This window comes from Nocardia sp. NPDC004711, assembly GCF_053601595.1.
Genome location: NZ_JBSGCB010000006.1, coordinates 57672 through 114328, shown reverse-complemented (window position 1 = coordinate 114328; position 56657 = coordinate 57672). Strand labels below are relative to the sequence as shown.

Sequence of the window (56657 nt, the reverse complement as noted above, 5' to 3'; positions counted from 1 at the left end):
AGCAGGGTGACCAGCACCGCGCCCCAGAGGGTGCCGCGGTCGGAATTCCCGCTGGCGACGGCCGCGAGCACCGTGCCCGCCACGGCCACCACCGAGGCGACCAGCACGGCGACGCCGAGCAGGCCCGCCAGGGTCTTGATCCGCGCCTGGATCAGCGCGAACGGGAGGTCGAGGAGTTCGCGGAACTGCATCGGGCGAATCGGCACAACCACCGGTTCGGTAGAAGTCGGTTCCCCCACCGAGCCGGTCGGCGAACCGACGGAGTCGGCGGCGGTCGGCAACACGCGGCCGAGTCTATCCGGACCAGCGTCTTCGGTCGCCCGATGCGCGTCCGGACGGCGAACTTCGCACCCCGGATGTCAGGCGGTGGGTGTGCCGGTCTCCAGCAGCCGGGCCACGACCCGGCGGTAGAGCCCGGGTTCGATGGGCGGCAGGCCCAGCAGGGCGCGCAGATAGACGCCGTCGCCGACCAGGCGCACGATCTCGGCCCGCACCGGATCCTCGATCTCGTTGTCCAGGGCCGTCTTCCAGGACCCCATCACCTCGGTGAGGGCCCGGTCGGTCTCCGCCTGCGCGGCGTCCTGCGGCGCGTCGACGCTCCGCATGGCGGCCAGCATGGATCGGTACAGGGCGAGCTCGACGGCGTCGGCGTCGTCCTCGGGATGCGGAGCCTGCAGATACCACTCGGCCACCGAGCGCCCCTGTGCCACCGCGGCTCGCACCTGCTGATCGGCCCGGTCGGTGACGCGGCGGAGCAGTCCGGCGAGCAGTGCGTCCTTGCTCTTGAAGTGATAGAGCAGTCCGCCCTTGGAGACGCCCGCGGTGGCGGCCACATTGTCCAGGGTCACCTGGGACAGGCCCTTGTCGAGCAGCAGGGTTTCGAGCGCGTCGAGGATCCGGTCGCGGGTGCCGGCGGGATCACGTGTGGTCACGACGATTGACTGTACCGTCTGGACGGTTCAGAATGCTACTGTACCGTCTGGACGGTTCACCACCGAGAGAGAAAGCTCATGAGCACCCACGCGACCGCACGTTCCGGCACTCCCGTGACCATCGACCGGCAGCCCACCGCCGTGCCGCCGAAGGCCCGGCCCAGGGATTGGGCCGGGCTCGGCGTCCTCGCGCTCGCGCTGCTGCTGATCTCCGTCGACGCCACCGTGCTCGACCTGGCGGTCCCGGCCATCAGCGCGCACCTCGCGCCCACCACGCCGCAGCTGCTGTGGATCATCGACGTCTACTCGTTCGTGCTCGCGGGCCTGCTGGTCACCATGGGCACCGTCGGCGACCGCATCGGCCGCCGCCGCCTGCTGCTCATCGGCGCGGCCGGCTTCGCCCTGGCCTCGGCCGTCGCGGCCTGGGCGGTCAACCCCGAGATGCTCATTGCCGCACGCGTTCTGCAGGGTGTCGCCGGTGCGACCCTGATGCCCGCCACGCTGGGCCTGATCCGGTCCATGTTCACCGACGCCCGCCAGCGCACCCTCGCCATCTCGGTCTGGGGCGCCATGGCCGCCTCCGGCGCGGCCTTCGGCCCACTGCTGGGCGGCTGGATGCTCGAGCACTTCTGGTGGGGCTCGGTCTTCCTGGTGAACCTGCCGGTCATGGCGCTGCTGCTGGTCCTGGCCCCGATCCTGGTACCGGAGTCGCGCGACCCCGACCCCGGCCGCTTCGATCTGATCAGCGCCGGCCTGTCCATGCTGGCCCTGATCCCGATCGTGTACGCGGTCAAGGAATTCGCGGCCCACGGCCCGAGCCTGAACCTGCTGATCAGCGCCGGTGCCGGCGTGGTCGCGGGCGTGGTGTTCGTGCGCCGCCAGCGCGGCCTGTCCACCCCGCTCATCGACCTGGACCTGTTCCGGCTGCCGGCTTTCCGGGCCGCGGTGTTCACCAACCTGCTGTCGGTGTTCGCGCTGGCCGGCGTGCTGTTCTTCGGCTCGCAGTACCTGCAGCTGGTGCTCGGCAAGTCGCCGCTGGCGGCCGGTCTGCTGCTCATTCCGGGCACCATCGGCTCCATGCTCGGTGCGCTGGCCGCGGCCTGGCTGGTCCGCTACTGGCGTGCGGCGACAGTGCTCGCGGGCTCGCTGGTGACCGTCGCGATCGGCGCGGGCCTCTACTGGCTGCTGCCCACCGACCCCTCGGGCTCGGTGACCCCGTTCATCGTCGGCTTCCTGCTGATCGGCCTGGGTGAGGGTGTGGCCCTGACGGTCTCGGCCGACATGATCGTCAGCACCGCGCCCGAGGCGCGCGCCGGTAATGCCGCCGCCATCTCGGAGACGGCCATGGAGATGGGCATCGCCCTCGGTGTCGCCGTGCTGGGCAGCGCCGTGATGGCGGCCTTCCGCCACGGTCTGGACCTGACGCACGTCCCGTCCGGCCAGGCGGACGCGGCCCGCGAGTCGCTCGGCGGCGCGATCGAAACCGCCCGCGCCCTACCGCAACCCGCGGCCGGGGAATTGCTGAACTCGGCGCACTCCGCCTTCGTCAGCGGCATCCACCTGGCGGCCACCTCCACGGCGGCCATCCTCGTCCTGACCGCTGTCGTCGCCTACCGCTCGGCGACGCGGAAATCGCCGGCGGCGTGATCGAAAGGCGGTGGCATCGAACAGGCGGTGGCATCGAACAGGCTGTGGCCCGGATGTTTCCGTGTTCAACGTGAAACATTCCGGGCCACAGTGGGTTTCGGAAGGCTACTCCCGGCCCCTGCCCGGCGGCAGTTCGCGCGGGCTGCGGTAGTCGAGTTCGGGGTTGCGGCGTGCCGCCAGCGCATCGTGCTGCGCACCCGAGGGCAGGGGATAGCCGGGGTCCATCACCTGGCCCTGGGGGAGGGCCGAGTAGGAGGGGTACTGGGCGTAGGGCTGATCCACCACGCTCGCGGCCACCCGCTGGGCATGCACCTGCTGCGGGGCGCCCTGCGGGAGGTAGCCGTACTGCGGCTGGGCGTAGGCCTGCTGGTGCTGCTGCTGCGCCGAATCCTGGGAATCCACCGTCACCTTGCGCGTGCGGCGCAGCGTGAAGGTGATCTCCTCCGCTTCCTCGAACGCCTGACGCACGGTGCGCAGCGGGTGGGTGGCGGTATCGATGGCATTGGCCACGAAGGACGGCACCAGCGGACGGATCCAGCGGGCGGCGGTGTCGGTGAACGGCACCGTCCCGATGATCGGAAGTTCCAGACCCCCGCCCTTGTTCGCGGGCTGCGCGACCGGCACGGCGGGCACGAGTGCCCCACCCTGCGGTGCGGGGGCCAGGGCCCCGGAGGTGAGCTGGGCGGGCAGGTTCGGCGACTGTGTCACGATCCCCTCCTGGGACACGGTGCTGTCCTTTCGATCCCCGGCCGGGCCGGCGGGGAGTTCATGTCTGGTGGCATTGTCGAATTCGGCGATCGCGCGCTGGGTGGGTTCGGTGATGCCGATCTCGAAATTGCCGATGGCGGCGATGATGCGGGTGCGCTGCCGTTCCCGGTCGATGGCGGTGTCGGCATGTGCGGCCAGCCGCGCGGCGGTGAGTTGTTGTTCGGCGCGCAGGCTCTCGGTCTCCACGCGCACCTCGGCCTGTTTGACGGCGATGGCGGTGGCGGCGGCCTGGTCGATGCGGTCGGTGGCGGTACGGACCGCGACGGTGCGGTCGAACGCCGTCTCACCCCGCCACCACCGCAGCAGCAGCGGCAGCAGGGCCAGCACGATCATGAGCACGGACACGGCGAGCCGCAAGACGAACGGCCCGAAATGTCCGGTGGTGTAGTCGTTCATGGCCACCCAGCGCGCCCCGAGCCCGCGGTCGCCGTCGGTGTAGGCGGACTTGCGGGCCGTCGCGAGGGCCCTGTCCTGCTCGGTGACCTTGGCGTCGAGCCCGTCGACCTTGCCCTGCGCCGCGCTGAGCTGGTTGCGGGCGTCGTCGAGCATCTGGTTGGCGGTGCGCTCCTCGGGACCGCGCCCCGGCACGCGGGTGATCATGTTCTGCGGGCAGTCCGCCCCCGGGTTGAATTCGCAGCGCGCGATGATCAGCGCATTGGTGACGTCGTTCTGCGCCTTGGTGATCTGCTGGTCCAGCGCGGTGCGATCGGTCCTGGCCTGCTCCAGCTCGGTGCGCGCGGTGACCACGGCGGGCGCGGATTCCACTGCGTGCTGGGCGGATTCGTCGAGCAACCGGTCCACGGTGCCGGAGAACAGGATGGTGCAGGCCAATTCGGCGATCACCACCCCGGCGATCACCGCCACCGCGATGCGACCGCCGAATTCGGCTACCGCCCGGCGATTCTCCCGGCGATCGGGTGCGGCGGCGGTGGCCAGCGCCCGGGCGATGGCCCCCATCAGGACCGTCGCGATGAGCGCGACCGCCACGATGGCGATGACCGGCCAGCGCGCCGCTCCCGTCGCGGCGGCCGTGACGGCGCCCGCGGTGCCCGCGAACAGCGCCACCACGGCGCCGGTGACGGTGTAGCCGCCGCGCTCGGGCCCGTCGGTGAGCTGCGGTTGTGCGCCGCCCAGCCAGACCAGCAAGGCGCCGAGCCCGGCGGACCCGGGGACATGGTGAACGGTCATGGGAGTTCACATCCTCTGAGTCCCGGGTGATTCGGCTTCTCGAAACCGTCGCTGATTCGTTGTCTCAGCGTGACAGGCGTACACCTGTTCCATCGACCGCGGCGGCTGGGATGTGGCCAGGCTCACAATGCCACGTTTCGGGCGGGTGACGTGGTGTTGATCACGCGCGGACCGGCTCGGATGGCGCGGAAAACGTGGCCAGGAGGCGGATTTACGGTTTGCTGAACGTGTGCTGAATCCCACATTCAGGAAAAATTCCGTACGGTCCGCAGGTTACCTGCCCATGTCTCCCGGGCGGCCGCCGCGACGACGGAACTTGTCCGGAAAGTTAGCCCGCCAACGCCCGGTTTGCCGGATCCCATTGTGGGGAAATCTGATTCATTGCAGGTGAGAGGCAGTCTGGAGCTGCGCTGGACCGCCCGGCCGGAGCCCTCGCGCGCGTGCGATGCAGTGGTGAACTCAACTGAAACGCACGTGCACCCCTGCCTTACACTGGAGAACGCGCGTGTGTTGGAGGACCGATGAAGAAGCCCAGCTAGAACCTGGAATTAGTACAACCTAAGTTGGTTGGGCTCAAGTCCTGACTTATCGTTTGCTCTTACGCCGAACTACACATTTCGGCATTCTCCCCATACGGTCAGAGGCCCGATCGGTGCTCAGCCTAGCGGGCGAGACCTGCGCGGTGTGTAGCGAAGACGTAAGGGTTCCGTTACCACCGAGCACCCGACTAGGTAATCGAAGCGGGTGGACAACTGCAAAGTTGACTGCACGGAATGACCATCAGCGCCGCTGGTCTCCGAACGTCCGGACGCAGTCCAGACCGGAGGCGTTCGACGAAGGCCGCATTCTTCGAAGGCCTGTTTTTTGTGAAGGCAGAGGCATGACGCAACTTCCTGGCCACAGGTCCCCTGGACCCATCGGGCTCTATGACCCGGCGAATGAACACGACGCGTGTGGTGTCGCATTCGTCGTCGACATGCACGGCCGCCGCAGCCGCGACATCGTCGACAAGGCTATTACGGCATTGCTGAACCTGGAGCACCGTGGTGCCGCCGGTGCCGAACCCAACTCGGGTGACGGCGCGGGCATCCTGATCCAGCTCCCGGACAAGTTCTTCCGTGCTGTCGTCGACTTCGAGCTCCCCGCCGAAGGTTCGTACGCCACCGGTATCGCTTTCCTGCCGCAGGCTCGCCGCGAGGCCGCCCGCGCCGGGTACGGCGTCGAGAAGATCGTGCGCGAGGAGGGCCTCGAGGTCCTCGGCTGGCGCGAGGTCCCGATCGACGGGTCGTCGCTGGGCGCGCTGTCGCGTGACGCCATGCCGACCTTCCGGCAGATCTTCATCGCCTCGCCCAAGGGCGGCACCGAGCAGCTGTCCGGCATGGACCTGGAACGTCGGGCCTACGTCATCCGCAAGCGCATCGAGCACGAGCTCGGCAGGTCGGGTGCCGGCGAGGGCGCGACCGGCAAGGAGTCGGTCTACTTCCCGAGCCTGTCCGGCGAGACCTTCGTCTACAAGGGCATGTTCACCACCCCGCAGCTGCGGGCGTTCTACCTGGACCTGCAGGACGACCGGGTCGAGTCGGCGCTGGGCATCGTGCACTCGCGCTTCTCCACCAACACCTTCCCGTCGTGGCCGCTGGCGCACCCGTTCCGGCGCGTCGCCCACAACGGTGAGATCAACACCGTCTCCGGCAACGAGAACTGGATGCGGGCGCGTGAGGCGCTGCTGAACTCCAACGTGTTCGGCACCGACCACGCCGGCAACAACCGCCTGGAGAAGATCTTCCCGGTCTGCACCCCCGGCGCCTCGGACACCGCGCGCTTCGACGAGGTGCTCGAACTGCTGCACCTGGGCGGCCGCAGCCTGCCGCACGCCGTGCTCATGATGATTCCGGAGGCGTGGGAGCGCCACGAGTCCATGACCCCGGAGCAGCGCGCCTTCTACCGCTACCACTCCTTCCTCATGGAGCCCTGGGACGGCCCGGCCTCGGTGTGCTTCACCGACGGCACGGTCGTCGGCGCGGTGCTGGACCGCAACGGTCTGCGCCCCGGCCGCATCTGGGTCACCGAGGACGGCCTGGTCGTGCTGGCCTCCGAGGTCGGCGTGCTCGACATCGACCCGGCCAAGGTCGTCTACAAGAAGCGCCTGCAGCCCGGCCACATGTTCCTGGTCGACACCTCGCAGGGCCGCATCATCAGCGACGACGAGGTCAAGTCCTCGCTGGCCGCCGAGTTCCCGTACCAGCAGTGGCTGGACGAGGGCCCGACCAAGCTGAGCGACCTGCCCGACCGCCCGCACGTGCACATGTCGCACGACCGTGTGCTGATCCGTCAGCAGATCTTCGGCTACACCACCGAGGAACTGAACCTGCTGGTCTCGCCGATGGCGCAGACCGGTGGCGAGGCGCTCGGCTCGATGGGCACCGACACCCCGATCGCGGTGCTGTCGGCGCGGCCGCGCCTGCTGTTCGACTACTTCTCGCAGCTGTTCGCGCAGGTCACCAACCCGCCGCTGGACGCCATCCGCGAAGAGGTCGTGACCTCGCTGCGCAGCATGATCGGCCCGGAGGCCGACCTGCTGAACCCGGGACCGGAGTCCTGTCGTCAGATCACCCTGACCCAGCCGATCCTGGACAACGACGAGCTCAACAAGCTCATCCACATCAACGACGACGGCTCCCGTCCCGACCTGCGGTCCGTGGTGGTTCACGGCCTGTACCCGGTCAAGAAGGGCGGCAAGGGGCTGCGCAAGGCCCTCGAGGCCGTGCAGCGTCAGGTCTCGGCGGCCATCGACGGCGGCGCGCGCATCATCGTGCTGTCCGACCGCGAGTCCAACGAGAAGCTGGCCCCGATCCCGTCGCTGCTGCTGACCGCCGCGGTGCACCACCACCTGGTCCGGGAGCGCACCCGCACCAAGGTCGGCCTGGTCATCGAGGCCGGTGACGCCCGCGAGGTGCACCACATGGCCATGCTGGTCGGTTTCGGCGCGGCGGCCATCAACCCGTACATGGCCTTCGAGTCCATCGAGGACATGCTCGAGCGCGGCGCGCTGCAGATGCCGGGCAGCACCGGCGATCTCGTGGCCGACTACAACAAGGCCGTCTACAACTACAACAAGGCGGCCGGCAAGGGCGTGCTGAAGGTGATGTCCAAGATGGGCATCTCCACCATCGCCTCCTACCGTGGCGCGCAGCTGTTCCAGGTCGTCGGCCTGGGGCAGGAGCTGGTGAACGAGTACTTCACCGGTCTGAAGTCGCCGCTGGACGGCATCGGCCTGGACGACATCGCGGACGAGGTCGCGCAGCGGCACCGGGTCGCGTTCCTGGAGAACCGCAACGAGCGCGCGCACCGCGAGCTCGAGGTCGGCGGCGAGTACCAGTGGCGTCGTGAGGGCGAGTACCACCTGTTCAACCCGGACACGGTGTTCAAGCTGCAGCACGCCACCCGCTCGGGCCAGTACAAGGTCTTCAAGGAGTACACGAAGCTGGTCGACGACCAGTCGGAGCGTCTCGCCTCGCTGCGTGGTCTGTTCAAGTTCAAGTCCGAGCACCGGCACCCGATCTCGATCGACGAGGTCGAGCCGGCGTCGGAGATCGTGAAGCGCTTCTCGACCGGTGCGATGAGCTACGGCTCCATCTCGGCCGAGGCCCACGAGACCCTGGCCATCGCCATGAACCGCCTCGGCGGCCGCTCCAACTCCGGTGAGGGCGGCGAGCACCCGGCGCGCTTCGAGCCGGAGGAGGGCGGCGACTGGCGCCGGTCCGCGATCAAGCAGGTGGCCTCGGGCCGCTTCGGTGTGACCGCGCACTACCTGACCAACTGCACCGACATCCAGATCAAGATGGCGCAGGGCGCGAAGCCCGGTGAGGGCGGCCAGCTGCCGGCCCACAAGGTGTACCCGTGGGTCGCCGAGGTCCGGCACTCGACGCCGGGCGTCGGCCTGATCTCGCCGCCGCCGCACCACGACATCTACTCGATCGAGGATCTGGCGCAGCTGATCCACGACCTGAAGAACGCGAACCCGCAGGCGCGGATTCACGTGAAGCTGGTCGCGGAGCCGGGCGTCGGCACCGTCGCCGCGGGTGTCTCCAAGGCGCACGCCGACGTGGTGCTCATCTCCGGCCACGACGGTGGTACCGGTGCGTCGCCGCTGACCTCGCTGAAGCACGCGGGTGGCCCCTGGGAACTCGGCCTGGCCGAGACCCAGCAGACCCTGCTGCTCAACGGTCTGCGCGACCGCATCGTGGTGCAGGTGGACGGTCAGATGAAGACCGGCCGCGACGTCATGATCGCCGCGCTGCTGGGCGCCGAGGAGTACGGTTTCGCGACCGCTCCGCTGGTGGTCTCGGGCTGCATCATGATGCGCGTCTGCCACCTCGACACCTGCCCGGTCGGCGTCGCCACCCAGAACCCGGTTCTCCGTGAGCGTTTCACCGGCAAGCCGGAGTTCGTCGAGAACTTCATGCTCTACATCGCCGAAGAGGTGCGGGAGCTGCTGGCGTCGCTGGGTCTGCGGACCCTGGACGAGGCCATCGGCCGGGTCGACCTGCTCGACACCACCGCCGCGAAGGCGCACTGGAAGGCCGCCAAGCTGGACCTGTCGCCGATCCTGGACGACGTCGAGACGGCGTTCATGTTCCAGGACCGCCGCCGCACCAAGGACCAGGACCACGGTCTGGACAAGGCGCTGGACAACGAGCTCATCGCGCAGTCCGCGGACGCGCTGGAGCGCGGCAAGCCGGTCAAGTTCGAATCCAAGATCACGAACGTGAACCGGACCGTCGGCACCATGCTCGGCCACGAGGTCACCAAGCTCTACGGCGGAGTCGGCCTGCCGGACAACACCATCGACATCACGTTCACCGGTTCCGCCGGTAACTCGTTCGGTGCGTTCGTCCCGGCCGGTATCACCCTGCGGGTGGTCGGCGACGCCAACGACTATGTCGGCAAGGGTCTTTCGGGTGGCCGCATCACGGTGCGCCCGTCCGATGACGCGCCGGAGGCGTTCGTCGCGGAGCAGAACATCATCGCGGGCAACGTGATCCTGTTCGGCGCCACCAGCGGCCAGGCGTTCCTGCGCGGTGTGGCCGGCGAGCGCTTCGCCGTCCGCAACTCGGGCGCCACCGCGGTCGTCGAGGGTGTGGGCGACCATGCCTGCGAGTACATGACCGGTGGCCGCGTGGTCATCCTCGGCGAGACCGGCCGCAACTTCGGCGCCGGCATGTCGGGCGGTATCGCCTACGTCTACAACCCGAACGGCACCTTCGAGGCCAACCTCAACACCGAGCTGGTCGACCTCGAGCAGCTGTCGGCCGAGGACGCGCAGATGCTGCACGACATCGTGGTCCAGCATCGCGACGAGACCGGATCCGCTGTCGCCGACAAGATCCTGGGCGACTGGTCGCAGCAGGTGACGAAGTTCGCGAAGGTCATGCCGCGCGACTACAAGAAGGTCCTGCTCGCCATCTCCGAGGCCGAGAAGGCCGGCCGGAATGTCGACGAAGCGATCATGGAGGCGGCGCGTGGCTGACCTCACCTTGGCGGTGCAACGCAGCACCACTGTCGTTGTTCCGTGCGCGCTGCGCATTAGTCAGGAGTTCGTAAATGGGTGACGCACAAGGCTTCCTGAAGCACACTTCCCGGGAACTGCCCAAGCGCCGTCCGGTTCCGCTGCGACTGCTGGACTGGCAAGAGGTCTACGAGGAGAAGTTCTCCCACGAGACCCTGCAGAAGCAGGCCAGCCGCTGCATGGACTGCGGTATCCCGTTCTGCCACAACGGCTGTCCGCTCGGGAACCTGATTCCCGAGTGGAACGACCTGGTATACAAGGGCGCGTGGAAGGAGTCGTTCGATCGGCTGCACGCGACCAACAACTTCCCGGAGTTCACCGGCCGCCTGTGCCCGGCTCCGTGCGAGGCGTCCTGCGTCCTGGGCATCAACCAGGATCCGGTGACCATCAAGCAGGTCGAGGTCGAGATCATCGAGAACGGTTTCGACGAGGGCTGGGTGACCCCGATCTATCCGACCCGCCTGACCGGCAAGCGCATCGCGGTCGTCGGCTCCGGCCCCGCGGGCCTGGCCGCCGCTCAGCAGCTGACCCGGGCCGGCCACACCGTGACCGTGTTCGAGCGCGACGACCGCATCGGCGGCCTGCTGCGCTACGGCATCCCGGAATTCAAGATGGAGAAGCGCTTCATCGACCGCCGCATCGCGCAGATGGAGGCCGAGGGCACCATCTTCAAGACCGGCGTGAACGTGGGCGTGGACATCACGGCCCAGCAGCTGCGTGAGCAGTTCGACGCGGTCGTGCTCGCCGGTGGCGCCACCATCGCGCGTGACCTGCCGATCCCGGGCCGCGACCTGGACGGCATCCACCAGGCCATGGAGTTCCTGCCGCTGGCCAACCGGGTGCAGCTGGGCGACCCGATCACCGACGAGGACGGCCTGCCGCGCATCAACGCGCGCGGCAAGAAGGTCGTCATCATCGGTGGCGGTGACACCGGCGCGGACTGCCTGGGCACCTCGCACCGGCAGGGTGCGGAGACGATCCACCAGTTCGAGATCATGCCGCGTCCGCCGGAGCAGCGGGCCGACTCGACCCCGTGGCCGACCTACCCGCTGATGTACCGCGTCTCCTCGGCGCACGAGGAGGGCGGCGAGCGCGTGTTCTCCGTCAACACCGAGCGTTTCATCGGCGCCGACGGCAAGGTCACCGGGCTGCAGGCGCACGAGGTGTCGATGGTCAACGGCCGCTTCGAGAAGGTCGAGGGCACCGACTTCACCCTCGAGGCCGACCTGGTGCTGCTGGCCATGGGCTTCGTCGGACCGCAGAAGAACGGTCTGCTCGAGGGCCTGGGCGTGGGCTACGACCAGCGCGGAAATGTCATGCGCGACAAGGATTGGGCCACCACCGTGCCCGGCGTCTTCGTCGCCGGTGACATGGGCCGCGGTCAGTCGCTGATCGTGTGGGCCATCGCCGAGGGTCGCGCGTGCGCGTCCGCGGTGGACAAGTACCTGGAGGGTGAGACGGCGCTGCCGTCTCCGATCACCCCGACCATGGTCGCCCAACGGTGATCCAGCGCTGAGCTGAAACCCTGAAGAGCGCTCCCGGACTTCGGTCCGGGAGCGCTCTTTGTTATGCAGGGAAACGATCTGAAATGTGTACTAGTCAGTAACTGGGAGCAGTTTTGTCAAACCCTGGACAGGGGACCAGTTACACCTGTTTACTTACTCCCCGTGTGGAGTCCACCCTCCGAGTCGTCCGCAGCGCTCGGTAAGTATGGATCGGTCCCGGAGGATCTCGGGACACTTGGAGGAAAATATGTTCCGTAATCGCCGTGCGGCCGCGATCGCGACCTCTGCCGCAATGGTTTTCGCGGGCCTGAGCATGACCACGCTGGAGACGGGCGCCGCGTCAGCGGATACGACCTGCGCCCTGAGCTCGCATGCCACCAAGAACGACATCAGCACCGTGGGCATCACCATGACCTACGACAAGAGCGCCAACCTCGACTCGGTCGGCATCGGCACCACGGTGACCTACAAGGTCGTCGTCGGCACCACCGGTATCGGTAACCCGTACGTCAACACCATCACCGACTACCCGCCGTCGGGCTTCGGCGCGCCGGTCAAGGCCAGCATCACCGCCTACCACCTGGCGGGCGGTCAGCGCACCGAAGACGTCACCCCGGAGCCGAACGCCGGCGGCTGGAAGGTGACCAGCACGGGCTGGTTCGTGAACTCCGGCAACCCGGTGACCCTCAACATCACCTACCCGGTTCCGACCAACCTCTCGGCCGGTCAGCAGGTCACCAGCGGTGGCATCGGCGTCGCCGGCACCGTCGGTGTCAGCAACGAGCTCCCCAACCTGACCGCGTGCTTCACCGCCCGCGCCAACACCGTCGGCGAGGACGCGCTGGGCAGCCTCAACAACAACGGCCTCGGCTCGGCCGACGGCCAGCTCAGCTCGACCGGTTCGCTCAGCACCATCCTGTCGGACGCGATCCGCAAGTACATCGGCAGCTGATTCCCGTTCCGGGCCGATTCGATCGATAGGAAAACCGTACCGATGCTCACCGGTAAGCTCTCGGCGCTCGCCGCGATCTCGGCAATTGCACTCTCCCTGGCATTGTCGTCCGCGCCCGGGACCATCGGTACGGCCACGGCGGATGATTCCACCGGATCCCATCTGGTCTCGATCGATCGGCCCGGCCAGCGGCAAGAGGAGATCTCGGTCTATTCGGCCGCGATGGACCGGGTGATCACGCTTCAGGTGATCACCCCGTTCGACAACAGTGTGCCGCGACCCACGTTGTATCTGCTGAATGGCGCGGGCGGTGGTGAGGATGCCGCGACCTGGTATCGCCAAACCGATATCGTGCAATTCTTCGCGGATAAGAACGTGAATGTTGTTTCCCCGATCGGTGGCAAATTCTCCTATTACACCGACTGGCAGAAAGACGACCCGAGTCTGGGCCGCCAGAAATGGGAGACCTTTCTGACCGCGGAACTGCCGCCGATCCTGGATTCGGTGCTGCACGCCTCCGGCGCGAACGCGGTAGCGGGCGTGTCGATGTCGGCGACCTCCGCGCTGAATCTGGCCATCGCGGCCCCCGATCGGTACCGGGCAGTCGCCTCCTACAGTGGCTGCGCCTCCACCGCCGACGAGAACAGCCGCCGCTACATCCAGCTCGTCCTCGACCGCGGTGACGCGGATTCCCGCAATATGTGGGGCGAGCCCGGCGACCCGGACTGGCAGCAGCACGACGCCGTGCTCAATGCCGCCGCCCTGCGCGGGAAGGCGCTGTTCATCTCGAGTTCGACCGGTCTGCCCGGGCCGATGGACACCCTCGATTCACCCTCGATCGGCGGGCGTCCGGCGACGCTGGCCAACCAGATCATCCTGGGTGGCGTGATCGAGGCCGCGACCAACGGGTGCACGCACCAGCTCGCAGATCGCCTCGGCCAGTTGGGGATCCCCGCGCAGGTCGAATTCAGCCCTGCCGGAACGCATTCCTGGCGGTACTGGCAGGACGCGCTGCATCGGTCGTGGCCGATGCTCGAGGCGGCATTGCAGGACTGAGGTCCGAAATGTGGCTTCCGGCACAACTTTCGGCCGGAAATCGGACGTCTTCGCCGTCTCGCCTGGCATGGTCGAATAGGCCCCTTTATGCTTGTCGGCGGTGTGTCGCCGATCTCGTCATTCGGTCTGTTCCAGTCAGCTCAGCCGGGCGGTTACTTGGGTTAACCCTCAGTGCACCGGACTGTCATCCGGCGACCGCACCATGATCCGGAATCGGGACGCGCAACCTGTCCCGGCACAAGCGGGAACTGGAGCAGTATGCGGTTGAAGAATGTTGTCGCGGCTGCGGGGGCAGCGGCGAGCGTGCTCATGTCGGGAATCGTCCTGGGCAGCGGTCCCGCTACGGCCGCCCCCGGCGCGGGCTGCCCGAGTTTCTACACGGTCGCCGTGCCCGGCACCTGGGAGACCGGCCACGACAAGGACCCCAAGCCCGGCATGCTGGCCGCGGTGACCGACGGATTGCCCGGTGCGGTCGACTATGTCACCTACGCGGCCACCGCCTTCCCCTGGGAGGGCGACGTCTACGCCGCCTCCAAGAAGGAAGCCGTCGACAATGCCCGCGGTCTGGTGCAGGACATGGGCGCGCGCTGCCCGGGCACCAGGATCGCCATCACCGGCTACAGCCAGGGCGCCGACGCGGCCGGCGATCTCGCCGCCGAGATCGGCAGCGGCCACGGCGTGGTGCCGCCGGATCGCATCGCGGCGGTCGCGCTGATCTCCGATCCCCGCCGCTCGCCCACCGACGCTCAGATCGGCCCGATCGCCCCCGGCGCGGGTGCGGGCGGGCCACGGGTCGGCGGCTTCGGCTGGGTCAGCGACAAGGTGCGCACCGTGTGCGCCATCGGCGACCTGTACTGCTCCACCGAGGAGACCGACTTCCTCACGCGCTTCGCGGGTTTCCTGGCGCAGTCGTCCAACCCGAACAACTTCAACCTGTGGCAGACCCAGCTCGAACTCGGGTCCATCCTCAACGACCTGATGGCGCAGGGTGGTCTGCCGACGCTGCAGGCCCAGCTGGCCGACGGTCCGGACAGCGAGTACGCCCACCAGCTCGAGCAGTTCTACCGCAGCGGCAAGCACACCAGCTACGGCAGCTACGGCGTCGGCGGCGGCCAGACCGCGCTGACCTGGATGCACAACTGGATCGCGACCAACGCGTAGCGGACGGCCCGGCGGTGGGCCGGGCCCGCGAAACCTGAAAAGGCCGCTCCCACACTGGGAGCGGCCTTTTCGGTGTCCGAGCCGATGAGGTCGTCGCCGGCCGGGTTACATGCCGAAGGAGCCGGTGGGCGGCAGCCAGGCGGGGGCCGGAGCCGGGTTGTTGTTCCAGCCGTTGTCGCCGTTGTTCCAGCCGCCGTTGTTCCAGCCGTTGTCGCCGTTGTTCCAGCCGCCGTCGTTGTCGTGGTCGTGGCGGTGGTGGTCACGGTCGTGATCCCAGGGGCCGTGGTCGTCGATCTGCTGGGCGACGACCGGGGTGGCGGCGTCGTCGGGGGTCGCGGCATTCGCGGGGAGGGTGACGACGGCGAGCGGGATGGCGGCGAGGGCACCGGCCGCGGCGAGGCGCAGGGCGAGACGGCGGCGGGGCTTGATGATGGACATCGTGGTGCCTTTCTGTCGGGATCGTGGGCCGCGGGGAAGCGGCTCTCGAGTTCCCATCGAAGGCTCCGGCGCTTGGAAGGGTGTGGGATCGGGCTGGGAGTCCGCTGAGCGTCTAGGGGCGCGGACGTTGCATGCGCGGCAACAGGTCCCAGACGTGGCCGTTCTCGTTGATGGTGGCCGCGGTGCGGCCGCCGCTGCGCGAGTACAGGATCCGGGTGATCGAGCAGTAGTCGATGGGGAAGGTGAGCGGGCGGGCCAGGCCCAGCACCTCCTGCAGCAGCACGTTGATCACCCCGCCGTGCGCGAAGACGACCACGGTGTCGGTGTGCTCGGCGGCCGCCACGATGCTCGCGATGCTGTCGCGCACGCGGCCGATGAAGGCGTCGCCGTCGATCTGCTCGGGCAGGTGCCCGGCCTTGATGCGCGCGTAGGTTTCCCGGAATTCCTGCTGGGCGTCCTCGATCGGGACGTATATCGGCAGGTCGCGGTCGTACTCGGCGAGCCCGTCGAGGACGTCGATGCCGAGTCCGAGCTTCTCCGCTGTGGGCCTGGCGGTTTCGCGGGCCCGCAGTTGCGGGCTGCTGACCACGCGGGCGATGCGGTGGTGGGCGAGTGCGGCCGGGACCCGGCCCGCCTGTTCGAGGCCGATCGCGGTGAGATCCGGGTCGGCATGGCCGGATTCGGCCAGGACTCGTTGCGGCTGGGCGTGACGGACGAGGATCAACTGCACGCCCACCACTCTGCCGCACCCCGCCCGCGGTGCGCCGCGGGGGCTAGCGGTTCTTGCGGCGGCTCATCAGGTAGACGATGCCGAGCACCAGCACCACGATGCCGATGCAGCAGACCGCGAGGAAGCCCCAGAAGCTGGTGCCGCGCCGGCTGCTGGTGCGGCGGGCGGCGGTGTTCTCGAGGGCGGCGTTCCAGGTGTCCGGGTGGGTCCACACGTGGTGGTCCAGCAGGGTCGCCTGGGTCATGAGATCTAGGTAGTGCATGGATACCCCAATCCGTGTGGCCGGTGGGCCCGCCCCGGGCCGAATCCCAGATTAACCGGGGATCCGGCCCGGGGAATCAGGGTTTTCCCTGGTCCCTATCGGGATTCGCTTTGCGTGGTGCGGGGTTTCACGAGCGGGAACGGCAGCGTTTCGCGGATGCTGCGGCCGATCAGCAGCATGACCACCCGGTCCACGCCGACGCCGAGACCGCCGGTGGGCGGCATGGCGTGTTCGAGGGCCTGCAGGAAGTCCTCGTCGAGTTCCATGGCCTCCGGGTCGCCGCCGGCGGCCAGCATGGACTGTTCGGTGAGGCGGCGGCGCTGTTCCACCGGATCGGTCAATTCGCTGTAGGCGGTGCCCAGTTCGACGCCCCAGGCCACCAGGTCCCAGCGCTCGGTGACGCCCGGAATGTGCCGGTGCGCGCGCGTGAGCGGGGAGACGGAGGTGGGGAAGTCGATGTAGAAGGTGGGTTCCTCGGTGGCCGATTCCACCAGGTGCTCGTACATCTCGAGCACGAGTTGCCCGGCGTCCCAGCCCAATTGGAAGGGCACGCCCGCCTTCTCGCAGAGCAGCCGCAGCCGCTCCTCGTCGGTGTCGGGGGTGATGGTCTCACCGATCGCCTCGGAGACGGCCCCGTGCACGGTCTTGACCGGCCAGTCGCCGGAAATGTCCACCTCGGTGAGGGCACCGTCGGGTCCGGGGCGCAGCGCCACCATCTTGCCGTTTGCGGCCACCGCGGCCTCCTGGATGAGCTGGCGGCAGGCGTGCATCATGCGTTCGTAATCGCTGTGCGCCTCATAGGCTTCCAGGATGGTGAACTCGGGGTTGTGGCTGTAGTCCACGCCCTCGTTGCGGAAGACGCGGCCGAGTTCGAACACCTTCTCCATGCCGCCCACGCACAGTCGCTTGAGGTACAGCTCGGGGGCGATGCGCAGGTACAGGCCGAGGTCGTAGGCGTTGATGTGGGTGGTGAACGGGGTGGCGTTGGCGCCGCCGTGCACCTGCTGCAGGACGGGGGTCTCGACTTCGAGGAATCCCCAGCCGTGCAAGGTGTCTCGCAGCGACCGCACCACCGCGCTGCGCTTGGCCAGCACCTCGCGGATATCGGTGTTGATGGCCATGTCGACATAGCGTTGCCGCACTCGGGCTTCCGGGTCGGACAGACCCTTCCATTTGTCCGGCAGCGGGTGCAGGCATTTGCCGATCATCCGCCAGTCCTGGGCGAGCAGCGAGAGTTCGCCGCGGCAGCTGCGGCCGATCTGGCCGCTCACCTCGACCAGGTCGCCCAGGTCGAAGAATTCGGTGAACGACTCGCTGCGGTCGGCGCCCACCCGGCCGCGGTCGATGAGCAGCTGGATGTCGCCGGACCAGTCGCGCAGCACGGCGAAGATGACGCCGCCGTAGTCGCGAATCCGCAACAGCCGCCCGCAGACTCGCACCGTGGTGCCCTGCGGGCAGCCGCGGGCGGCGGACACGGTGTGGGTGGGCGGGTAGGCGACCGGGTAGGCCTCGACGCCGGATTCCTGGAGCTTCTCCAGCTTGTCCATGCGCACCCGCACCTGTTCGGGGCGGCGCGGGCCCTGCTCCTCGAGCTCCTCCGGCGGCAGGTCGGGCGGGCTGCCGTCGGCGTGCAGCCCGGTCATGGTGGGCGGCACCGAGGGCCGCAGACCGGTGTGCGCGGAGGCGTCGTGTTCGCGGCCGATGCGGGGCAGGAAGCCTTCGGCGAGCGCGCTGGCCGTGGCGACGCGCAGCAGGTGCCGGCGTTCCTCGAACAGCGAGAACCGTGGCACCCAGTCCGGCTGGTACTTCACATTGGAGCGGTAGAGCGCCTCCAGCTGGTACCAGCGGGAGAAGAACATGAGCACGCCGCGCCACAGGCGCAGCACCGGGCCGGCGCCGATGCGGCCGCCCTCCTCGAAGACCGCGCGGAAGACCGCGAAGTTCAACGAGATTCGGGTGATGGCGTACTGCTCGGAGGTGAGGGCGAGCCGCGAGATCATGAGTTCCATCAGCCCGTTGGGCCCGGTGCGGTCGCGGCGCATGAGGTCGAGGGAGACACCGGTGCGGCCCCACGGCACGAACGACAGCATGCCGAGCACCTGGCCGTTGGGGGCGACGGACTCGACCAGCAGGCAGTCGCCGTCCAGCGGATCCCCGAGCCGGTCGAGGGCCATGGAGAAGCCGCGTTCGGTCTCGGTGTCGCGCCAGGCGTCGGCGCGCCGCATGACGTCGGCCATCTCCTCGGGCGGGACCTCCCGGTGCCGCCGCACCCGCACCGTGATGCCCTGCTTGGCAAGACGATTGGCGGCCTGGCGGACCGGTTTCATATCGGGTCCGGCGAGGGAGAAGCTGCGGGTCTCGAGGATGGCCTCGTCGCCCAGCCGCAGCGCGGACAGTCCGGCCCGCCGGTAGGCGGTCGCGCCGATCTCGCTGGCGCCCATGACCGCCGGGGCCCACCCGTACTGGTCGGCCAGCCGCAGCCAGGCGTCGATGGCGTGGCCCCAGGACTCCTTCTGCCCGATGGGGTCGCCCGAGGCCAGGCACACGCCGAGTTCGACGCGGTAGGTGACTGCGGCCTTGCCGCTGGGCGCGAAGACGACGGCCTTGTCGCGGCGGGTGGCGAAGTAGCCGAGCGAGTCCTCGACATCGGAGCGTTCGATGAGCCCCCGAATGGCGGATTCGTCCAGCCCGGTGAGCGCGTTGGAGGAGCGCTGCGACCGGAACAGGGTGAAGACGGCGGCCAGCAGCGCGATCGCGCCGAACAGACCGAGCAGCAGGTTGACCAGGTGCGGCGGGTGCCCGTCGAAGTCCTCGTTGGAGACCAGGATCGCGCCGGTGACCCGGGACACCGCCCACAGCGCGCGTTCGGTGTGGTCGGGCAGGCTGCCGGGGAACAGTTCGACCAGTCCCCAGCCGACCAGGCAGCCCAGCGCGAGCCCGCCGGCCAGCACGCCGAGCGCGCGCCAGACCGCGCCGCGCTGCACGTGCGTGTAGAACTCGGACCACGCGGCGATGAGCACGCCGATGACCACGACGTGAATGACCAATGCCACCAGGGCATTGATGTCGCCCTCGGCGGCGAAGTCGAGGGCGTTGGCGAGCGCGAAGGCCGCCATGTACCCGACCAGCAGCCACCAGGCGATCCGCTTGCGGCTGGCGGTGGCGCCCGCCAGCAGGCCCACCACCAGCGCCCACACCAGTGAGGTGTCGGGGGCGTCGAAGTAGTAGGTGTCGACGAAGTGGCGTAGGTGCGAGGTCAGGAACCGCAGCCCGGGCGAGATGCTCCAGGCGAAGCAGAGGACCGAGAAGACGCCGAGCGCGGTGCCCGCGATATGCGGCACCTCGCGCAGCCGGCCGTGCCCGCGGTGTGGCACCTCGGGCGATCGCGGCTCCGGTCTCTGGTCGGAGTCGTGGGGCGGCCGGTCCTGCGTCGAAGTCACTGCACCAGTGTGAATGTTGCCGATGCCCATATGCACTCAGAACCCGGTTCGTGTCTCGTGGCCGCCGCGTGGCGGCTGGTGGTGGGGGCGGCGTTTGGTGTGGAGACGGCCGCGGGTGAGGATGTAACCCATGTCGGATCCAGTCGATGTCCCGATCGAAGACGATGTCATTCGACTCGGCCAGTTCCTGAAGCTGGCGAACCTCATCGATTCCGGTTCGGAAGCCAAGACGGTTATCGCCCAGGGCCTGGTTCGTGTCAACGACGAGGTGGAGCTGCGACGGGGTCGCCAGCTACATGCGGGCGATGTGGTGGCACTGGCCGGGCACCAGGCCCGGGTCACCAGCGGCTGAGCGCGCTTCGCGGGCAAGGTACTCCCGGATCCGTAGGGGTTCGGTCTGCGCCCCGCGCGGCCGGGCTCACCGCGTTCCCTGCGGGTTGCCGGCGGCGTGACTCCCGCGGGGGCTCGGAGGCGGGGCCCCCGGCTCCCCATTCTCGGGGGTACGGCGGCCGTTACCCCTGAGAGCTTCCCGAGAGTTGGGTCAATCCTCGCTGCGAACGACAACGCCGTCATGGTCGCTGTAGAGCATGTCGCCGGGAACGAAGGTGACGCCACCGAATTCGACGGTGACATCTTTCTCGGCATTCGCGCCGGTCTGGGTGCTCTTGCGCGGGTTGGTGCCCAGCGCCTTGATGCCGATGGGCAGGGTGCGCAGGATGGCCGAGTCCCGGACCGCGCCGTTGACGACGACCCCGGCCCAGCCGTTGTCGACGCCGCGGCCCGCGATGATGTCGCCGACCAGCGCGGTGTGCACGCTCGCGCCGCCGTCCACGACGAGCACCCGGCCTTCGCCGGGTTCGCCGAGGGTCTGCTTGACGAGCAGGTTGTCCTGGAAGGTCCGGATGGTCACGATGCGTCCGGCGAAGACCTCGTGGCCGCCGAACTGGATGAACTGGGTGTCGCAGCTGCGGATCTCGGGGCCGATCTCGTCGGCGAGGTCGGCGGTGGCAGTGGCGTTCGCTGATTCGGTCACGGTAACTATCTTGTCAGGGCGAAAATGCGCAAGTCACGAGCGGTGCGATTGCGGTAGGCGGTGTACGCCTGCGTGGTCTCCTCGAAGCGTTCGAAGACCGCCTGCTGGCGGTCCTCGTCGACTACCAGGGTGGCGGTGACCGGAATGTGCTGCCCGGCGATGGCGACCTCGGCGGCCGGACTGGCGAGCAGGTTGGCGGTCCACGCCGGGTGGTGGGACTGACCGAAGTTGGATCCGATCACGTAGAGCGTATCGCCTTCGTGCACGTAGAGCAGGGGAGTGGTGCGCGGCTGCCCGGATTTGCGGCCGACGGTGGTGAGCAGGATGACGGGCGCGCCGATCGGGCCGAGCACGGTGTACTTGCCGCCGGTGCGTTCGAGCACCTTGCGATCCAGCGGCGTCAGTTTGCGGATGACCAGTGAGCCGACCTTGGTGGCGGCGAACGGACTGGCCAGGCGGGACAGCAGATTGGTGCGGGAACCCCAGATCCGCTCGGGAAACTGCTCACTCATACCGCGACTCTAGTGGCCCGTGACCGGCGGTGTTGTGCCGTCGCGATGCGCTCTGCGGCTGCCGAACGATCTATCCACAAGAGTTAATCAACCGTGCAGTCGGATTCTCGGGCGCATACTGGCGGCACCCGATGGGTTCAGGTCGGGAGAGGCATGAACGTAGAACAGGCGATCGACTCGGGTGCTGTCGACGAGACCCGCTCCCTGCTGGCGTCCGTGCTCGCCGGATTCCAGGCCGCCTGGGAGGCGGCCGCGGCGCCACCCCGCCTGGCCGAATTCCTGCCACGCACACCGCACCTGCGCCGCCTGGTGCTGATCGAACTGATCAAGGTCGACCTGGAATACCGCTGGATCCGCTACGACTTCCCCAAGCGCCTGGCCGACTACCGGGCCGAGTTCGACGAATTGCGTTCCGGTCCACTGCCGCCCGATCTGGCCTACGAGGAGTTCCACGCGCTGCGGCGCTCCGGGCCGCACGGGAATGGTCACGGTGCGGCGGTGGACGGCGGCTGCCATCCGACCGAGGTCGCCGCCACCGAATGGGCCGAGCACGACTACCGCAGCACCCTCATCGCCCGGCCGCAGGCGCAGCACGCCCTGGAGGGCATCGAGGTCGGCGATCGGCTGGACGATTTCGATCTGCTGGTGGAACTGGGCAGCGGCGCCTTCGCCCGGGTCTTCCTGGCCCGGCAGCGGTCCATGCAGCGACTGGTGGCGGTGAAGGTCTCGCAGAACCACGGCACCGAATCCGAGACCCTGGCGCGGCTGGATCACGAGCACATCGTGCGCGTCTTCGACCAGCGGCTGCTCGGCGACCGGGAGCTGAAACTGCTGTACATGCAATATCTTCCGGGCGGCACGCTGTCGAAGGTGCTGGCACTGGTGCGTTCTCGCGAGCCGGCGGATCGCGACGGCGGGCTGCTGCTGGAGGCGGTGGACGCGGCCATGCGGGACCGGGGCGGCCTGGTGCCCGGCGAATCACCCACGCGCGCAGCGATGCCGGAGCGCAGCTGGCCGGAAACCGTTGCCTGGCTGGGCAGCCGGTTGGCACGCGCACTCGACCACGCGGCCCGGAACGGGGTGCTGCACCGCGATATCAAGCCCGCCAATGTGCTGCTCACCGCCGATGGCAGCCCGAAACTGGCGGATTTCAATATCAGTTTCAGCGCGCACGTGGCGGGGACCAGCCCGCTGGCCTATTTCGGCGGCTCGCTGGCGTACATGTCGCCCGAGCAGCTGGCGGCCTGTCACCCGCAGCTGCCCGAGACCGCCGCTGATCTGGACGGCCGCAGCGACATCTACGCGCTGGGGGTGGTGCTGTGGGAGCTGCTCACCGGCCGCCGTCCCTTCGAGGACGAAACCCGCGCGGGGGATTCGGAATCCTCGCTCGAACGCATGCTCCGGCTGCGCCGCCACGAGATCGAGCCCGCCCGCCTCGACGACCTGCCGCCGGACTGCCCGGCCACGCTGCGGCGGGTGCTGCTCAAATGCCTGGCCCCCGATCGCGAGGACCGCTGGGCCACGGGTGCGGCGCTGGCCCAGCAGCTGGACCTGTGCCTGGATCAGCGGGCCCGGGATCTGGTGGATCCGCCGGCGAGCAGCTGGCGGTCCCGGGTCGGCCCGTGGTCGCTGGTCGCGCTGATCACGGCGGCCAGCATGTTCGGTGACGGGCTCGGCATCGCCTACGCCAACCTGCACAATCATCCGCTGTTCGCGCTCTGGTTCTCGGCGGGGGAGCAGGCGCGGCTGCGGTTGGTGGGCAATCTGCTGTTCCTGGTCAGCACGCCGGCCGCCATCGCGCTCACCAATTACCTGTGCCGCCGGGCGTTCATCGTGTGGCGCGGACTGCGGCGCGGCCGGACCTACGATCCGGAGACCCTGGCCCGGGCGCGGCGCGACACCCTGATCGACGGCGACCGGGTGGCGCTGCTGGCCTTCGGCTGGTGGGTGGTGTCGGCCGCGATCACGGCCATCGCGCTGGTCGTGTACACCGGCCTGCCGCCGGGGCGCATTGTGAATCTGATTGCGACGATGCTGGTTTCGGGTGCGATCGCGGTCGCGTACCCGTTCTTCGTGGTGACGTTCTTCGTGGTGCGCTGCTTCTATCCGCGGCTGCTCACCCACGGTGAGACGGCGCGCGATCACGATGCCCTGCGCGCCCTGAGCCGTCGCTGCACCCGGTATCTCGCGGTGGCGGTGGCGATTCCGTTGATCGGAGTGATCGCGAGTCTGACGTTCCTGTCCGCCGAAGAGGTTTCGCTGGAGCTGATCTCCATCTACGCGCTGTGCGCGGTGGGTGTCCTCGGGTTCCTCGGCGACTACTGGCTGTTCCGCCGGACCGAGGCCGATCTGCGGGCCTTCGCGGGGGTCGGCGGCTCTGGCGACCCCGGGTGACTAGGCGGACGTGCGGGTGGTGTGGAACGCGGCGACCTGGGTGACCAGATTGTGGGTGGAGCTCTTCACCGCGAGCTTCACGAACGGCTCGATGGTCTTGCCGAGGATCTTGCCCGCGATGCCGCCGGGGACCCGGTAGTCGACGATGGCGTCGATGGTGCAGGATTCCTCGCCCTTGTCGTGGAAGAGGAAGGTGGATTCGATCTCGAAGCCCTTGATGGACTTCACCGCGATGGCGGAGCCGGGTTCGTGCCGGACGATCTTGATGGTGGAGTGCAGGGCGATCGGGCCCAGCTGAATGGTGCCGTCGAAGGTGGCATCCACGCCTTCGACCTGGTCGGTCAGCGGGGTGAAGGCACTGATCTCATTGATGAATTTCGGCAGGTGCCGGTAATCGTTGACGTAGGCGAAGGCCGATTCGGCCGAGGCGGCGCAGTCCGCGACGATCTTGACTTCGGTCATGGGCGCAACTGTAACGTGTTCTAGTTTTACCCGCAGGTCTTGTGATGCATGCCATCTATGAACCGGCACACCCGAATTCGAGAACCGCGGACCACCTCACGCGGTGACGGCCAGCGTACCGGCCAGCCCGAACACTAGCGCCATCACCAGCACTTCGGCAATCGCGCGCCGCAGCGAGTCGTCCGCGGTCATGCGGTGATCGGCGACCTTCGGCACCCAGCTGCGCCGCCACCACCAGCCCAGCCCGAGCAGCACCGCCAGCAGCACCGTCTTCGCCAGCAGGATCCGCCCGTACCCGCTGGTGAACAGCGGGCTCACCCCGCCGATCCGCACCAGCCCGTTGATCACCCCGGTCACCAGCACCGTCACCACCAGCGGCATCGCCCACGCCGAGTACCGCGGCAGCAGCACCGCCCACTCGCCCCGGGTGCGCACGGTCAGCGCCAGCGCCAGCAGCAGGCCGAACCAGGCGCCGGCCGCCAGCGCATGCAGCGCCGCCAGCACCGAACCGAGCGGCTGCTGCGACATGTGCCCGGTGATCGGCCGCAATGCCAGCGTGACGGCGGTGAACACCAAAACCAGATCGACGGTGGCGCGGTCCGGCCGCCGGAATCCGAAGGCGCTGTAGATCGCCACCGTGCCGCTGCCGATCAGCAGCGCGATACCGATCTGCCCGCCGCTCACGTGCGCGAGGTAGTCGCCGAACTGCGCGGCGCTCAGCTGCCGCGCCGTAATGCCCTGCACCTCCGCGGCTTCCAGCGCGAGCATGGCGAATTCCATTGCCGCCCAGAGCGCGGCGAGCACGGTGAGCGGCCGCCACTGCGGAGTCAGCCGGTCCGAGAGCCGCGGCAGCGCGGCCAGCCCCAGCACCGTCGCCCCCGCGCAGTCGGCGAGGACCCGGACCGGGGCCTCGGCCTGCACGGGTTCGGCGGCGGCCAGCGCCCAGGCCAGGGCCGCACCGGCCAGGGCGATCGGGATGACCAGCGCCAGCAGCCATCTCGGTGAGCTGCCACCGCCGGTCGTCCCGCGCTCCCGGCGACGATCGGTGCGGTCGATCCGATTCACCTGCGCTGCTTGCCCCGTCCGCCGAACAGGGCGAAGGCCAGGCCGCCGCCGAACAGCACCACCGCGCCCACGATGAAGATCCACAGCGGCACCCCGCCGCCGTCGGAGCCGCCGGACTTGGCGGCACTGTCGGCCCTGGGGCCCGGAGTTCCATTGCCGGGCTTGGTCAGTGTGAACGTCCGCTTACCGCTGACCGGATGCCCGTCCGCGGAGGTGACCCGGTACGCGATCGTGTATTCGCCGGTCGGCCCCAGCTCACCGACCTCGATGCTGATGGTCGGTCCCTCCACCTTCGGCTGCCCCTTCGACCACAGGTTGTGGTCCGGCCCGGTGACCGTCATGGACGGGTAGGCCGTCTGCAGGTTCTCGTTGAAGGTGATGCTCACCGATGCCGGTGAGGTGTCGATCTGCGCGCCGTTGTCCGGGCTGGAGGAGACGGGGGTGGAGTGCGCGTCGGCGACACCGCCGCCCAGCAGTGCGAATCCGGTGACCAGCAGGCCGGTGATCAGCCCGGCCAGCAGCTTGCGGTTCACGACCGCCGTCCCCGGATGACGCTGCCCAGACCGAGGGCCGCGCCCAGCGCGCCCAGCGCCAGGCCGGCGCCGCCGAGCCAGCGGGCGGTGTCGTCGCTGCTGCTCTTGTCGCTCGCGGCGGCATCCGTGGCGGCCGGGGCGTCGTCATCGCCGCCGGTGCTCTTGGCCAGGGTGAGGCTGGGAGCCGGGTGATCGGGCTCGCTGCCGTCGGCGTTCATGGGCTGGTTCCACTCGACGACCTTGCCGTCGCTGTAGGTCTGGGAGGTGTTGAAGCTGACCTTCTCCTGCTTGGGCAGCGGGCCCACGGAGAGCGCGAAACGCTGGAACTGGCCCGGGCCGACGCCCGGGTTGCCCGGATCGGCGGTCCAGGTGACCGCCACGGCCTCGCCCTGGGCGTTCTTGTCGACCTTGGCGGTCCAGCCCGCGATGGGCTCGGTGCGTGCGCTCTTCAGATTCGGCAGCGTCACGGTCAGTTTGGTGGTGGAGGCGGTGTCGGACTCGGTCGGCACCCGGAAGGTGGCGACGGCGTAGCCGCCCTGGCTGGCGCCGGGGGCGTCCACGACCACGTGCGCGGCGGCGATGCCCGCGCCGGACAGCAGCAGGCCGGCGGCGGCCACCGACGTGACGAGGGTGCGGGAAAGTGAGGTGTGCATGACTGTATTGCCTTCTCTGACAATGGTTACGGGTAGATAGGAACGGGGGTTACGCCGTAACCGGTGGCGCGCGCGGTCCGCTCGCGCCCAGGGCGAGAAGGGTTTTCGGGGTCGGGACCGATCGCGGGCGGCGCGCCTGCGCGGCCCGCGCGCGACGTCCGCCGGGCCGGGTGAGGATCACCCGGACGGCGCTCGAGATCAGCCCGTAGAGCCGCTCGGCGGCCAGGATCAGGATCGCGCAGCCGGCCGCCGCCACCGCGTGTGCGAGCAGCATCGGCCCGTGCCCGGTGAATTCCATTGCCCCCGTGGCATGCCCGTGCTGGACGAGGCCGGTGAGGGCGAGGTGGCAGACGGGCTGGCCGGCCACCATGAGGATCGGCAGCGCGGCGGGGGGCCGCAGCGCGGCGGCGAGCGCGCCGATGACGGCCGCCGCCAGCATCAGCAGCATGAGCCCGGAGGAGCCGGGGTAGCCGCCGCCCGCGAACCCGTGCGCGCCGACCGCCAGGGCCGCCATGGCGACGCCTGCCAGTCCTCCGCGCATCGGGCTCATGGGTGTCTCAGTTCACGCCGAGGCGGGCGAGCACGTCGGCCTCGATGCCGGAGAGCTCGTTGGAGATGGAGGCGTGCACGGCGCGGCGGCGCGGCACCGGCATCTGGGCGGCGGTGCGGACGGCCGCGGTCAGGCTGTCGAGCCGATCGCGGCTGGCGGTCACGAACTTCTTGGTCTCGGTGTCGGAGTTCTTGGACTCGATCTCCGACAGCGTGGACTCCACGCCCGCAATGCGCGCCTGCAGCTTCGCGCCCGGGCCGGAGAACTCGCTCAGCTGATCGAGCCCGATGCCCAGCTGCTGGGCGCGGCGGGTGTCGAGCTGCCCGCGCACGAAGGTCGCGCCGCGGTAGGCGAGCGGGGCCAGCACCGGCACCAGCACCCGGGCCACGCCCAGGTACTTGCGGATCGAGGCCGCGCTGAACGGATCCCGTTCGGCCCGGGCGGCGATCTTCTGCGCGGCCTTCTCCTCGGCGTGCAGTTTGGCGATCTCCGCCTTGGCGACCTGCTTCTGCGTGTGCGCTTCCGCCCGATTCTTCCTGCGCTCGTTGCGCGCGCCGAGCTTGGCCTCCATGCCGGCCTTGTGTTTGAGGGCTTTCGCCTCGGCCCGGCGGCTGACCCGCTTCTTGCGCTTGCCGAACAACCCCATTGATGGCCTCCGTCATGCTGGTTCGCCATGGCAGCACAGGGCCGGGGGAAATGCCTGTCCGCCCATGAAACACAGTTTGCGAATCACCCTAACGGGTGGGTTCGCCGCGCAGCGAGCGCCTTGGGGTTTCGGTGCCAGTTCGTAGGGATGTCGGGGGTGGAGGCCATACTGACTGGCGTGTATTCGGGCATCGGTGACCATGGTGAGCGTGCGGCATTCCTGGATGCGCGTGCGCTGATCGGCTGTCGGCACCGGCTGCATCTGGACGCGAGTAATCCGGGCGTGTTGACCGGGGTCGCCGAGGACGCGGGCGTGCAGCAGCGACGAGAAGCCGCCGCGGCGCACCGATCTCACGTGCGGGACACGCTGGTCGCCGCGGCGCCCGGCAGCTGGACGGTCATCGATCCGAAGCAGCCCGCACCCCAGCGGGCCGCGGCCACCATGGCCGCCATGGCGGCGGGGGCGGACCGGATCTGGGGCGCGCTGCTGCCGCAGGAGCCCGACACCGGCCGCCGCGGCGGCTGCGAAATCCTGTGGCGCGACAGCGATCGCGGCGGATACATCCCGGTCATCGTGGTGAACCACAAGGTGACCGATCCGCGGCAGCCGGACCCGGCCGACTACCACCCGACGACCAGCGATCTGTACCAATGGAATCCGCAGCCGGACCGGCACGTCCGCACCCGGCCGCAGCCGCGGGACCTGCAGCGCCTCGCGCACCTCTACCGCATGCTGCAGCGGCACGGGCTGGCCAGCCCGGCCCTGGTCGGCGGCGCCATCGGCTATCACTTCGACCGGGTCCTGGTCCACGACCTGGGCCCCGTCCTGGCCGATTACGACATCCGCTACGCCGACCGCATCGCGGTGGTGCGCGGCGAACTCCCCACCGTCCCTTCGAAAGTCCCCGAGTGCCGCCAGTGCCCCTGGTGGAGTCGGTCGCCCGAAGAGGGCGGGCGCAGCTGTGAGCAGTGGCTGTCCGAGCACCGCGATGTGAGCCTGGTGGCGCCGGGCTCGCGCGCGGAGGTGCTGCGCCGCCACGGCGTCGAGACCATCGACGATCTGGCGTCCTGGGGCGGCGACGATCCCGACGACTGGCAGTACGAGCCGTTCACCGAGGCCGTGGTCACCGCCCGCGCCTGGGCCACCGGCGCGCCCCTGGTCCGCCGGGTCGACCGGGTGCGGGTCACCCGCGCCGACGTCGAGGTGGATGTGGACCTGGAGAGCTTCCAGGAGCACGGCGCCTACCTGTGGGGCACCCTGCTGGACGGCGTGTACCGCCCGTTCGTCACCTGGGACCCGCTGCCCACCGAGGACGAGGGCCGCTCCTTCGCCGAGTTCTGGACCTGGCTCATGCAGGTGCGCGCCCAGGCCGCCGCGGACGGCAAGTCCTTTGCCGCCTACTGCTATTCGCGCACCGCCGAGGACAAGTGGCTCTACGAGTCGGCCCGCCGCTTCGCCGGCCGCCCGGGCATCCCCACCGAGCGCGAGGTGCAGCGGTTCGTGGACGGCCCGCAGTGGGTGGACATGTTCCAGGCCGTCTCCGAGCAGTTCATCTGCCCGAACGGCAAGGGACTCAAGAAGATCGCGCCGGTCGCGGGCTTCCACTGGCGCGACGCCGAGGCCGGGGGAGAGGCCTCGATGGCCTGGTACCGCCTGGCCGTCGGGTACGAGGGCGGCGACCCGGACCTGTCCCAGCGCACCCGCATCCTGGAATACAACGAGGACGACGTGCAGGCCACCAAGGTGCTGCGGGATTGGATGACCGACCGGGCCGACGCCGAGGTTCCGGCCATCGCCGACTTCGCCCGACGTAATATCGCGTCGTGACCGAACACGTCGAACACCTGGAGTTTCAGGCCGAGACCCATCAGCTGCTGGAGCTGATGATCCACTCGGTGTATTCGAACAAGGACACCTTTCTGCGGGAGCTGGTCTCCAATGCCTCCGACGCACTGGACAAGTTGCGCCTGGAGACCTTCCGCGACAAGGACCTGCACGCCGATACCTCCGACCTGCACATCGAGCTCGCGGTCGATCGCGACAACCGCGTGCTGACGGTCCGCGACAATGGCATCGGCATGTCCCGCGCCGAGGTCGTGGACCTGATCGGCACCCTCGCCAAGTCCGGCACCGCGCAGCTGCGCAAGCAGCTGCTGGAGGCCAAGGCCGGTGACCAGCAGGCCGAGGAGCTGATCGGCCAGTTCGGCATCGGCTTCTACTCGACCTTCATGGTGGCCGACAAGGTCACCCTGACCACCCGCAAGGCGGGCGAGAACACCGGCACCCGCTGGGAATCCGCGGCGGGCAGCTCCACCTACTCGATCGAGGAACTGGACGACGCCCCGCAGGGCACCACGGTGTCGCTGCACCTGAAGCCGGCCGACGAGGACGATCACCTCTTCGACTACACGCAGGAGTGGAAGCTCCGCGAGATCGTCAAGAAGTACTCGGATTTCATCGCCTGGCCCATCCGCATGGATGTCGAGCGCACCGTGCTCGACGGCGAGGGCGAAGACAAGACCGAGAAGACCCTGGTCGAGACCCAGACCCTGAACTCCCAGAAGGCGCTGTGGACCCGCCCGCGCAGCGAGGTCTCCGACGAGGAGTACACGGAGTTCTACAAGCACGTCGCGCATGCCTGGGACGATCCGCTCGAGATCATCCCCATGAAGGCCGAGGGCACCTTCGAATACCAAGCGCTGCTGTTCATTCCCTCGCACGCGCCGTTCGATCTGTTCACCCGCGAGCACAAGCGCGGCGTCCAGCTCTATGTGCGCCGGGTGTTCATCATGGACAACTGCGAAGAGCTGATGCCGGAGTATCTGCGCTTCGTCAAGGGCGTGGTGGACGCGCAGGACCTGTCGCTCAATGTGTCCCGCGAGATCCTGCAGCAGGACCGGCAGATCCAGATGATCCGCAAGCGCCTGGTGAAGAAGGTGCTGTCCACGGTCAAGGACCTGAAGAACGCCGAGGATCAGGCCAAGTACCAGGACTTCTGGCGCGAGTTCGGCCGGGTGCTCAAGGAGGGCCTGCTCTCCGACCACGACAATCGCGAAACCATCCTGGGCGTCTCGTCTTTCGCGTCCACGCATTCGGACAGCGAGCTGACCTCGCTGGCGCAGTACGTCGAGCGCATGCCGGAGACCCAGTCGGCCATCTACTACATGACCGGCGAGACCCGCCAGCAGATCGAGAACTCCCCGCACATGGAGGCCTTCCGGGCCAAGGGCCTTGAGGTGCTGGTGCTGACCGATCCGGTCGACGAGATGTGGGTCGGCTCGGTCACCGAGTTCGAGGGCAAGCCCATCGTCTCCATCGCCAAGGGCGAGGTCGATCTGGAGACCGAGGACGAGAAGAAGGCCTCCGAGCAGCTGCGCGAGCAGCAGGAGAAGGACTTCGCCGACATTCTCGGCTGGCTGCAGCAGACGCTGGACGCGGACGTGAAGGAGGTGCGCCTGACCAACCGGCTCACCACCTCCCCGGCCTGCATCGTGGGCGATGTGTTCGATTTCACCCCGATGCTGGAGCGCATGTACCGCGCCTCCGGGCAGGAGCTGCCGCACAGCAAGCGCATCCTCGAGCTGAATCCGGCGCATCCGCTGGTCACGGGTCTGCGCGAGGCGTACGCGGCGACATCCGGCGGGGACGAGAAGCCGGTGGAGCTCACCGAGACCGCCGAATTGCTCTACGGCACCGCGGTTCTCGCCGAGGGCGGCGAGCTGAAGGATCCAGCGCACTTCGCCCGGATCCTCGCCGACCGCCTCACCCGCACCCTCTGAGGGTCGTTCACGGATCGGGCTCCTGCGGTGTTTCCGCAGGAGCCCGACCCATAGCAAGCGGGAATTGGTCATGCCCGGTTTGTGGCAAGTGTGACGATCCGCATCTCCCGGTGATTTCGGGAACTAGCCACGAACGCGTACGTTGTACGTCTTGGTCGTAAGTTTTCGTGTTCGTGTTCAACATGCTCGCGCGGAACAGTGTGCGGGCGTCGCTTCACCTTGCCAGGCAAGTTGCAAGCCGCCTTCTGATCGACCCCGGGTACCGCGGCCGCGGTACCCACGCACTAAAAGAAACACCTCGTCAGGAGAAGGTAATGGTTCAGGGCACCGTCAAGTGGTTCAACGCGGAGAAGGGCTACGGCTTCATCGCCCGCGAAGACGGCCCCGACGTTTTCGTCCACTACTCGGAGATCGAGGGCAACGGCTACAAGCAGCTCGAGGAGGGCCAGGCGGTCTCCTTCGAGATCACCGAGGGCAAGAAGGGCCCCCAGGCTGCGGCCGTCCGCCCGCACTAGGGAGGCTGCGGGCGCTACCCCGCAACTCACTGAGTCGTGAATTGGCAAGGCCCGCACCGGATTCCGGTGCGGGCCTTGTTGCTGTCCGGGGGTCCGGGGGCATGGCCCCCGAGACCCAGCGTCAGCGCGGCGCCATACGCAGCGCGCCATCCATGCGGATGGTCTCGCCGTTCAGGTAGTCGTGCTCGGTGATGTACTGCGCGAGCTGCGCGTACTCGTCCGGGCGGCCCAGGCGGGACGGGAACGGCACACCCGACTCGAGGCCCTTGCGGTACTCCTCGGTGACACCGGCCAGCATCGGGGTGTCGATGATGCCGGGGGCGATGGTGTTGACGCGGATGCCGAACTGCGCCAGGTCACGCGCGGCCGGGACGGTCATGCCGGCGACGCCGCCCTTGGAGGCGGAGTAGGCGATCTGGCCGATCTGGCCCTCGAAGGCCGCGACCGAGGCGGTGTTGATGATCACGCCGCGCGAGCCGTACTCGTCGACCGGGTCGGTCTTGGCGATGGCGTCGGCGGCCAGGCGCATCACGTTGAAGGAGCCGAGCAGGTTCACGGTGATCACCGTGCGGAACAGCTCCAGGTCGTGCGGGCCGTTCTTGGACAGGATGCGTCCCGCCCAGCCCACACCGGCGCAGTTGACGACAATGCGCAGCGGCACACCGGATTCCACGACCGTGGCGACCGCGGCGGCCACCTCGTCACCGCTGGTGACGTCGGTCGGGATGAGGGTGACACCGGCGGGGACACTGTCGCCCGCGCGCTCGATGGACTGAGCCAGATCCAGGCCGAACACGGTCGCGCCCGCGTCGGCGAAGCGCTTGGCGGTGGCGGCGCCCAGCCCGGACGCACCTCCGGTGACAATGGCGGCGGAGCCCGAAATCTCCACGGTGATTGGTCCTCTCGACTGTGGACGGCCCTCTCACTGGCCCTCCGTCAATAGGCACCATAGCCGGGCTGTGCGCACGCTTACGCAAGAGGCTCGCAAGATTTGCGAACACGGGTGTTCGTATAAGTGGTAGTTTCGCAGACATGAACGTCAGCACGGCCGGTCTTCGCCGTGGATTCCGCCGTCCGGCCCTGCGAGTGGCCGGCAAACGCATCCTGATCACCGGCGCGGCCCGTGGCATCGGGGCCGCCCTGGCCCGCCAGCTGCACGTGCACGGGGCGCACGTGGCCCTGCTCGGCATCGAGGAGTCACTGCTGGCCCAGGTCGCCGCCGAATGCGGGGATGCGCCCTGGCGCTACTGCGACGTCGGTGACCCGGCGCAGGTGGAGCGGGTCGTCAACTCCCTCACCGCCGAACTGGGCGGCCTGGACGCGGTGGTGTGCAATGCCGGGATCGCCCGGCAACTGTCCCTGCTCGACGGCGACCCCGGCGTGCTCGAGGAGACCCTCACGGTCAATGTGCTCGGCGCCTACTACACGCTGCGCGCCGCCGGACCCCACCTCGCGCACCCCGGCGGCTACGTCCTGCTCATCTCCTCGCTCGCCGCGGCCATCCACCTGCCCCTGGCCGGCGCCTACAGCGCCTCCAAGGCCGCGGTCGAGGCGCTCGGCGACACCCTGCGGATCGAACTGCGCCACACCGGCGCCCGGGTCGGCATGGCGTACTTCGCCGAACTCGACACCGAGATGACCAGCCGCGGTTTCGGCACCGAGGCCGCGCGCAGCATTCTGGGCCGCTCCACCGTCTCGGGCATCGCCCCCCTGGGCCCGGCCATCGACGCCTGTGAACGCGCCCTGGCCCGCCGCTCCCGCCGCATCGTCTCGCCGTACTGGGTGAGCATGGTGCTGTGGTGTCGACCGCTCGCCCAGCGTCTGGTGGACTATTCACTACGCGGGGGCGTGGCCGGCGGACTCGAGATCGCCCGCACCGAACCGGCGGATTTCACCACCGATCAACCGGCTCGCCCCAGCAGAATGAGAAAGCTCGCCTGAATCGCTCGAGGCCAACGGAGTCCTGCACATGCCCGAATCGGCAACCCGCCAACTGCCCCGCGGCCGCCACGGCCTGCCCCGCGAAACCGTGGTGGCCGCCCAGCGCGACCGCATCCTGCTCGCCCTGGCCGAGGCGATGGCCGAGAACGGTTATGTCGGAACGCCGGTGGCCGCGGTGATCAAGCGGGCCGGCGTCTCCCGCGAGACCTTCTACGAGCAATTCCGTTCCAAGGAGGACTGTTTCGAGGCCGCCTACGAGCGCGCCGCCGAACTCATGCTGACCGGCATCCTGACCGCCACCGGCTCGGAATTCGACGGCGAGACCCGCACCGAGCGCATCGAACGCGTGCTCGGCGCGTACCTGGATGCGCTCGCGGGCCAACCCGCTTACGCCCGTGTGTTTCTCGTCGAGGTCTACGCCGTCGGCCCCGAGGCCATCGCGCGCCGCACCCAGCTGCAGGAGACCTTCGTGGCGATGGTCGCCGATGTGCTCGGCGCGGACACCGACGAGCAGCGCTTCGCCTGTCAGACCCTGGTCGCGGCCCTGAGCGCCATGGTCACCGCCCGGGTCGCGGTGGGCGACCTGGACGGGCTGCGGGAGTTGCGGGAACCGCTACTGGACCTCGTGCGGCGCAGCGGGGACCTGTTCGGCAATACCGTGCTCGGTGACTGAGCTCGCCGGGACGACGGTCACGGCCCGGCGGTGCAGCAGCCACAGCGCGCCGCCGGCGAGGGCCGGCAGGGCCAGCGACAGCACCGCGATGGCCGGCGTGCCCAGGCCGTGGGCGAACGCCTCCAGCAGGGTCAGCGCACCGAAGTAGAGGAACAGCAGGCCCGAGCAGCCGGCGATGAACCGCTCCGGAATGTGCTTGCCGACGGTCACGCCGATCAGGATGGCGAGCGTGCCCGCGGCTACCATGCCCGCGACCGACCCGATCCACACCGCGACCCAGCCGTTCTTGGTGGCCAGGGCCATGGTGGCGAACATGGTGCGGTCACCGAGCTCGGCCAGCAGGAAGGCCGACAGCACCACCAGGAACGCCGAACGCGACTTCGGCTGCGGCGCGATCTCTCCCTCGTCCTCGCCGGAGTTCGACGGCAGCGTCTCGCGCAGGGTCCACAGGCCGACCGCGATGAGAGTTGCTGCGGCACACAGGGAAATGACTCCGGTCGGCAGCGCCGCGCCCAGGAAGTGGCCGACACCGACGGCGATCAGATTCACCAGCACGCTGGCGACGGTGATGCCCGACAGCACCACCCACCAGTGGTAGCGCAGCGCGAAGGTCAGGGCCATGAGTTGCGATTTATCGCCCAGTTCGGCGAGGAACAGCACGCCGAAACTCAGCAATATCGTGGCGATCATGAAGGTCAGCTCCCAGGTCTCCGGCCTGTCGGCTGAAATGCGGGGACGCTTCAGCCGACACCGCACCGGTCAATCGGTTTGGTTTCTTGTCGGCCGAAGGTCTCGCCCACCGAAGAAAATCCGGTTCACGCGCCGGATCCGGGAGGATCAGTATGTCGACGGCGTGATTGGGGGCTACTCCCCTTCGCTCGGCCGCAATGCTACTCCGGCAAACCGGGCCCGGGCAAATGGCCGATACCCAAATCGCAATGCGCACAATAAGTTTGGCGATACTGCCGGAATGTTTCGGTTACCCTCACGCGGCCAGCAGCATGGCCAGAACCGCGGTGTCGGGATCACTGATCGGATCCACCCCCACCCGCGAAACCATCGAGGTCACCGTGCCGTCGCTGTCGGTCTCCACCCAAGCCGCCCGATGTTCGAGTCCCAGATGCGGCAGCCCCGGCAGCAGCAGGCACCCCGAGGCCGCGCCCGTGCACTCGGGCAGCGAGGGCCGCGTCTCGCGCGGCGGGTGCAACATGATCAGCGCCGGTGGCACATGACCGGCAAACATGCCCGGCTGTAATCCTTCCGTCCCCAGCACCGTGCCCTCGGCGATCACCAGCCCGACCATCGCGGGATCCGGGTCCTCGGGGAGTTCCTCGCGCGCCCCGAACACCGTCGAGGTGGGCAACAACCCCGGCAGACCGGCCACCCGCACCGCGAGCACCAGTAATTGCGCCCATTCCTTGGTGGAGTCCGGCCAGCGTCCGGAGATCACGAAACCCTGTAGCGAACCATGCGCATGGAACGGCATGACGCCGACCTGACCATTCATGATGTGCCTCCCGAACCTCCCGGGGGCGACGGTGCCCGGTGCTGCTGTTGGGAACACCAGGTTGTACCCGAACAGAACTGGCACACAAGTACCAGAGAGTGCTAGCACCCGGACCTCGCAAATGCGAAAGGCCCGCGAACCGATGCGGTTCGCGGGCCTCAGGCGTACGAGCGGGCCGGAGCCCGACGGGCATCAGCCGAAGATCAGACCCTTGCCCTGGTTGACCGCCTTGGAGTAGCGGTCCTGAATCTCGGCCCAGTTCACGACGTTCCAGAACGCCTTCACGTAGTCGGCCTTGACGTTCTTGTACTGCAGGTAGAAGGCGTGCTCCCACATGTCCAGGCCGAGCAGCGGGATGATGCCGAGCGGCACGTTGCCCTGCTGGTCGGTCAGCTGGAAGGTGAGCAGCTTGTTGCCCAGGGTGTCGTAGCCCAGCCAGGCCCAGCCGGAGCCCTGCAGGCCGTTGGCGGCCGCCGAGAACTGCGCGACGAACTTGTCGAAGGAACCGAACTCCTCGTCGATGGCCGAGGCCAGGTCACCGACCGGCTTGTCGCCGCCTTCCTTGGACAGGCTCTTCCACCAGAGGGTGTGGTTGACGTGGCCGCCGAGGTGGAACGCGAGGTTCTTCTCGTTCAGGAAGATGGCGGCGTGGTCATCCTTGGCACGCGCCTCCTCCAGCTTCTCGAGGGCCGCGTTGACACCCGCGACGTAGGCCGCGTGGTGCTTGGTGTGGTGGATCTCGTTGATCTGCCCGGAGATGAAGGGCTCCAGGGCGCTGTAGTCGTAATCGAGGTCTGGCAGCGTGTAAACAGCCACGATGTCCCTTTCCGTGTCGGGGCCGTGTGCCCTCGGCAGGTGCCGAGGCGCACCCAACCATCATTCGTACACCCGCTCGTCTCCAACCGGGCTGCGCGCCCCCACATTCCACCCGATGTATATCTTTCCCAACCTTTGGAATTCGCCTGAACGCAACATCGTCGCCGGTCGCGCCGGGACCCGTAGCATCGAGTCATGTCCTGGTACGACGAGTTCGTCGGGCGGGTGCGACTACCGGAACCGATCATGGTGACAGCCGGGCAAGCGTTGCCCGGCCGCTCCGAGCCGCTGGTCGTACCGGACAAACACTTTGTCAGCGGACATTCCCTCAAACCTCCGTTTCCGGCGGGCACGCAGCTCGCGGTGCTGGCCATGGGTTGCTTCTGGGGTGCGGAGCAGGGCTTTTGGGAGTTGGACGGCGTGTACAGCACCGCCGTCGGCTACGCGGGCGGATTCACCCCGAACCCCACCTACGAGGAGGCGTGTTCCGGCCGGACCGGGCACACCGAAGCGGTGCTGGTGGTCTTCGACCCGCAGGTGATCGACTACGCCGCGATCCTGAAGCAGTTCTGGGAGAACCACGATCCGACACAGGGCATGCGGCAGGGCAACGACCGTGGCACCCAATACCGTTCGGCGATCTACACTCTCGGCGACGAGCAGCGCGCGGTGGCCGAGGCGACCAGGGCCGGCTATCAGGAACGGTTGGCGGCGGCCGGATTCGGCGAGATCACCACCGAGATCGCCCCGCTGCCGGACCTTTCCGCCTTCTGCTACGCCGAGGGCTATCACCAGCAGTACCTGGCCAAGAACCCCGGCGGCTACTGCCCGGACCATGGCACCGGCGTGAGCTGCGCGATCGGGCTCGGCGCGTGAGCACTTCGGCGGACCATCGCGCAGGCACACCGGCAGGCCACATCGAAAGGGGTTCCGGGACTTGGTCCCCGAACCCCTCGAGCGTGTCCGCCGCTCGCTACAGCGGCGGGACGACATCCGGCCGCATGGTGCGCGGGTCGCCTGCGTCGTGCGCCTGCCACCAGCGGACGCCGCCGGCGATGAAGTCCGGCAAGGGGATCGGGTTGCCCTGCCGGTCGGTGACCTCCACGCCTTCGAACCAGACGCGCACGTCGAGTTCGCGCGGGTCGACGCCCTCCTCCTGGGAGAACTCCATCATGTGGGCGCCGGGCGTGTCGCTCAGCCTGGTGTCGAAGCTCAGCAGTTTGCGCCACTGGCTCCAGGAGGTGTCGGCGAGGTCGAGGAAGTCCCAGCCGTGCAGCGCGCCGCCGCCGAAGCTCTGGACGGCGTCGTGCAGGCCGTCGAGGGTGAGCGGGAGCACAATGGGCTCGTTGTCGTCCCAGCGCTGCCGGCGTAGCGAGGCGGCGACCCGGCTGACCCCGGTGAGGGTCAGATAGATGTCGCAGTCCGCCGGCGGGGGACCGTCCTCGGGCAGGGTCAGCACGTCGAGTTCCAGCCGTAGTGTGGCGCGCGCCGTGTCGACGTCGATGCCGAGGCATGTCGCCTCCGACAGCGCGCGGTCGAGTCCGTTGATGTCCAGGCCGTCGAGTAGCCCCCTGCTCACAGTCATAGCGCCAGGCTACCGATCTTGCCCGGCCGGACCCAGGATTTCCGTTATTCGGTAGTGTTGTCGTTTTTTTCGAGTGCGCAAGGAACCGCGCGCTCACCTGCGGCGTCAGACTGGATGGGGTCTTCTGGGACAGAGGCCCGAGGTCGGTCGCTCCGGAACGGGGAGGGGACTTCCGGATCGGCCGACCAGGACGAATCGGTCGTCTATCAACCTGTGGATCAGGTTGTGGATTATGTGGATAACTCCCGAAACCAACCCTGCGCAGCTACGGAACTCCACAGCCCTCGCGCGCGCGTGGCAGGATCGGAACCGTGACGAACCCCCACGTGCCCACGGTGCCGATCGACGCGGTTCCCGCGGAGTTCGACGCCGCGGACGGCTGGGGTTCGCCCGCGCCCGCGCCCGCCCAGCTCCTCGACGTCCGCGAGGACGACGAATGGCAGCTCGGCCGCGCGCCGGGCGCCATCCACATCCCCATCACCGACGTGCCCGCCCGGCTCGACGAACTCGACATCGACGCCGAGATCTACGTGATCTGCCGGCAGGGCGGCCGGTCCGTCCCGGTGGTGGAGTACCTGAACCAGATCGGCTACGAGGCCGTCATGGTCTCGGGTGGCATGGTGGCCTGGCAGCAGATCGGCAGGCCGCTCACCGGTGACGGTCCCGAGGCGAAGATCTACTAGGCGCGGAGAGGTGGAGCGATGAACGGGGGACAGGTGGGCCGATCGCGATCCGCCGTCGTACAGCCGTGCGCCCGCTGTGGCGCGCGCTGGGCGGTACAGGGCAAGCCGCTGCACTGGTGCCCGCGCTGCCACGGTGTCCTGCTCTCCCCCGCACCGGTGGACGCGCCCGCCGACCGGCGCAACTACCGCTGGGTGGCCCGCCCGCCCGGCCGCAGAACCAATGGCGCGCAGCCGGTCCGGCGTCCGGGTCCGCTGCAGACGCCGCGCTACCACCGGATTCCCCAGTGGGGCCTGCAGGATCGGCCCCCGGCCGCGGCCGCCGCGCCGCATCGCCCGCTGGCCGCGCTGAGTGACCGCATCACCGTGCTGCTGCCGGCCACCGCCGGTGTGTTCGTGTTCTCCGCCCTGGCCGAACTGGGCCGGTACGGCGTGTTGCTGCGCAACCGCACCCGCCTCATCCCGCCCTGGCTGCTGTGGATTTCCGATGCGGCCGTGACGGTTTCCGCGGTGGTGGCCCTGGTGCTGGCGCTGGTGTCGGCGGTGGCGCTGGTCGGCTGGCTCACCGAAACCCGCCGCGCCGCGTACGCGAGTGTCGGCGAGTCGGATCCGCGGTCGCTGCGCGCCCTGGTGCTGGGCTGTGTGGTGCCGATCGTGAATCTGGTGTGGCCGGGCATCTTCCTGACCGAGGCGGCACGGCTGCGGTCGGCGGGCGGTGCGGATCCGCGGCTGCTGTGGGCGGTCCGGATCTGGTGGGCGGCTTGGCTTCTCAATGCGGCGCTGGTGCTGGTGGCGATCCTGTACCGGTTCACGTCCTCGCTGCAGGTGCAGGCCGACGGCGTGCTGGCGAGCATGTGGACCGATCTGGTCGCGGCCGGTGTCGCGGTGGCCTCGCTCGGGCTGGTGCACGCCTTCGCGGGCCTGGATCTGCGGGGCCGCCCGAAGACGCTGCGCCGCTGGGTGATCGCCACCGGGCCCGCGCGGCCGGTGATCGAGCCCGTGCGACGCGCGCCCGCCGCCGTGGTCGGGAATGATGCAGTGGTCGGGGATGACGCAGCTTCCGGGGACGACGCAGAGGCGTCCCCGGCCGCGGAGCAACAGGAGGTAGTGGCGAAGTGAGCCGGGCCAGTCGTGCGCCGTTCGTGGTCGCGCACCGGGGGGCGTCGGCGGCGCGACCCGAACACACCCTCGCCGCCTACGATCTCGCCCTGCAGGAGGGCGCCGACGGCGTCGAATGCGATATCCGCCTGACCCGTGACGGGCACCTGGTCTGCGTGCACGACCGCACCGTGGATCGCACCTCGAACGGATCGGGCGCGGTCAGCGAGATGACTCTCGAAGAGCTGAAGGCGCTCGACTTCGGTACCGCGGAGGAACCCGAGGGCGTGCTCACGCTGTCCGAGCTGATCGAGCTGGTGCTGGACTGGAAGAGCCGTCCCACCAAGCTTTTCATCGAGACCAAGCACCCGGTCCGCTACGGGGCGCTGGTGGAGACCACGCTGCTGACCGAGCTCACCCGCTACGGCATCGGCGCACCCGCCTCGGCGGATCACTCACGCGCGGTGGTCATGTCGTTCGCCGCCACCGCGGTCTGGCGCATCCGCCGCGCGGCCCCGCTGCTCCCGACCGTCCTGCTGGGCGAATCCTCCCTGTACCTCTCCGGCGGCGCCGCCCACACCGTCGGCGCGACCGCCATCGGCCCGTCCGTGCGCACCCTGCGCGAGCACCCGGACCTGGTCGACAAGGCCGCCGCCGCCGGCCGCGCCACCTACGTCTGGACCTGCGACGATCCCGAGGACGTCCAACTCTGCGCCGACCTCGGCGTGGATTGGATCGCCACCAACTACCCCGCCCGCACCAAGGCCGTTCTCGCCACCGCCTGAACGCCGCACCGCGGTTCGCTCGACTTCGAGCTATTACAGTCCGCGCCAACCACTTTGGATCGGAAATCTTTGGTGGTTCGCGGCGCGTCTCGTTCTGGACTGACGGAGCGGGGGAGCGAAGCGGAGGAGCGGAGGAGGGAAGAACGAGACTTTCAGCGCCGCGAACCCGCCCGGAGCGAAGCGGAGGGCATCGAACACAGTAGGTTTGCCAGTCATGGGTAAGAGCAAGCGCAACAGTCCCAAGCCGGACTCCAATCGGGCGCAGAAGCTGGCCGCCCGCCGCGCCGAACAGGAGGCGGCGGCGCAGGCCGTGACGCGCCCCTTCGAGGGCTTGGCCGCCGAATGCGATCTGGTGGCGCTACGGGAGTTCGTGCCGTCGGCGACCGCGATCTTGAAGCTGTCGCCGAATGTCGCCGCGGAGCGGGAGGTCACCCTCGCCACCGTGCTGCCGGGCGCGGTTGCCGCGCTGGTGCGGGCCGGTGACGAGCCGATCGGTTTCGTCGGCACGCAGGTGCAGTTCCAGTCCGCCGATCCGGCCGCGGATCTGGCCGCCGCCGTGCTGTGGACCCAGTCCGCCACCCCGGGCGAGTCGCTGAGCGCCACGACCGTGGATGGCACGCCGCGGCTCACCGAGGTGCTGGATCCGGGTGCGGCCCTGGATCTGACCGTGCACCAGGACTTCAACTGGTGGGTGCCGGCGGGTGTCACTCCGGATCCGCAGGTGGCCGCCACCATCGAGCAGGCCAATCAGGCCATCATGCCGTCGGCCCGCCTGGAGCTGGGTGCGGACGCCGTCGGCGCCGCCTGGTGGGTGGACGCCGGCGAGAAGGCGCACATCCGCTGGGTACGGCCCGAGGACGAGGACCAGCTGATGCTGGCGCTCGCGCGGCTGCACGCGGCCGGTGATCTGCATCTGGGTGAGGGTTCGCGCTTCGCGGGCTCGTTCCGCACCCATGGTCTGCTGGTGCCGGTCTTCGACCTGGATCCGGAGCGGCACGCGAGCGAGTGGGAGGGCCCGGCCCGCGAGTTCGGTGCGAAGCTGGCGACCGCGCTGCAGTCGGACGCCCCGCTGACCTCCGAGGAGCGCCGCTCCCGTGACGGCCTGCGGTCGCGCCAGGTCACGCTGCGCTGACACTGTCGGGCTGAGCACCCGCGGTACCGGCACGGTCCGGGCCGTTCTCCGGTAACTGGATTCACTCGGTGAACGGCCCGGATTTTTTGCGGGGATTTTTCTGAAAAGTGCCTGTTTCGCTCCGAGTGCTCGGTTAAGTTCTCTTCACCCCGGAAGTTCAGGGGATCCGGTGATCATCACACCGGATATCAGATGAGGAGAAAAACCATGGATGCCATTCTGGCCGTGGTCAAGTCGCTGTTCGGTACGTTGTCCGCCAACGCGACCGGCACCGTCACAGTGCCGCAGAAGTAAGGAAAAGGCGGGTACGTATCGCACGAGCACCGAGCACATGCAACAGGCCCGGTCCAGCGCAAGGGACCGGGCCTGCTGTGTGAATCCACCGGGCCGGGAACCGAATTACCTTCGGCCCACGGAGTAATTACAGCGAGCCGCCCGCGGCGTGCGGTGCGCCGGACGCGTCCTTCGGACCGCTCATTTCCCGCTGCACGAAATTCTCCAGGTCGAAAAGATTCGCGCTGGCCCGCTCGGCGACGGTGAGCAGGGTATTCATGGTCGCGACTTCTTCGACCTGTTCCTTGAGGAACCACTGCATGAACTGCTCGCCCTGGTAGTCGCCCTCTTCCCGGGCGGTCCTGGCGAGCTGGATGATCTGCTCGGTGACGGCCTGCTCCTGTGCGAGCGCCAGCGCGATGGGCTCCTTGGCATTCGCGAATTGCGTCGTAGCGGCCTCGGTTCCGGGCATCTCGACGGCGATGTCGTGATCGATGAGGTACTGCGCGACCATCATCGCGTGGTTACGCTCTTCGACGGCCTGCTTGTAGAAATACTTGGCCAGAACCGGCAGATCGGCATTGTCGAACCACATCGCCACCGCGATGTACTGGTGTTCGGCATTGAATTCGTTGCGGATCTGATCCTGGAGCAGGGCCTGGAACTTGCTGCGCTTCGTCTGGGTTCGGGTGGACATGCGGATGACATTAATGCCTGGTCAAACCGCGTGTCATCCAAGTACAGCCTTATTGAGTGCAGCCTTATTGAGGCAAGTATTGCCTAATTCGGCCTAGCTGCCGACGGTGGTGATCAAGTCCTGCGGGATCTGCTGATCCTTGGCCAGCGCGTCGAAGAAAGCACTCGCTTTCGTCTTGTCCCAGAGCAGGACATTGCCACTGCCGGCCACGTCCTCGAATCCACCGACCGGGACCGTCGTGGTGATGGGATCGCTGTTCAGCGCATTGCCCAGGCTCGCCAGATCCCAGATGTGCGCGCCCTTGTCGACCTTCAGCGCCGAGGTCAGATCCCGCACCAGCGGCCAGGACCGGAACGGATTGGCCAGCGTGCCCGGGCTCGCCGCCTTCTTCAGCAGGGCGCTGAGGAATTTCCGCTGGTTGAGCATGCGATCCAGGTCCGCGCGCGGGGTGGCGCGGGAGCGCACGAAGCCCAGCGCCTCGGGTCCGTTGAGTGTCTGGCAGCCCGCGGGCAGGTCGATACCGGCCAGCGGATCCTTCATGGGCGCGTCCAGGCACATCTGAATGCCGCCGACCGCGTCCACGATATTGGCGAAGCCGCCGAAGCCGATCTGCACATAGTGGTCGATGTGCACGCCGGTCGCGCCCTCCACCGTCTTGACCAGAAGCGATGCGCCGCCGACGGCGAAGGAGGCATTGAGCTTGTCCTTGCCGACCCCCGGGATGCTCACATACGAGTCGCGCGGCAGGCTCACCAGCGTCGGCCGCCCCGACTTCGGGATGTGCACCAGGATGACGGTGTCGGTGCGCTCGCCCTCGACATCGGAGGAGTCACCGGTGGACAGCTGCTGCTCTTGATCCTTGGACAGCCCCGAGCGGCTGTCGGAACCGACCAGAAGCCAATTCGTCCCGGGCGTGTCGCCGATCCGGCCCGAATAGTTCGCGAGGGCGTCGATCCGGGTCAGGTGGGTGTCGACATAGATGGCCGCCGCGATCGGCAGCAGCAGGAGCACCAGCAGCAGCGAGAGGGTCCAGCGGACCCAGTGCCGCTTCCTGCGGGGCCGGGAGCCGCGGGGTGGGCGGCCGTCGCCGCCGCGGCGCTGAACGGGCGGTGGTGGCGGGGGAGTGCGCGGCGGCTCCTCCCGGAAGGGGACCGGCTGCCGGGTCGGCGCGTGACCCATGGGGGCGGCGGCGCGCTCCCGCGGGGGCGGCACCCGATTGCCCGGCGGCGGCATCCGATGGTCCCCGGGCCCGCGATTGTGGTGCGGCGGAACGCGAGTCCCCGGCGGCCGCTGCCGCGGGGCCGGGTTCCCGGGCGGGACCTGCGAATAGGCCAGGTCCGGACCGGATTCATGGCGTCGGATCACCTGAGTTGGTTCTATCCGGGGCCTGCCGTCGTTAACGGGCCGGCTGTCCGCGGGCGGCCGGTGAGACGAAGGTCTCTGCGATTGCCCGGGATTCGCCGCGGGTCGAGGCGGGTACGCCGGGGGCTCGCCCGGGCGTCCCGGCGGCGGCTCCCGGCGTATCCGTGCACAGTGCTGGGGGTCGTCGCCGTTCATCACTGAAAACAGTACCGACCGCGGCGCCCGCGTGGCTCGTTCCGATCGGATTACGGCAGCCAGGAGACGTGTCCGTGCAGGAAGGTGTACCCGATGTAGGCGATCGAGTCGATGAGCGCGTGCGCCAGCAGCAGCGGCCAGAGCCGGTTGGTGCGCTGCCAGTAGCGTCCGAAGATCAATCCCATCACCAGGTTTCCGAGCCCGCCGCCCAGGCCCTGGTACAGGTGGTAGCTGCCGCGCAGGATCGCCGACGCCAGCAGCGACCGATTCTCCGTCCACCCCAGCGCCCGCAATCGTGAGATCAGGTAGGCGACGACCAGCACCTCCTCGGCCGCCGAGTTCGCCCACGCGGACAGCACCAGCACCGGCAGCCGCCACCAGTGCGCGAGCGAACTGGGCACGATGGTGACGCTCACACCCAGCGCGTGGGCCGCGAGATACAGTCCCAGCCCGGGGACTCCGATCACGGCCGTGAGCGCGAGTCCCGGGAGCACGTCCGCCCGCCAGCGCAGCCGCCGCGCCAGTCCGATCGCCCGCGGCGCGATCCCGCTGCGCCACAGCAGATAGAGGCCCAGCGCCGCCCAGCCGAGCAGACGGGCCACGCTCAGCAGCTGGAAGAGCAGGTCGATGGTCGACCGGGTGGCCCGTGGCGCGTTCAGCGCGACGGTCTGCCCGCCCACTCCGCCGGGCGCGAGGGCGCTCTCCAGCAGTGACAGTGCCGCACTGGCCCCGCTCAGCCCGAAGGTGACGACCAGCACCACCGCGATCTCGAGTTTGATCGCCCGCCGGCCCGATTCGGACGATTCGGGTGCGGGCCACACGGGTGCGGGATCAGCCGAAACCATGCCCGCCAATCTAGGCGGGCGCCCGGCGAACTCGTCAGATGCGGTGCAGGCCGCCGTGGAAGGGGTTGCCCGCCAAGGTGTGTACCGCGCGGCTGAGGGATTCGATGTCGTGCGCCGGGGCCTCGAACGGGATGCGGATGTCGTGGTCGGCCTCGGTGGTCTCGACGCGCAGGGTGACGCCGTAGCGGTCGATGGCCAGCGGATGGATGAGGGCGCCGCGGCGCAGGGCGTGCGGCAGCCGGCGGGCCAGGCGGTCCACCACATCGGGGTGATCGGCCTGAAGGTGTTGCAGCCAACCGGCTTCCAGCGCGCAGAACGGATCGGGTCGGGCGTCGCGCAGCTGCTCGCGTTCGACCGAGTCGGCGCCGGCGGTGTCGGCCACCACCGCGGAGTCGATGACCAGCCGCAGCAGGACGGCGGTGTGGCCGACGTCGAGCAGGTCCGGATGCGGATGGTCGGCGGCGACCGCGCCGGCCAGCGCGCGCTGCGCGTGCGCCGGCACGGCGTGCGCCCAGCCGCGCAGCCAGACCAGGGCACGGACGCGTTCGCGCAGCGGCAGCGGGGCCTGGTCGGTGAGTTCGAGGACCGCGGGGGATCCGTTCGCGCCGCAGCCGAGGACGAGACCGGCGGCGGTGGAGTTCATCGGGACCGCCAGCACCATGTCCCCGCACTGTCGCAGCAGGTGCACGGAGGTGGGCACCGGGTCGAGGCCGGGCAGGGCCAGGACCGCGTTCTCGGCGTGCGCGCAGGCGGTGTGCACGCGTTCGGCGGTAGTGGGTGCGACGACCTGGGCCGCGGGTGGCATACACACCTCCGGGAGTTGAATTAGGTAAACCTAAGCTAAGTGACGTGGGTCGCGTGCGCAAGGGCTTCCCGGGTGGCCGCGCCGCCCGTGTCGCGCCGATCGCTACCGTGAAGACGTGCCGCACGATTCGTCCCCCGCGCCCGAACCGGTCGCCCTCACCCTGTCCGTCCCGCCCCGCCCGGCCCGCGGATTGACCGCGGAGCTGGTCCGCCCGGTCTCCGCCGATCCGGGCGTCGAGGTGCTGGACCTGGCGCTCGACGACGAGGCGGTGTCGGAGTTCCTGGTGCGAATCGTGCACGGCGACAGCGGTTTCGTCGCCCGCACCGATTCGGGCGAGCGGGCGCTGGCGGGTGTGGCGGCGACCGTGGCCGCGCTCTGCGGTGAGGACATTCGCGGCGCGCTCGCCGCACCGGACATCGCGTTCCTCAGCGGGCTGAAACCATCCGCGGTCGAGGCGTTCCGTGAGGTGCTGCTCGCCATCGAAACCGGCGAGGTCGCGGCCGTGACCACCACCCTCGCCGTACTGGGCGCCTGAACCCACCGCGCCCGGGGGTGCGAAGTTACCCAGGAGTTGACCAAAGCCGGGGGCGACCGGGCACACGCAAGTAATGTCGTAACCGTGCCGCGTATCGCCTACTTCGGGCCGTCGGGAACCTTCACGGAGATGGCCCTCGCCAAACTGGAGTCCACCGGAGTCTTCGATGGACCGGTCGAGCGTGTCCCGGCCCCGAGTCAGGGCGCGGCCGTCGAGCTGGTGCGGGCCGGTCAGGCCGCGGGCGCGGTGGTGCCGATCGAGAGCTCGGTCGAGGGCTCCATCGCGCCGACGCTGGACGCGCTGGCCGTCGGCCCGCGGCTGCAGATCATCGCGGAAACCGACCTGGACGTGGCCTTCACCATCGTGGGCCGCCCCGGCATCGAGCTCGACGAGGTGCGCCGGATCGCGGCCTATCCGGTCGCGGCCGCGCAGGTCCGTATGTGGCTGGCCGTCACCATGCCGCTGGCGCAGCTGTACACCTCCGCCTCCAATGCCGCGGCTGCCGAGGACGTCGTCGCCGGGCACGCCGATGCCGCCGTCTCCACCGCGCTGGCCGGCGCCCGCCTCGGGCTCACCACCCTGGCCGACGGCGTCGCCGATGTCGATCGGGCCGTCACCCGCTTCGTGCTGGTCACCGCCCCGCGGCCGGCGCCGCCGCGCACCGGGGCCGACCGCACCTCCATCGTGCTGGAGCTGGCCAACGAGCCCGGCTCGCTCATGCGCGCGTTCGCCGAATTCGCCACCCGCGGTATCGATCTCACCCGCATCGAATCCCGGCCCACCCGCACCGGCATGGGCACCTACCGTTTCTACCTGGACTGCGTCGGGCACATCGACGACGCCGCGGTCGCCGAGGCACTGAAGGCACTGCACCGCACGGCCGCCCGGATCCGATTCCTCGGCTCCTGGCCGGCTACCGCGGCCACCGGCACCCCGCCGCCGCCGGACGCACCCGGCGCGGCCTGGCTGGCCGATCTGAAGAAGGGGGTGGCCGACCTGTGACCGGCAAACTCATCCTGGTCCGGCACGGCGAGACCGAGGGCAATGTCGGCAAGATCCTCGACACCCGGCTGCCGGGCCTGCCGCTCACCGAACGCGGTGTGGCGCAGGCGAAGAGCTACGGCGCGAACCTGGCCGTCCCGCCGCAGCGGCTGTTCTCCTCGGCCGCGCTGCGCGCCCGGCAGACCGGCGGCTACATCGAGGCCGCGACCGGGGTCACCCTGGATGTGCTGGAGGATCTGCAGGAGGTGCAGCTCGGCGACCTCGAGGGGTTGAACACCCCGTCCGCGCACGAGGAATTCCAGAAGGTGTATCACGCTTGGCATTTCGGTGATCTGAGCGTCCGGGTGCCCGGTGGCGAATCCGGGGAGGACGTGCTCGCCCGCTACGTCCCGGCACTGCAGCGCCTACGCGACGACTATCTGAGCCGCCCGGACGCTCACGATGTCATCGTGGTCAGCCACGGCGCGGCCATGCGGCTGGTCTCGCGCGAATTGACCGGGGTGCCAAGGCCTTTCGCCGCCAACAATCACCTGGACAATACCGAGACCATCGAGCTGCAGCCGTTCGAGGACGGCACCTGGGAATGCAGCCGCTGGGGCCGCTATCCCGCACCGTTCGGCGACGCCATCGCGGCCGGCGGCGACGACCCCATGGGTTAGCCCGGGAATTCCGTTCGCAGCGGCAGGGATTCGATGAGATCCCGCAGCGCCGTGCGCAGCCGGGCCGGGGTGCCGCCCGCCAGCGACGTCCACTTCGTCCCGTCCGCGGCGGTGCCGGTGCTGGCGAGAAAACGGCCGTGCCGGGTGTTGTACACCGCGAGGTGGGTGCCCACCACGTCGCGCGCGCCGTCGCCGTAGCGCACGCCGACGATCTCCGCGTGCGAATTCACCTGCACCAGAGCCGAAGCGAGGACCGGTGCGTCGCGGGCCGGGGTGCCCACCGCGGCCAGTCGCCTGGCCGTGGTGGCGGCATCGCCCGCGTCGTCGAACACGGGAGCCAGATCCGCGGTGGGCGCGTTCATTCCGGACAGTTCCAGCGCATCGGCCGGGCCGAGCGCGGCCATCACGGTGCCCGGCAGATCGTGACCGGCCGCGTCGATGACACAGGTGCCCGGGCCGCGCAGCGCCACCACCTCGATGTCGTCGCCCTTGGCCACACAGCACCGGTTGACCTGCCCCGCCACATACCAGCGCACGGCCAGCACCCAGTGTGGCCGGTAGAGCACGCGCAGCCGTTCGGCCAGTTCCGGATGCACCTCGTCGCCGTCGAGCAGTTCACGCGCGGTCAGGGCGGCGGACGCCCTGGACATGGCGGTGTCGTGGTCGGCGGCATTGTCGTAGCGGCCCATGGCATCCAGCACCACGGGCAGCTCGTCGATCCCCAATGTCTCCAGGAGATACTGCATTTCGTCGAGCGACAGCGTGACCGACCGCAGCGTCGACGGCCCGCGGTCCGCCCCGAGGACGGTCACCGGTCGGCCGGTGGGTCGCCGCCGATGACCGCGGGCGCGATGACCCGGCCGTCGGCGAACACCTGCACCGAGCGGCCGTAGTCGTGGCCGCGGTGGGACTCTTCCTCGTCACTGTCCCGGGTGCCGGGCAGCGGGCTGGTTCCGGCCGAACGGACCGGCGCGGTCGCGGCCGGTGTGGTGGTCACGGTCACCGGTTCGGCGATCGGCGCCGCGGGAGCCGGTGCGCCACCGGCGTTTCCGAGACCCGCGCCCCAGCCCTCGGGCAACTGCAGTGTGCCCGCGCCATTTCCGATGTTCGTCGGCGTGCCGCCGCCGGTGACGGACACCGCCTGCGTGGCCGGCGCCGCGCCGCCCGCGCCGGCGGTCGAGACACCCGCGCCCGCCGTGACCGGCAGGCCGGAGGTGCCGAAGCCGGGCGTTTGCGTCACCGCATTCGCGACCGCCGTAATCGCTGTACCAGCAACGTTTCCCGCGCTGGTCACACCGCTGGTGACCACCGTCCCCGCCAACTGTGCAACCTGCGACAGGGCACTGGTGACGGCCGGATTCTGCGCCGAGACGGCGGCCGTGCCGAGCGCCGCCCGCAGCGGATCGCTGTCAATGGTGAGCGGGTCGCCACCCGTATTGGCCGAGCCCGCGCCCACGGCGATGGGCGGCGGCATCAGGAACTGGCCGGGCGTGGCCACCATCGAACTCGTTGCGGCCTCATAGGTTTCCATCACCAGCGCGGCCCGGATGTCCAGCGCCAGCTTGGCCGCCTCGGCTGCCTCCGCGGTCCCGTTGAGCGCGCCGCCGCTGGAATATGCGGCCGCACGTGCAGTTTCGACGGCCGCGATCTCCGGCAGGCTCGGCATGGCGAGGGAGGCCACGGTGTAGGCGGTGGCATTGGCGGCGGCCTTGCCCGCCATCACGCCGGCCATGACGGCCTGCTGTTCGGCCCACGCGGTGAAACCGCCCAGCCGGGCCAGCACAGTGAGCCCGTTCAGTCCTTCGAGACCGACCCCGATCTCGGCCATCACCCGCGTCACCGTGGTGGTGGCGTCCACCCAGGAGGCGGTGAGCGCGCCCCAGGCGCTGCCCGCGGCCACGATCGGAATGGCGTGCGCCCCGGTATCGAGGCAGAGGGAATTGAATTCGGCCATCCGGGGCAGCCAGCACACCCCCGTGATTCCCAGCGTCATGCGTGCGTCTCCCCTCTACACCTGGATCGCGGCGAGACCGGCTGCGCGCTCGGCGTCCTGGGCCAGGTACTGGGCCAGCTGGCTGCGCAGGGTGGCGGCCGCGTGATGCAGTTCGAGAATGCCCTGGGCGACCGAGTGGTCGTGGGTCAGCGCGGCATTGTTGAAATGCGCTGCGGCGAGGAAGGACACCTCCTCGGTGCCGGAGGGCAGCACATGGGTGGCCGGAGCCGTCGCGCTCGCGGCGGCGGCGAGGCGTTCGGCGAGCAGATCGAGTTCCAGAGCGGCCGCGAGGATCACCTCGGGCTGCACCAGCATGTGGCCGACCATGATCGGGCTCCCTTCGCCGTTCCACCCCGGTTGTGAGGATTGGACGTGGAGGTTCGCCGATCGGTTCCCGATGCCGCTGGTCAGCCCCAGCCCAGCTGATTCAGCCCCAGCCCAGCTGATGCAGGCGCTCGTCGTCGATCCCGAAATAGTGCGCTATCTCGTGGATTACGGTGATCGCCACCTCCTCGACCACCTCTTCTTCGCTGTGACACATCCCGAGGATGGCCTCGCGATAGATGGTGATGGTGTCCGGCAGCGCGCCCCCGTAGTGGCTGTAGTCCCGGTCGGTGAGGGCGATGCCGTGGTACAGACCGAGCAGGTGGGGGTCCTCGTCGCTGCGCGGCTCGATGAGCACCACCACATTGTCGATCGCCTGTGACAACTCCCGCGGAATCAGATCGAGGGCGTCGCCGACCAATTCCTCGAAGTGGTCGTCGGACATGGAGACGGGCATGCCTACAGCTTCCGTCGCATCACCGTGGCTGGGGGATGACCGGCGGGGCCGCGCCGGGCAGCGGCGGCGGGGTGTAGCGGCCGTTGTTGGGCGGCGGCACGGGGGCCTGGCCGTCGATCTGGATGTCGCCCTTGGCCGATCCGGTGATGGTGGCGAAGCCCTCCTGGTCGGCGCCCTTGCCGACCATGCAGTTGAGGCTGCGGGAACCGGCCAGCCAGCTGCGGGCGTCGAGCGCGTCCCAGAACAGGGTGAGGGTCTTGTTGCGCAGTGCGTCGGGGGCGCCGAGGTAGTCGCCGGCGTCCTTGGTGCACTCGTCCTCCATGAACTTGTCCTGATCGTCCTTCGAGGGCGGGCCGCCGTTGAAGTGGGTGGCCAGGTCCACGGTGGAGACGATCTCGAAGGCGTGCGGCTGGGTGCAGTCGACCGGATCGGTGGGCAGGTTGGACTTGATGCCGATGCAGGTGCCGAGGTCGTAGACCTTGGACTGGTTGATGTCGCGCACGCTGCCGGTGATGGGCTTGGTGGCGAGGCCCTGGCTGCGGGAGACCTGCAGGCCGCAGCGCAGCGTCCGCTCGCCCGCCTGCCAGCCCGCCTCACCCGGATTGATCAGGCCGACAACGAATTTGCCGCGCGGGTCCAGGCGGCCGCCGAGGTATTCCTGGGCGGCGCTGACACAGTGCTCGTCGCGCAGCTCGGAGAAGCGCAGCGAGTCCGGGAAGCGGGAGCCGGGCCCGAACTCCTTGCCCGGGTACTTGCTCAGGTCGATGTCCGCGGTGACCTCGAACAGGTGCTTGCTGGCGCAGTCGACCTTGGTGAGGTCGCCCGCATTGGCCTTGGACCAGGTCAGGCAGTCGCCCTCCCGGGCGGTGCCGAAGGCCGCGCCCGCGACCGCGCCGGTGGGCTGGGCGGCCCCCGGCGCGTGCGCCTTCACGCGATTGGAGTCGAAGCCGTTGGAGACGAACATGGTGATGAGCACGGCCAGGGTGACGCCGGCCGCCATGGCCAGCAGCCCCCACCGCACCGTCGACGCCGAGAGCGGACCGTTCTGGTCCAGCTTGGATTCCATGGCGCGGAACGGCGTCAGCAAACGATCCAGCGCTGTCGGCTTCCGACGGTTCGGCGGCCCGGGGCGCTGCGAGGACGGAGGCGCGGGCCACTGCGAAGGCATCTTTTGCTCAGGCATCGGCACCGAGCTTAATTGCCTCCGCTTCGCTCCGGCGGGTTCGCGGCCAAGGCGCAGGTCTTATGGAGCCGGAAGCTCGATTCTTCCCGCCTCCGCTCCTCCGCTTCGCTCCCGTATCCGCTCCGAGCGCGGGGAGGCGGAGCGCAGTCCAGAATCGAGCCGGGCCGCGAACCTTAAGGTGCTGTTGTTGGGGGTCAGAGTGCGTGGTGGCGCCTCACGACAGGATGAGCTCGGCCGCCTTCTCGCCGATCATGACCGCCGGGGCGTGGGTGTGGCCGCGGGTGATCACCGGCATGACCGAGGTGTCGGCCACACGCAGGCCCTCGATGCCGCGCACCCGCAGTTCCGGATCCACCACGCTGGATTCGTCGCGGCTCATGGCACAGGTGCCGACCGGGTGGTACAGCGTGTGCGAGTGGTCCTCGAGGCAGCGCTGCAGCACCTCCTCCATCGGGGTGTCGGAGGACACGGCCGGCTGCATGAGCTCGCCGATGTGCTCCTTCAGCGCCGGCTGGTTCGCCAGTTCGGCACAGATGCGCAGACCGGCGAGCAGGGCGGCGCGGTCGGCGGGCTCGGCGCAGTAGCGCGGGTTGATGCGCGGCGCGGTGAACGGGTCCGGGGAGGTGAGGGTGACGCTGCCGATGGATTCCGGCTTGAGCAGCACGGCGGCGAAGGTGAGCGCGTGCCCGTCCGGATCGCCCAGTCCCTCGGCGATATATGGTGCGGGCGCGAAGATGAGTTCCAGGTCGGGCAGGTCGAGCTCCTCGCGGCTGCGCACGAACCCGTAGGCCTCACCGATGTTCGAGGTCAGCTGCCCGCGCCGCAGCAGCAGGTAGTTGGCGAGCTCGAGCAGGTTCTTGTCCGCGCCGTAGAGGCTGCCCCCGCTGGTGCGGTAGATGATGGGCGCGGCCAGGTGGTCGCGCAGGCCGCGCCCGACCTCGGGCAGGTGCTGGACGACGGGGATTTCCAGCTCCTGCAACCGGTCGCCGTCGCCGATGCCGGAGAGCATGAGCAGCTGCGGGCTGTTGATGGCGCCGCCGGACAGGATGATCTCGCGCTTGGCGGTGATCTGCTTGGTCTCGCCGCCGATCCGGAATTCCACCCCGGTGGCGCGCTTGCCCTCGAACAGCACCCGGGTGACGTGCGCGTCGGTGACGACGGTGATGTTGCGTCCCTGCTGGCGTGCCGGCCGCAGGTAGGCGTCGGCGGTGCTCCAGCGCGCGCCGCGCTTCTGGGTCACCATGGTCTGCGAGAAGCCTTGTGGCCGATCCTGATTCGCGCGTTCCACCGGGTATCCGGCTTCGGTGGCGGCCTGCAGGTAGGTGTGGGTGAGCGGGCGCGGGCTGCGCTGGCGGGAGATGTGCAGCGGCCCCTTGCGGCCTTCACCGGGCTCGTTGGCCTCCTCGACGGCTTCCATCCGCTGGAAGATGGGGAGCACCTGCTCGAAGGACCAGCTCGGTCCGGCGTAGCGGGCCCATTCGTCGTAGTCGGCGGCGAAGCCGCGCACCCACATCATGGCGTTCATGGAGGAGGAGCCGCCGAGCATCTTGCCGCGCGGCCAGTAGACGCGCCGGTTGCTGAGCTCGGGCTGGGGTTCGGTGCGGTAGTTCCAGTCGTTGGGGCCCTGGAACAGCTGGTTGAACGCCGCGGGAATGTGGGCGAATTTGTCGCTGTCCTCGCCGCCGGCCTCCAGGACCACGACGCTGACGCCGGGTCGCTCGCTCAGTTTCGCGGCCACTGCGGCCCCCGCGGATCCGGCTCCGACGACCACGAAATCGGCGGTGTGCGGGGTGTATTGGGGCATGCTCACTCCTCGGAAAGACCACGGCGGAGCCCTGCCGGACTCCCTGCCGTCCCATGCCGCTAACCCTAGGGTGGATATCGGCCGGTCGTGGGGTGGATCGGCGGGATCGGGGGCGAAACCGCGCCGATCAAGATCGAATACCGAGGCCGTGGACCTACACGAAATCCACTGGCGGTCGCCTACTAGGCTCAATGGCCATGATCGACCTTCGATTCCTGCGGGAGAACCCGGATGTGGTCCGTGCGTCGCAGCGCGCGCGTGGCGAGGACCCCTCCCTGGTGGATGCCCTGCTCGAGGCGGATGCCGCCCGTCGCGCCGCGGTCGCGACGGCCGACAATCTGCGCGCCGAGCACAAGGCCCTGGGCAAGAAGGTCGGCAAGGCTTCCCCGGACGAGCGTCCGGCGCTGCTGCAGCTGGGTCAGGAACTGTCGGCGAAGGTGAAGGAGGCCGAGGCCGCCGAGACCGCCGCGGACGCCGACCTCGACGCCGCCCAGCGCGCGCTGTCGAATGTGGTGCAGGAGGGCGCGCCCGCCGGCGGCGAGGACGACTACATCGTGCTCGACACCATCGGCACGCCGCGCGAGTTCGATTTCGAGCCCAAGGATCACCTGGACCTGGGTGAGTCGCTGGGCCTGATCGACATGGAGCGCGGCGCGAAGGTGTCGGGCTCGCGCTTCTACTTCCTCACCGGCAACGGCGCGCTGCTGCAGCTGGGCCTGCTGCAGCTGGCCGCGCAGAAGGCGGTGGCCAACGGGTTCACCATGATGATCCCGCCGGTGCTGGTGCGCCCGGAGATCATGCAGGGCACCGGTTTCCTGGGCCAGCACTCCGCCGAGGTCTACCACCTGGAGGACGACGACCTGTACCTGGTCGGCACCTCGGAGGTGCCGCTGGCGGGCTATCACTCGGGCGAGATCCTGGATCTGAGCGCGGGCGCCGAGCGCTATGCCGGCTGGTCGTCGTGTTTCCGCCGGGAGGCGGGCAGCTACGGCAAGGACACGCGCGGCATCATCCGCGTGCACCAGTTCGACAAGGTGGAGATGTTCGTCTACACCACCCCGGACCAGGCCGACGCCGAGCACCGGCGGCTGCTGGCCTGGGAGCAGGAGATGCTCGCCGCCATCGAGGTGCCCTACCGGGTCATCGATGTGGCCGCCGGCGACCTGGGCAGCTCGGCTGCCCGCAAATTCGATTGCGAGGCTTGGGTTCCCACGCAGCAGACCTACCGCGAGCTCACCTCGACCTCGAATTGCACGACGTTCCAGGCGCGTCGCCTGAATGTCCGGTACCGGGACGAGAACGGCAAGCCGCAGATCGCCGCCACTCTGAACGGCACTCTGGCCACGACTCGGTGGATTGTCGCTTTGCTGGAGAACCATCAGCAGCCCGATGGTTCGGTGCGGGTGCCCGCTGCGCTGGTGCCTTTCGTGGGCACCGACGTGCTGGTACCTCGCTGAATATTCGCTACTCGGCGTGGCTTATTCCGTCGGTTGTGTCTACTGGTGTCAGGGCTTGTGTCTAGGCTAGGCAGCGTGCGAGGAATCGGGTCCCGCGGCGATACCCGGACCCGGGTACGGGCGGCGTCGGCGCTGGCGACGGCAATGGTCATGGCTCGGACCACCGGGGCGTTCTACGTCATGGGCGGGGTCCTGGGCCTGGTTCTGACTGCGGTCGCTCCGGGTGACGAGGGCAATCGGCCGCTGGTGGGTGCGGCGGCGTTCGTGGCGCTGCTGCTGGGTATCAGTCTGCTGATCTGGGGTCCGCGGCTGCCGCATTGGGTGCATCACGCGTATGTGGCGACCGCGACCGTGCTGGTGACCATTGCGGTGCACTGGTTTCCGAATACGGTCGGCGCGATCGGTCTGGCGGCGTTCTATGTGTTCGTCGCCTGTGATGCCGCCATCTTCTTCTCCTGGCGCTGGCTGGGCGGGCACATAGCGTTCGCCATCGTCTGCTGTCTGTGGGTGGTGCCGTCGCGCGGGTTGCCGTGGTGGTCGGGCATCATTCCGGCGGGTATCACGTTCGGAATCGGCATCGTGGTCGGCATTTTGACGCGCATGGCGTCGGACGCCGATATCGATGTGCTGACCGGGCTGCTGAACCGGCGTGGTTTCGATCGGGCGCTGAGCAATGCCATCGGGCACGCCACCCGTACCGGCCAGGGCCTGGCCCTGGTGCTGGTGGACCTGGACCGCTTCCAGAAGATCAACGATCACCTCGGGCACCGGGCCGGTGACGCCGTGCTGCAGCGGGTGGCCGACTCCTGGTCGAAACTGCTTGCGCCGGAGCAGCGGCTGGCCCGCTACGGCGGTGACGCGTTCGCGCTACTGCTGCCCGGGACCACCGAGCAGGCCGCGATCCTGCTGACCGAGGAGCTGCGCGCGGCCGTCACCACCGGCTGTTCCGCGGGCGTGACGTCCTGGCAGCCGGGCGAATCCGGGTCGCTGCTGGTGTCGCGTGCGGATGTGGGCCTGTACCGGGCCAAGCAGGCGGGCCGCAATCGCACCATGCTGGAG

53 protein-coding genes (2 of these 53 cut by a window edge) are annotated in these 56657 nt (G+C 68.9%); 23 read left to right on the top strand and 30 right to left on the bottom strand.

What is annotated here, in order from left to right; genetic code table 11:
• A protein-coding gene (locus ACWEKS_RS07590) for a hypothetical protein (protein WP_452339332.1) crosses the window boundary here: on the bottom strand, positions 1–284 show its 5' end (the start). Its footprint begins 592 nt before the window's first position; 284 of the gene's 876 nt are visible here — the first part of the coding sequence; its start codon is at positions 282–284; its stop codon lies off the left edge, out of view.
• A gap of 75 nt (positions 285–359) precedes the next feature.
• Positions 360–932 (bottom strand): TetR/AcrR family transcriptional regulator, encoded by a 573-nt coding sequence (locus tag ACWEKS_RS07585; RefSeq protein ID WP_354847442.1) that lies wholly within the window; start codon positions 930–932, stop codon positions 360–362.
• A gap of 78 nt (positions 933–1010) precedes the next feature.
• On the opposite strand from ACWEKS_RS07585, the gene ACWEKS_RS07580 reads away from it, so the two are divergent.
• Entirely contained in the window at positions 1011–2579 is a 1569-nt protein-coding gene (locus tag ACWEKS_RS07580) for an MFS transporter (RefSeq protein WP_452339331.1), read from the top strand.
• A 105-nt stretch (positions 2580–2684) separates the two neighbouring features.
• On the opposite strand, the gene ACWEKS_RS07575 is transcribed toward ACWEKS_RS07580, so the two are convergent.
• Positions 2685–4535 carry a DUF4407 domain-containing protein gene (locus ACWEKS_RS07575; protein WP_452339330.1) on the bottom strand — a complete coding sequence of 617 codons (1851 nt, stop codon included), beginning with the start codon at positions 4533–4535 and terminating at the stop codon, positions 2685–2687.
• 880 nt (positions 4536–5415) lie between these two features.
• On the opposite strand from ACWEKS_RS07575, the gene gltB reads away from it, so the two are divergent.
• From gltB to ACWEKS_RS07550, 5 genes are all read left to right on the top strand, one after another.
• Positions 5416–10065: a glutamate synthase large subunit gene (gltB, locus tag ACWEKS_RS07570; protein ID WP_452339329.1), complete on the top strand. Its 4650-nt coding sequence runs from the start codon at positions 5416–5418 to the stop codon at positions 10063–10065.
• A gap of 74 nt (positions 10066–10139) precedes the next feature.
• Complete coding sequence (locus tag ACWEKS_RS07565; protein ID WP_452339328.1) at positions 10140–11609, top strand: glutamate synthase subunit beta; 1470 nt, start codon at positions 10140–10142, stop codon at positions 11607–11609.
• Between the two features lie 247 nt (positions 11610–11856).
• Positions 11857–12561 carry a hypothetical protein gene (locus tag ACWEKS_RS07560; RefSeq protein ID WP_452339327.1) on the top strand — a complete coding sequence of 235 codons (705 nt, stop codon included), beginning with the start codon at positions 11857–11859 and terminating at the stop codon, positions 12559–12561.
• A 42-nt stretch (positions 12562–12603) separates the two neighbouring features.
• Positions 12604–13617 (top strand): alpha/beta hydrolase, encoded by a 1014-nt coding sequence (locus tag ACWEKS_RS07555; RefSeq protein ID WP_452339326.1) that lies wholly within the window; start codon positions 12604–12606, stop codon positions 13615–13617.
• A 258-nt stretch (positions 13618–13875) separates the two neighbouring features.
• On the top strand, positions 13876–14778 hold the full coding sequence (locus ACWEKS_RS07550) for a cutinase family protein (protein ID WP_452339325.1): 903 nt from the start codon (positions 13876–13878) through the stop codon (positions 14776–14778).
• Positions 14779–14883: 105 nt separating this feature from the next.
• On the opposite strand, the gene ACWEKS_RS07545 is transcribed toward ACWEKS_RS07550, so the two are convergent.
• From ACWEKS_RS07545 to lysX, 4 genes are all read right to left on the bottom strand, one after another.
• A complete protein-coding gene (locus tag ACWEKS_RS07545; protein WP_452339324.1) occupies positions 14884–15216 on the bottom strand; it encodes a hypothetical protein in 333 nt (110 codons plus the stop codon).
• A gap of 112 nt (positions 15217–15328) precedes the next feature.
• Positions 15329–15946 (bottom strand): histidine phosphatase family protein, encoded by a 618-nt coding sequence (locus ACWEKS_RS07540; protein ID WP_452339323.1) that lies wholly within the window; start codon positions 15944–15946, stop codon positions 15329–15331.
• A gap of 43 nt (positions 15947–15989) precedes the next feature.
• A complete protein-coding gene (locus ACWEKS_RS07535; protein WP_379384644.1) occupies positions 15990–16190 on the bottom strand; it encodes a hypothetical protein in 201 nt (66 codons plus the stop codon).
• Between the two features lie 113 nt (positions 16191–16303).
• A complete protein-coding gene (gene lysX / locus ACWEKS_RS07530) occupies positions 16304–19648 on the bottom strand; it encodes a bifunctional lysylphosphatidylglycerol synthetase/lysine--tRNA ligase LysX (protein WP_452339322.1) in 3345 nt (1114 codons plus the stop codon).
• Positions 19649–19778: 130 nt separating this feature from the next.
• Between lysX and ACWEKS_RS07525 the strand changes: the two genes are divergently transcribed.
• Positions 19779–20000, top strand: a complete 222-nt coding sequence (locus ACWEKS_RS07525) for an RNA-binding S4 domain-containing protein (RefSeq protein WP_452339321.1) — start codon at positions 19779–19781, stop codon at positions 19998–20000.
• A gap of 189 nt (positions 20001–20189) precedes the next feature.
• On the opposite strand, the gene rraA is transcribed toward ACWEKS_RS07525, so the two are convergent.
• Positions 20190–20681: a ribonuclease E activity regulator RraA gene (rraA, locus tag ACWEKS_RS07520; RefSeq protein ID WP_364608888.1), complete on the bottom strand. Its 492-nt coding sequence runs from the start codon at positions 20679–20681 to the stop codon at positions 20190–20192.
• A gap of 5 nt (positions 20682–20686) precedes the next feature.
• Positions 20687–21193: a nitroreductase/quinone reductase family protein gene (locus ACWEKS_RS07515; protein ID WP_452339320.1), complete on the bottom strand. Its 507-nt coding sequence runs from the start codon at positions 21191–21193 to the stop codon at positions 20687–20689.
• Positions 21194–21346: 153 nt separating this feature from the next.
• Here ACWEKS_RS07515 and ACWEKS_RS07510 point away from each other — a divergent pair, with 153 nt between their 5' ends.
• Complete coding sequence (locus tag ACWEKS_RS07510; RefSeq protein ID WP_452339319.1) at positions 21347–23587, top strand: serine/threonine-protein kinase; 2241 nt, start codon at positions 21347–21349, stop codon at positions 23585–23587.
• Here the strand turns inward: ACWEKS_RS07510 and ACWEKS_RS07505 are convergent, their stop codons facing one another.
• The 6 genes from ACWEKS_RS07505 to ACWEKS_RS07480 form a co-directional block, all read right to left on the bottom strand.
• Positions 23588–24049, bottom strand: a complete 462-nt coding sequence (locus ACWEKS_RS07505) for an SRPBCC family protein (protein WP_452339318.1) — start codon at positions 24047–24049, stop codon at positions 23588–23590.
• A gap of 96 nt (positions 24050–24145) precedes the next feature.
• Positions 24146–25114, bottom strand: a complete 969-nt coding sequence (locus ACWEKS_RS07500) for a CopD family protein (protein ID WP_452339317.1) — start codon at positions 25112–25114, stop codon at positions 24146–24148.
• A complete protein-coding gene (locus ACWEKS_RS07495; protein WP_452339316.1) occupies positions 25111–25647 on the bottom strand; it encodes a copper resistance CopC family protein in 537 nt (178 codons plus the stop codon). The genes ACWEKS_RS07500 and ACWEKS_RS07495 overlap by 4 nt, the downstream gene beginning before the upstream one ends.
• Positions 25644–26300: a YcnI family copper-binding membrane protein gene (locus ACWEKS_RS07490; RefSeq protein WP_452339315.1), complete on the bottom strand. Its 657-nt coding sequence runs from the start codon at positions 26298–26300 to the stop codon at positions 25644–25646. The genes ACWEKS_RS07495 and ACWEKS_RS07490 overlap by 4 nt, the downstream gene beginning before the upstream one ends.
• 49 nt (positions 26301–26349) lie before the next feature.
• Positions 26350–26850: a hypothetical protein gene (locus ACWEKS_RS07485; RefSeq protein WP_452339314.1), complete on the bottom strand. Its 501-nt coding sequence runs from the start codon at positions 26848–26850 to the stop codon at positions 26350–26352.
• Between the two features lie 7 nt (positions 26851–26857).
• Entirely contained in the window at positions 26858–27496 is a 639-nt protein-coding gene (locus ACWEKS_RS07480) for a DUF6474 family protein (RefSeq protein ID WP_452339313.1), read from the bottom strand.
• 177 nt (positions 27497–27673) lie between these two features.
• Between ACWEKS_RS07480 and ACWEKS_RS07475 the strand changes: the two genes are divergently transcribed.
• From ACWEKS_RS07475 to ACWEKS_RS07465, 3 genes are all read left to right on the top strand, one after another.
• Positions 27674–29323 carry a TM0106 family RecB-like putative nuclease gene (locus tag ACWEKS_RS07475; protein ID WP_452339312.1) on the top strand — a complete coding sequence of 550 codons (1650 nt, stop codon included), beginning with the start codon at positions 27674–27676 and terminating at the stop codon, positions 29321–29323.
• Positions 29320–31275 carry a molecular chaperone HtpG gene (gene htpG / locus ACWEKS_RS07470; protein WP_452339311.1) on the top strand — a complete coding sequence of 652 codons (1956 nt, stop codon included), beginning with the start codon at positions 29320–29322 and terminating at the stop codon, positions 31273–31275. Before ACWEKS_RS07475 ends, htpG begins: the two co-directional genes overlap by 4 nt.
• A gap of 314 nt (positions 31276–31589) precedes the next feature.
• On the top strand, positions 31590–31790 hold the full coding sequence (locus ACWEKS_RS07465) for a cold-shock protein (RefSeq protein WP_201943098.1): 201 nt from the start codon (positions 31590–31592) through the stop codon (positions 31788–31790).
• A 121-nt stretch (positions 31791–31911) separates the two neighbouring features.
• Here the strand turns inward: ACWEKS_RS07465 and ACWEKS_RS07460 are convergent, their stop codons facing one another.
• Positions 31912–32679 (bottom strand): SDR family NAD(P)-dependent oxidoreductase, encoded by a 768-nt coding sequence (locus ACWEKS_RS07460; protein WP_354847511.1) that lies wholly within the window; start codon positions 32677–32679, stop codon positions 31912–31914.
• A gap of 143 nt (positions 32680–32822) precedes the next feature.
• On the opposite strand from ACWEKS_RS07460, the gene ACWEKS_RS07455 reads away from it, so the two are divergent.
• Entirely contained in the window at positions 32823–33731 is a 909-nt protein-coding gene (locus ACWEKS_RS07455) for an SDR family NAD(P)-dependent oxidoreductase (RefSeq protein ID WP_452339310.1), read from the top strand.
• A 28-nt stretch (positions 33732–33759) separates the two neighbouring features.
• The gene (locus tag ACWEKS_RS07450) at positions 33760–34404 is read left to right on the top strand and encodes a TetR/AcrR family transcriptional regulator (RefSeq protein ID WP_452339309.1); all 645 of its coding nucleotides are present in this window, start codon (positions 33760–33762) and stop codon (positions 34402–34404) included.
• Here ACWEKS_RS07450 and ACWEKS_RS07445 read toward each other — a convergent pair.
• The 3 genes from ACWEKS_RS07445 to ACWEKS_RS07435 all read right to left on the bottom strand — a co-directional run bounded on the left by ACWEKS_RS07445 (position 34345) and on the right by ACWEKS_RS07435 (position 36727).
• Complete coding sequence (locus ACWEKS_RS07445; RefSeq protein ID WP_452339308.1) at positions 34345–35094, bottom strand: TMEM165/GDT1 family protein; 750 nt, start codon at positions 35092–35094, stop codon at positions 34345–34347. The two genes, ACWEKS_RS07450 and ACWEKS_RS07445, sit on opposite strands and share 60 nt — an antisense overlap.
• A 295-nt stretch (positions 35095–35389) precedes the next feature.
• Complete coding sequence (locus ACWEKS_RS07440; RefSeq protein WP_354847523.1) at positions 35390–35911, bottom strand: peptidase; 522 nt, start codon at positions 35909–35911, stop codon at positions 35390–35392.
• Between the two features lie 192 nt (positions 35912–36103).
• Positions 36104–36727 (bottom strand): superoxide dismutase, encoded by a 624-nt coding sequence (locus ACWEKS_RS07435; protein WP_364608842.1) that lies wholly within the window; start codon positions 36725–36727, stop codon positions 36104–36106.
• Between the two features lie 195 nt (positions 36728–36922).
• Between ACWEKS_RS07435 and msrA the strand changes: the two genes are divergently transcribed.
• A complete protein-coding gene (gene msrA / locus ACWEKS_RS07430; RefSeq protein ID WP_452339307.1) occupies positions 36923–37603 on the top strand; it encodes a peptide-methionine (S)-S-oxide reductase MsrA in 681 nt (226 codons plus the stop codon).
• 97 nt (positions 37604–37700) lie between these two features.
• Here msrA and ACWEKS_RS07425 read toward each other — a convergent pair whose 3' ends face one another.
• Positions 37701–38312, bottom strand: coding sequence for a hypothetical protein (locus ACWEKS_RS07425; RefSeq protein ID WP_452339306.1), 612 nt, complete (start codon positions 38310–38312; stop codon positions 37701–37703).
• A gap of 311 nt (positions 38313–38623) precedes the next feature.
• Between ACWEKS_RS07425 and ACWEKS_RS07420 the strand changes: the two genes are divergently transcribed.
• The 4 genes from ACWEKS_RS07420 to ACWEKS_RS07405 all read left to right on the top strand — a co-directional run bounded on the left by ACWEKS_RS07420 (position 38624) and on the right by ACWEKS_RS07405 (position 42007).
• A complete protein-coding gene (locus ACWEKS_RS07420) occupies positions 38624–38995 on the top strand; it encodes a rhodanese-like domain-containing protein (RefSeq protein WP_452339305.1) in 372 nt (123 codons plus the stop codon).
• A gap of 18 nt (positions 38996–39013) precedes the next feature.
• Positions 39014–40111, top strand: a complete 1098-nt coding sequence (locus tag ACWEKS_RS07415) for a DUF4328 domain-containing protein (protein ID WP_452339304.1) — start codon at positions 39014–39016, stop codon at positions 40109–40111.
• Entirely contained in the window at positions 40108–40875 is a 768-nt protein-coding gene (locus ACWEKS_RS07410; RefSeq protein WP_452339303.1) for a glycerophosphodiester phosphodiesterase, read from the top strand. Before ACWEKS_RS07415 ends, ACWEKS_RS07410 begins: the two co-directional genes overlap by 4 nt.
• 214 nt (positions 40876–41089) lie before the next feature.
• Positions 41090–42007: a DUF5926 family protein gene (locus tag ACWEKS_RS07405; protein ID WP_452339302.1), complete on the top strand. Its 918-nt coding sequence runs from the start codon at positions 41090–41092 to the stop codon at positions 42005–42007.
• A gap of 421 nt (positions 42008–42428) precedes the next feature.
• Here the strand turns inward: ACWEKS_RS07405 and ACWEKS_RS07400 are convergent, their stop codons facing one another.
• The 4 genes from ACWEKS_RS07400 to ACWEKS_RS07385 all read right to left on the bottom strand — a co-directional run bounded on the left by ACWEKS_RS07400 (position 42429) and on the right by ACWEKS_RS07385 (position 46184).
• A complete protein-coding gene (locus tag ACWEKS_RS07400) occupies positions 42429–42977 on the bottom strand; it encodes a ferritin (protein WP_452339301.1) in 549 nt (182 codons plus the stop codon).
• Positions 42978–43070: 93 nt separating this feature from the next.
• Entirely contained in the window at positions 43071–44210 is a 1140-nt protein-coding gene (locus ACWEKS_RS07395) for an LCP family protein (protein ID WP_452339300.1), read from the bottom strand.
• A gap of 374 nt (positions 44211–44584) precedes the next feature.
• A complete protein-coding gene (locus ACWEKS_RS07390; protein WP_452339299.1) occupies positions 44585–45379 on the bottom strand; it encodes a CPBP family intramembrane glutamic endopeptidase in 795 nt (264 codons plus the stop codon).
• 34 nt (positions 45380–45413) lie between these two features.
• A complete protein-coding gene (locus tag ACWEKS_RS07385; RefSeq protein WP_452339298.1) occupies positions 45414–46184 on the bottom strand; it encodes a DUF2470 domain-containing protein in 771 nt (256 codons plus the stop codon).
• Between the two features lie 115 nt (positions 46185–46299).
• Between ACWEKS_RS07385 and ACWEKS_RS07380 the strand changes: the two genes are divergently transcribed.
• The 3 genes from ACWEKS_RS07380 (at position 46300) to ACWEKS_RS07370 (ending at position 48380) form a co-directional block, all read left to right on the top strand.
• Entirely contained in the window at positions 46300–46719 is a 420-nt protein-coding gene (locus ACWEKS_RS07380) for a hypothetical protein (protein WP_452339297.1), read from the top strand.
• Positions 46720–46803: 84 nt separating this feature from the next.
• Entirely contained in the window at positions 46804–47721 is a 918-nt protein-coding gene (gene pheA / locus ACWEKS_RS07375) for a prephenate dehydratase (protein ID WP_452339296.1), read from the top strand.
• Positions 47718–48380, top strand: coding sequence for a histidine phosphatase family protein (locus tag ACWEKS_RS07370; protein WP_452339295.1), 663 nt, complete (start codon positions 47718–47720; stop codon positions 48378–48380). The genes pheA and ACWEKS_RS07370 overlap by 4 nt, the downstream gene beginning before the upstream one ends.
• Here the strand turns inward: ACWEKS_RS07370 and ACWEKS_RS07365 are convergent.
• The 6 genes from ACWEKS_RS07365 to ACWEKS_RS07340 all read right to left on the bottom strand — a co-directional run bounded on the left by ACWEKS_RS07365 (position 48377) and on the right by ACWEKS_RS07340 (position 54141).
• Complete coding sequence (locus ACWEKS_RS07365; RefSeq protein WP_452339294.1) at positions 48377–49192, bottom strand: ESX secretion-associated protein EspG; 816 nt, start codon at positions 49190–49192, stop codon at positions 48377–48379. The genes ACWEKS_RS07370 and ACWEKS_RS07365 overlap by 4 nt on opposite strands.
• Complete coding sequence (locus tag ACWEKS_RS07360) at positions 49189–50373, bottom strand: PPE domain-containing protein (protein WP_452339293.1); 1185 nt, start codon at positions 50371–50373, stop codon at positions 49189–49191. The genes ACWEKS_RS07365 and ACWEKS_RS07360 overlap by 4 nt, the downstream gene beginning before the upstream one ends.
• Positions 50374–50388: 15 nt before the next feature.
• Positions 50389–50700, bottom strand: a complete 312-nt coding sequence (locus ACWEKS_RS07355; RefSeq protein WP_452339292.1) for a PE domain-containing protein — start codon at positions 50698–50700, stop codon at positions 50389–50391.
• Positions 50701–50800: 100 nt separating this feature from the next.
• A complete protein-coding gene (locus ACWEKS_RS07350) occupies positions 50801–51154 on the bottom strand; it encodes a metallopeptidase family protein (protein WP_452339291.1) in 354 nt (117 codons plus the stop codon).
• 19 nt (positions 51155–51173) lie between these two features.
• A complete protein-coding gene (locus ACWEKS_RS07345) occupies positions 51174–52220 on the bottom strand; it encodes a septum formation family protein (RefSeq protein WP_452339427.1) in 1047 nt (348 codons plus the stop codon).
• 331 nt (positions 52221–52551) lie between these two features.
• Positions 52552–54141, bottom strand: a complete 1590-nt coding sequence (locus tag ACWEKS_RS07340; RefSeq protein WP_452339290.1) for a GMC family oxidoreductase — start codon at positions 54139–54141, stop codon at positions 52552–52554.
• A 197-nt stretch (positions 54142–54338) separates the two neighbouring features.
• On the opposite strand from ACWEKS_RS07340, the gene serS reads away from it, so the two are divergent.
• Positions 54339–55598: a serine--tRNA ligase gene (serS, locus tag ACWEKS_RS07335; RefSeq protein ID WP_452339289.1), complete on the top strand. Its 1260-nt coding sequence runs from the start codon at positions 54339–54341 to the stop codon at positions 55596–55598.
• Positions 55599–55673: 75 nt separating this feature from the next.
• Positions 55674–56657, top strand: the 5' portion of a protein-coding gene (locus tag ACWEKS_RS07330) for a putative bifunctional diguanylate cyclase/phosphodiesterase (protein WP_452339288.1). 885 nt of this gene lie beyond the right edge of the window; the window shows 984 of its 1869 coding nt (coding positions 1–984); its start codon is at positions 55674–55676; its stop codon lies beyond the right edge, outside the window.

Bases quoted from the DNA above. Each gene is read 5' to 3' on its own strand.
- ACWEKS_RS07345 (WP_452339427.1), bottom strand. From the start codon at position 52,220: ATGGAATCCAAGCTGGACCAGAACGGTCCGCTCTCGGCGTCGACGGTG.
- ACWEKS_RS07545 (WP_452339324.1), bottom strand. From the start codon at position 15,216: ATGTCCATCATCAAGCCCCGCCGCCGTCTCGCCCTGCGCCTCGCCGCG.
- ACWEKS_RS07405 (WP_452339302.1), top strand. From the start codon at position 41,090: ATGGGTAAGAGCAAGCGCAACAGTCCCAAGCCGGACTCCAATCGGGCG.
- ACWEKS_RS07565 (WP_452339328.1), top strand. From the start codon at position 10,140: ATGGGTGACGCACAAGGCTTCCTGAAGCACACTTCCCGGGAACTGCCC.
- ACWEKS_RS07505 (WP_452339318.1), bottom strand. From the start codon at position 24,049: ATGACCGAAGTCAAGATCGTCGCGGACTGCGCCGCCTCGGCCGAATCG.
- ACWEKS_RS07510 (WP_452339319.1), top strand. From the start codon at position 21,347: ATGAACGTAGAACAGGCGATCGACTCGGGTGCTGTCGACGAGACCCGC.
- ACWEKS_RS07360 (WP_452339293.1), bottom strand. From the start codon at position 50,373: ATGACGCTGGGAATCACGGGGGTGTGCTGGCTGCCCCGGATGGCCGAA.
- ACWEKS_RS07490 (WP_452339315.1), bottom strand. From the start codon at position 26,300: ATGCACACCTCACTTTCCCGCACCCTCGTCACGTCGGTGGCCGCCGCC.
- ACWEKS_RS07355 (WP_452339292.1), bottom strand. From the start codon at position 50,700: ATGGTCGGCCACATGCTGGTGCAGCCCGAGGTGATCCTCGCGGCCGCT.
- ACWEKS_RS07425 (WP_452339306.1), bottom strand. From the start codon at position 38,312: ATGACTGTGAGCAGGGGGCTACTCGACGGCCTGGACATCAACGGACTC.
- ACWEKS_RS07515 (WP_452339320.1), bottom strand. From the start codon at position 21,193: ATGAGTGAGCAGTTTCCCGAGCGGATCTGGGGTTCCCGCACCAATCTG.
- ACWEKS_RS07385 (WP_452339298.1), bottom strand. From the start codon at position 46,184: ATGCCACCCGCGGCCCAGGTCGTCGCACCCACTACCGCCGAACGCGTG.
- ACWEKS_RS07575 (WP_452339330.1), bottom strand. From the start codon at position 4,535: ATGACCGTTCACCATGTCCCCGGGTCCGCCGGGCTCGGCGCCTTGCTG.
- ACWEKS_RS07340 (WP_452339290.1), bottom strand. From the start codon at position 54,141: ATGCCCCAATACACCCCGCACACCGCCGATTTCGTGGTCGTCGGAGCC.
- ACWEKS_RS07350 (WP_452339291.1), bottom strand. From the start codon at position 51,154: ATGCCCGTCTCCATGTCCGACGACCACTTCGAGGAATTGGTCGGCGAC.
- ACWEKS_RS07400 (WP_452339301.1), bottom strand. From the start codon at position 42,977: ATGTCCACCCGAACCCAGACGAAGCGCAGCAAGTTCCAGGCCCTGCTC.
- ACWEKS_RS07555 (WP_452339326.1), top strand. From the start codon at position 12,604: ATGCTCACCGGTAAGCTCTCGGCGCTCGCCGCGATCTCGGCAATTGCA.
- ACWEKS_RS07455 (WP_452339310.1), top strand. From the start codon at position 32,823: ATGAACGTCAGCACGGCCGGTCTTCGCCGTGGATTCCGCCGTCCGGCC.
- ACWEKS_RS07480 (WP_452339313.1), bottom strand. From the start codon at position 27,496: ATGGGGTTGTTCGGCAAGCGCAAGAAGCGGGTCAGCCGCCGGGCCGAG.
- ACWEKS_RS07440 (WP_354847523.1), bottom strand. From the start codon at position 35,911: ATGAATGGTCAGGTCGGCGTCATGCCGTTCCATGCGCATGGTTCGCTA.
- ACWEKS_RS07560 (WP_452339327.1), top strand. From the start codon at position 11,857: ATGTTCCGTAATCGCCGTGCGGCCGCGATCGCGACCTCTGCCGCAATG.
- ACWEKS_RS07535 (WP_379384644.1), bottom strand. From the start codon at position 16,190: ATGACCCAGGCGACCCTGCTGGACCACCACGTGTGGACCCACCCGGAC.
- ACWEKS_RS07580 (WP_452339331.1), top strand. From the start codon at position 1,011: ATGAGCACCCACGCGACCGCACGTTCCGGCACTCCCGTGACCATCGAC.
- msrA (WP_452339307.1), top strand. From the start codon at position 36,923: ATGTCCTGGTACGACGAGTTCGTCGGGCGGGTGCGACTACCGGAACCG.
- ACWEKS_RS07450 (WP_452339309.1), top strand. From the start codon at position 33,760: ATGCCCGAATCGGCAACCCGCCAACTGCCCCGCGGCCGCCACGGCCTG.
- ACWEKS_RS07525 (WP_452339321.1), top strand. From the start codon at position 19,779: ATGTCGGATCCAGTCGATGTCCCGATCGAAGACGATGTCATTCGACTC.
- gltB (WP_452339329.1), top strand. From the start codon at position 5,416: ATGACGCAACTTCCTGGCCACAGGTCCCCTGGACCCATCGGGCTCTAT.
- ACWEKS_RS07395 (WP_452339300.1), bottom strand. From the start codon at position 44,210: ATGCCGCCGCCGGGCAATCGGGTGCCGCCCCCGCGGGAGCGCGCCGCC.
- ACWEKS_RS07485 (WP_452339314.1), bottom strand. From the start codon at position 26,850: ATGAGCCCGATGCGCGGAGGACTGGCAGGCGTCGCCATGGCGGCCCTG.
- ACWEKS_RS07465 (WP_201943098.1), top strand. From the start codon at position 31,590: ATGGTTCAGGGCACCGTCAAGTGGTTCAACGCGGAGAAGGGCTACGGC.
- serS (WP_452339289.1), top strand. From the start codon at position 54,339: ATGATCGACCTTCGATTCCTGCGGGAGAACCCGGATGTGGTCCGTGCG.
- ACWEKS_RS07550 (WP_452339325.1), top strand. From the start codon at position 13,876: ATGCGGTTGAAGAATGTTGTCGCGGCTGCGGGGGCAGCGGCGAGCGTG.
- ACWEKS_RS07445 (WP_452339308.1), bottom strand. From the start codon at position 35,094: ATGATCGCCACGATATTGCTGAGTTTCGGCGTGCTGTTCCTCGCCGAA.
- ACWEKS_RS07415 (WP_452339304.1), top strand. From the start codon at position 39,014: ATGAACGGGGGACAGGTGGGCCGATCGCGATCCGCCGTCGTACAGCCG.
- ACWEKS_RS07390 (WP_452339299.1), bottom strand. From the start codon at position 45,379: ATGGTTTCGGCTGATCCCGCACCCGTGTGGCCCGCACCCGAATCGTCC.